This window comes from Neoroseomonas eburnea (assembly GCF_018129005.1).
In the GTDB taxonomy this organism is placed as follows: domain Bacteria; phylum Pseudomonadota; class Alphaproteobacteria; order Acetobacterales; family Acetobacteraceae; genus Neoroseomonas; species Neoroseomonas eburnea.
The window spans coordinates 111,500-161,991 of sequence record NZ_JAAEDL010000012.1 but is presented as its reverse complement, the minus strand read 5'-3'; the positions used below and the strand labels follow the sequence as shown (position 1 = coordinate 161,991).

The 50,492-nt window shown below is 71.3% G+C and carries 43 protein-coding genes (1 of these 43 cut by a window edge); 25 read left to right on the top strand and 18 right to left on the bottom strand.

All coding sequences use genetic code 11. The features are described 5' to 3' along the window. From GXW74_RS14015 to GXW74_RS14000, 4 genes are all read left to right on the top strand, one after another. Positions 1–2,086 (top strand): mechanosensitive ion channel domain-containing protein (locus GXW74_RS14015; RefSeq protein ID WP_211847133.1); only part of this gene is annotated, 2,086 nt, incomplete at its 5' end. Between the two features lie 78 nt (positions 2,087–2,164). Then, positions 2,165–3,679, top strand: a complete 1,515-nt coding sequence (locus tag GXW74_RS14010) for a M81 family metallopeptidase (protein ID WP_246523323.1) — start codon at positions 2,165–2,167, stop codon at positions 3,677–3,679. A 383-nt stretch (positions 3,680–4,062) separates the two neighbouring features. Beyond that, positions 4,063–4,665: a hypothetical protein gene (locus GXW74_RS14005; RefSeq protein ID WP_211847131.1), complete on the top strand. Its 603-nt coding sequence runs from the start codon at positions 4,063–4,065 to the stop codon at positions 4,663–4,665. 17 nt (positions 4,666–4,682) lie between these two features. Beyond that, positions 4,683–5,948, top strand: a complete 1,266-nt coding sequence (locus GXW74_RS14000) for a hypothetical protein (RefSeq protein ID WP_211847130.1) — start codon at positions 4,683–4,685, stop codon at positions 5,946–5,948. Between the two features lie 131 nt (positions 5,949–6,079). Here GXW74_RS14000 and GXW74_RS13995 read toward each other — a convergent pair whose 3' ends face one another. The 4 genes from GXW74_RS13995 to hemF form a co-directional block, all read right to left on the bottom strand. Continuing rightward, positions 6,080–8,326: a xanthine dehydrogenase family protein molybdopterin-binding subunit gene (locus tag GXW74_RS13995; RefSeq protein ID WP_211847129.1), complete on the bottom strand. Its 2,247-nt coding sequence runs from the start codon at positions 8,324–8,326 to the stop codon at positions 6,080–6,082. Positions 8,327–8,337: 11 nt separating this feature from the next. Next, a complete protein-coding gene (locus GXW74_RS13990) occupies positions 8,338–8,790 on the bottom strand; it encodes a (2Fe-2S)-binding protein (protein ID WP_211847128.1) in 453 nt (150 codons plus the stop codon). A gap of 70 nt (positions 8,791–8,860) precedes the next feature. Continuing rightward, positions 8,861–9,358 carry a DUF3828 domain-containing protein gene (locus GXW74_RS13985; RefSeq protein ID WP_211847127.1) on the bottom strand — a complete coding sequence of 166 codons (498 nt, stop codon included), beginning with the start codon at positions 9,356–9,358 and terminating at the stop codon, positions 8,861–8,863. 350 nt (positions 9,359–9,708) lie between these two features. Next, entirely contained in the window at positions 9,709–10,620 is a 912-nt protein-coding gene (gene hemF, locus GXW74_RS13980) for an oxygen-dependent coproporphyrinogen oxidase (protein ID WP_211847126.1), read from the bottom strand. A 202-nt stretch (positions 10,621–10,822) separates the two neighbouring features. Here hemF and petA point away from each other — a divergent pair, with 202 nt between their 5' ends. The 4 genes from petA to GXW74_RS13960 all read left to right on the top strand — a co-directional run bounded on the left by petA (position 10,823) and on the right by GXW74_RS13960 (position 14,778). Then, positions 10,823–11,368: a ubiquinol-cytochrome c reductase iron-sulfur subunit gene (petA, locus tag GXW74_RS13975; RefSeq protein WP_211847125.1), complete on the top strand. Its 546-nt coding sequence runs from the start codon at positions 10,823–10,825 to the stop codon at positions 11,366–11,368. Positions 11,369–11,379: 11 nt separating this feature from the next. Continuing rightward, positions 11,380–12,651 carry a cytochrome b gene (locus tag GXW74_RS13970; RefSeq protein WP_211847124.1) on the top strand — a complete coding sequence of 424 codons (1,272 nt, stop codon included), beginning with the start codon at positions 11,380–11,382 and terminating at the stop codon, positions 12,649–12,651. Between the two features lie 2 nt (positions 12,652–12,653). Further along, positions 12,654–13,424: a cytochrome c1 gene (locus GXW74_RS13965; RefSeq protein ID WP_211847123.1), complete on the top strand. Its 771-nt coding sequence runs from the start codon at positions 12,654–12,656 to the stop codon at positions 13,422–13,424. 319 nt (positions 13,425–13,743) lie between these two features. Further along, positions 13,744–14,778, top strand: coding sequence for a hypothetical protein (locus tag GXW74_RS13960; RefSeq protein ID WP_211847122.1), 1,035 nt, complete (start codon positions 13,744–13,746; stop codon positions 14,776–14,778). A 154-nt stretch (positions 14,779–14,932) separates the two neighbouring features. Here GXW74_RS13960 and GXW74_RS13955 read toward each other — a convergent pair whose 3' ends face one another. Both GXW74_RS13955 and GXW74_RS13950 read right to left on the bottom strand, forming a co-directional pair. Next, positions 14,933–16,291: an ammonium transporter gene (locus GXW74_RS13955; RefSeq protein ID WP_408903875.1), complete on the bottom strand. Its 1,359-nt coding sequence runs from the start codon at positions 16,289–16,291 to the stop codon at positions 14,933–14,935. Between the two features lie 11 nt (positions 16,292–16,302). After that, a complete protein-coding gene (locus GXW74_RS13950; protein WP_137125843.1) occupies positions 16,303–16,641 on the bottom strand; it encodes a P-II family nitrogen regulator in 339 nt (112 codons plus the stop codon). Between the two features lie 183 nt (positions 16,642–16,824). On the opposite strand from GXW74_RS13950, the gene GXW74_RS13945 reads away from it, so the two are divergent. Next, the gene (locus GXW74_RS13945; protein WP_211847121.1) at positions 16,825–18,078 is read left to right on the top strand and encodes a UbiH/UbiF/VisC/COQ6 family ubiquinone biosynthesis hydroxylase; all 1,254 of its coding nucleotides are present in this window, start codon (positions 16,825–16,827) and stop codon (positions 18,076–18,078) included. A gap of 254 nt (positions 18,079–18,332) precedes the next feature. On the opposite strand, the gene GXW74_RS13940 is transcribed toward GXW74_RS13945, so the two are convergent. The 3 genes from GXW74_RS13940 to GXW74_RS13930 form a co-directional block, all read right to left on the bottom strand. Beyond that, a complete protein-coding gene (locus GXW74_RS13940; protein WP_211847120.1) occupies positions 18,333–19,310 on the bottom strand; it encodes a Bug family tripartite tricarboxylate transporter substrate binding protein in 978 nt (325 codons plus the stop codon). 154 nt (positions 19,311–19,464) lie between these two features. After that, a complete protein-coding gene (locus GXW74_RS13935; RefSeq protein ID WP_211847119.1) occupies positions 19,465–19,938 on the bottom strand; it encodes a peptidase S1 in 474 nt (157 codons plus the stop codon). A 92-nt stretch (positions 19,939–20,030) separates the two neighbouring features. Continuing rightward, positions 20,031–21,599 (bottom strand): class I adenylate-forming enzyme family protein, encoded by a 1,569-nt coding sequence (locus GXW74_RS13930; protein WP_211847118.1) that lies wholly within the window; start codon positions 21,597–21,599, stop codon positions 20,031–20,033. Between the two features lie 127 nt (positions 21,600–21,726). Here GXW74_RS13930 and GXW74_RS13925 point away from each other — a divergent pair, with 127 nt between their 5' ends. Next, positions 21,727–22,842, top strand: coding sequence for an alpha/beta fold hydrolase (locus GXW74_RS13925; protein WP_272877282.1), 1,116 nt, complete (start codon positions 21,727–21,729; stop codon positions 22,840–22,842). Positions 22,843–22,933: 91 nt separating this feature from the next. Here the strand turns inward: GXW74_RS13925 and GXW74_RS13920 are convergent, their stop codons facing one another. Further along, complete coding sequence (locus tag GXW74_RS13920) at positions 22,934–23,491, bottom strand: NADPH-dependent FMN reductase (protein WP_211847117.1); 558 nt, start codon at positions 23,489–23,491, stop codon at positions 22,934–22,936. A 314-nt stretch (positions 23,492–23,805) separates the two neighbouring features. Here GXW74_RS13920 and cydD point away from each other — a divergent pair, with 314 nt between their 5' ends. The 13 genes from cydD (at position 23,806) to mnhG (ending at position 37,920) form a co-directional block, all read left to right on the top strand. Next, on the top strand, positions 23,806–25,557 hold the full coding sequence (cydD, locus tag GXW74_RS13915) for a thiol reductant ABC exporter subunit CydD (protein WP_211847116.1): 1,752 nt from the start codon (positions 23,806–23,808) through the stop codon (positions 25,555–25,557). Further along, positions 25,554–27,242 (top strand): amino acid ABC transporter ATP-binding/permease protein, encoded by a 1,689-nt coding sequence (locus GXW74_RS13910; RefSeq protein ID WP_211847115.1) that lies wholly within the window; start codon positions 25,554–25,556, stop codon positions 27,240–27,242. The genes cydD and GXW74_RS13910 overlap by 4 nt, the downstream gene beginning before the upstream one ends. Positions 27,243–27,326: 84 nt before the next feature. Continuing rightward, complete coding sequence (locus GXW74_RS13905) at positions 27,327–28,916, top strand: cytochrome ubiquinol oxidase subunit I (RefSeq protein WP_211847114.1); 1,590 nt, start codon at positions 27,327–27,329, stop codon at positions 28,914–28,916. 5 nt (positions 28,917–28,921) lie between these two features. Beyond that, a complete protein-coding gene (cydB, locus tag GXW74_RS13900) occupies positions 28,922–30,076 on the top strand; it encodes a cytochrome d ubiquinol oxidase subunit II (protein WP_211847113.1) in 1,155 nt (384 codons plus the stop codon). A 20-nt stretch (positions 30,077–30,096) separates the two neighbouring features. After that, entirely contained in the window at positions 30,097–30,216 is a 120-nt protein-coding gene (cydX, locus tag GXW74_RS13895) for a cytochrome bd-I oxidase subunit CydX (RefSeq protein WP_211847112.1), read from the top strand. Positions 30,217–30,244: 28 nt separating this feature from the next. Next, positions 30,245–31,006: a class I SAM-dependent methyltransferase gene (locus tag GXW74_RS13890; protein WP_211847111.1), complete on the top strand. Its 762-nt coding sequence runs from the start codon at positions 30,245–30,247 to the stop codon at positions 31,004–31,006. Positions 31,007–31,415: 409 nt separating this feature from the next. Next, positions 31,416–31,892 (top strand): PTS sugar transporter subunit IIA, encoded by a 477-nt coding sequence (locus GXW74_RS13885; RefSeq protein ID WP_211847110.1) that lies wholly within the window; start codon positions 31,416–31,418, stop codon positions 31,890–31,892. 21 nt (positions 31,893–31,913) lie between these two features. After that, positions 31,914–34,829, top strand: coding sequence for a monovalent cation/H+ antiporter subunit A (locus GXW74_RS13880; RefSeq protein WP_211847109.1), 2,916 nt, complete (start codon positions 31,914–31,916; stop codon positions 34,827–34,829). Then, positions 34,829–35,173, top strand: coding sequence for a Na+/H+ antiporter subunit C (locus GXW74_RS13875; RefSeq protein ID WP_211847108.1), 345 nt, complete (start codon positions 34,829–34,831; stop codon positions 35,171–35,173). The genes GXW74_RS13880 and GXW74_RS13875 overlap by 1 nt, the downstream gene beginning before the upstream one ends. Next, positions 35,170–36,780, top strand: a complete 1,611-nt coding sequence (locus tag GXW74_RS13870) for a monovalent cation/H+ antiporter subunit D (RefSeq protein WP_338148234.1) — start codon at positions 35,170–35,172, stop codon at positions 36,778–36,780. The genes GXW74_RS13875 and GXW74_RS13870 overlap by 4 nt, the downstream gene beginning before the upstream one ends. Next, entirely contained in the window at positions 36,777–37,268 is a 492-nt protein-coding gene (locus GXW74_RS13865) for a Na+/H+ antiporter subunit E (protein WP_338148233.1), read from the top strand. The genes GXW74_RS13870 and GXW74_RS13865 overlap by 4 nt, the downstream gene beginning before the upstream one ends. After that, positions 37,265–37,546 carry a K+/H+ antiporter subunit F gene (locus tag GXW74_RS13860; protein WP_211847107.1) on the top strand — a complete coding sequence of 94 codons (282 nt, stop codon included), beginning with the start codon at positions 37,265–37,267 and terminating at the stop codon, positions 37,544–37,546. The genes GXW74_RS13865 and GXW74_RS13860 overlap by 4 nt, the downstream gene beginning before the upstream one ends. Next, complete coding sequence (gene mnhG, locus GXW74_RS13855; RefSeq protein ID WP_211847106.1) at positions 37,543–37,920, top strand: monovalent cation/H(+) antiporter subunit G; 378 nt, start codon at positions 37,543–37,545, stop codon at positions 37,918–37,920. The genes GXW74_RS13860 and mnhG overlap by 4 nt, the downstream gene beginning before the upstream one ends. 51 nt (positions 37,921–37,971) lie before the next feature. Here the strand turns inward: mnhG and wecB are convergent, their stop codons facing one another. From wecB to GXW74_RS13815, 8 genes are read right to left on the bottom strand one after another with little or no spacing between them, the layout of a single operon-like run. Then, entirely contained in the window at positions 37,972–39,096 is a 1,125-nt protein-coding gene (gene wecB, locus GXW74_RS13850) for a non-hydrolyzing UDP-N-acetylglucosamine 2-epimerase (protein ID WP_211847105.1), read from the bottom strand. A 4-nt stretch (positions 39,097–39,100) separates the two neighbouring features. Further along, entirely contained in the window at positions 39,101–40,135 is a 1,035-nt protein-coding gene (locus GXW74_RS13845; RefSeq protein ID WP_211847104.1) for a polysaccharide biosynthesis protein, read from the bottom strand. Beyond that, positions 40,132–41,031, bottom strand: a complete 900-nt coding sequence (locus GXW74_RS13840; RefSeq protein WP_211847103.1) for a dTDP-4-dehydrorhamnose reductase family protein — start codon at positions 41,029–41,031, stop codon at positions 40,132–40,134. The genes GXW74_RS13845 and GXW74_RS13840 overlap by 4 nt, the downstream gene beginning before the upstream one ends. Next, on the bottom strand, positions 41,028–43,637 hold the full coding sequence (locus GXW74_RS13835; RefSeq protein ID WP_211847102.1) for a rhamnan synthesis F family protein: 2,610 nt from the start codon (positions 43,635–43,637) through the stop codon (positions 41,028–41,030). Before GXW74_RS13835 ends, GXW74_RS13840 begins: the two co-directional genes overlap by 4 nt. Next, on the bottom strand, positions 43,631–45,565 hold the full coding sequence (locus tag GXW74_RS13830) for a glycosyltransferase family protein (protein ID WP_211847101.1): 1,935 nt from the start codon (positions 45,563–45,565) through the stop codon (positions 43,631–43,633). The genes GXW74_RS13835 and GXW74_RS13830 overlap by 7 nt, the downstream gene beginning before the upstream one ends. Further along, positions 45,562–46,305 carry a nucleotidyltransferase family protein gene (locus GXW74_RS13825; protein ID WP_211847100.1) on the bottom strand — a complete coding sequence of 248 codons (744 nt, stop codon included), beginning with the start codon at positions 46,303–46,305 and terminating at the stop codon, positions 45,562–45,564. Before GXW74_RS13825 ends, GXW74_RS13830 begins: the two co-directional genes overlap by 4 nt. Next, positions 46,302–47,285 carry an SDR family NAD(P)-dependent oxidoreductase gene (locus tag GXW74_RS13820; protein ID WP_211847099.1) on the bottom strand — a complete coding sequence of 328 codons (984 nt, stop codon included), beginning with the start codon at positions 47,283–47,285 and terminating at the stop codon, positions 46,302–46,304. The genes GXW74_RS13825 and GXW74_RS13820 overlap by 4 nt, the downstream gene beginning before the upstream one ends. 19 nt (positions 47,286–47,304) lie before the next feature. Then, positions 47,305–49,149 carry a hypothetical protein gene (locus tag GXW74_RS13815; protein WP_211847098.1) on the bottom strand — a complete coding sequence of 615 codons (1,845 nt, stop codon included), beginning with the start codon at positions 49,147–49,149 and terminating at the stop codon, positions 47,305–47,307. Positions 49,150–49,347: 198 nt separating this feature from the next. Between GXW74_RS13815 and GXW74_RS13810 the strand changes: the two genes are divergently transcribed. Both GXW74_RS13810 and GXW74_RS13805 read left to right on the top strand, forming a co-directional pair. Then, a complete protein-coding gene (locus GXW74_RS13810; RefSeq protein WP_211847097.1) occupies positions 49,348–49,800 on the top strand; it encodes a hypothetical protein in 453 nt (150 codons plus the stop codon). Next, positions 49,797–50,492, top strand: the 5' portion of a protein-coding gene (locus GXW74_RS13805) for a glycosyltransferase (protein WP_211847096.1). Its footprint extends 516 nt past the window's final position; only the first 696 of its 1,212 coding nucleotides appear in the window; it begins with the start codon at positions 49,797–49,799; its stop codon lies beyond the right edge, outside the window. The genes GXW74_RS13810 and GXW74_RS13805 overlap by 4 nt, the downstream gene beginning before the upstream one ends.

Here is a 50,492-nt window from a genome sequence, read left to right as displayed (position 1 = left end):
CCCGGCGCCCGGCGCCGCCGCGCCGGCGACGCCGGCAACCCCGGGCGCTCCCGCCACCCCGGGCGAGCCGGCGCTGCTCGCGCCCAACACGCTCGGCGCGCAATTGCTCACCGGCGCGTCGCAGCGCCTCTCGGCCCTGTCCGAACAGCTCGTGGCGACGGTGCAGGCGATCGCGGACCTGCCGTCGATGGTCGCCTGGCTGTCCTCGATGGCGCGGGACCCGGTGACCCAGTACCGGGTCATGGATGCCTCCTGGAAGCTGATGCTCGTTCTCGGCCTCGGTCTGTTCGCCGAGTGGATGGCCGTCCGGCTGCTCGGACGGGCGCGCGATGCGCTCGATTCGCGCGCGCCGGAGGAAGGCGAGGCCTTCTCCTGGCTGCGCAAGGTGCCGCTGGTGATCGCCCGCCTCGGGCTCGACCTGCTGCCGATCGCCGCCTTCGCCATCGTCTCCTATGGGCTGATCGGCGCCGTGGGGCCGCTGCCGACCACCGAGCTGGTGATGCTGACGGTCAACAACGCCTACATGGCGTCGCGCGCGGTGATGGTGGCCTCCCGCATGGCGCTCTCGCCGGCCTCGCCGATGCTGCGGCTCCTGCCGGTCGGCGACGAGACGGCGGCCTACATCACCGTCTGGCTGCGGCGGATCACCTTCGTGCTGGTGGTCGGCTACGCCACGGCCGAGGCCGGGCTGCAATTCGGCCTGCCGTGGAGCGCCTATGATTCCATCCTGCGGGTCTGCCTGCTGCTGGTGACGCTCTTCCTCATCATCGTCATCCTGCAGAACCGGACCGCGGTCTCCGACCTGTTGCGCGCCCCCGGGACCGAGGATGGCGACGGCGTGGCGCCGCAGCGCCGCGTGCTGCGCGCCGTACGGGACCGCCTGGCGGATATCTGGCACCTGCTCGCCATCGCCTGGCTGATCGCCGCCTGGGGCGTCTGGGCGCTGGAGGTGCAGGGCGGCTTCTGGCGGCTGTCGCGCATTTCGCTGATGACGCTGGTGGTGCTCGGCATCGCCAAGCTGGTGGACCTGGCGATGCGGCGCGCCCTGGCCCGCGCCTTCCGCATCACGCCGGACCTTGCACGCCGCTACCCGGGGCTGGAGGCACGGGCCAACCGCTACCTGCCGATCCTGAAGGGCACGCTCTCCTTCATCATCGGCGCGCTGACGCTGCTGTTCCTGCTCGAAGCCTGGGGGCTCGACGCCTTCGCCTGGTTCGGCCAGGGCAAGCTCGGCAGCCGCCTGGTCGGCTCGCTGGCCTCCATGGGCTTCACCCTGCTGGTGGCGCTGGCGGCGTGGGAGGCCGCCAACGCCGCGATCCAGCGCCACCTCGCGCATCTTTCGCGCGACGCCAAGGCGGCGCGCAGCGCCCGCGTGCGCACGCTGCTGCCCATGCTGCGCACGGCGCTGATGATCACCATCGTCATCATCGTCGGCTTCATCATCCTGACCGAGATCGGGGTGAACGTCGCGCCGCTGATCGCCGGTGCCGGTGTCGTCGGCATCGCCATCGGCTTCGGCTCCCAGACCTTGGTACGGGACGTCATCACCGGCATCTTCCTGCTGTTCGAGGATGCGATGGCGGTGGGCGACGTGGTGCAGGTGGGCGGGCTCTCGGGCGTGGTCGAGCAATTGTCGATCCGCTCCATCAAGCTGCGCGCGATGGACGGCAGCCTGCACATCATCCCGTTCAGCGCCGTGACCACGGTGACGAACATGACGCGTGACTTCGCCTTCGCCGTGGTTGACGTGAGCGTCGCCTACGGCGAGGACACCGACCGCGTGACCGAGGTGCTGAAGGAGGTCGCCGCCGAACTGCGGGAGGACCTCAAGTTCCGCCCGGCGATACGGGACGACCTCGACATCCTGGGCGTCGAGCGGCTCGCCGATTCCGGCGTCGTGATCCGGGTGCGGCTGAAGACTGAGCCGTCCCAGCGCTGGGCGGTGGGGCGCGAGATGAACCGCCGCATCAAGAGGCGCTTCGACGAGCTCGGCATCGAGATCCCGTATCCGCACCAGAAGCTGGTCCTCGAGAAGTCGGGGGACCGCCACCCGGCCGAACAGGCGCCCGCCGCGGCGAGCGAGTGAGCCACAACCCCCGGGAGGGCGCCGATCGGCGCCTTGCCGCCCGCCGCACCTTCCCGACACGATTTCCAAGGCTTGTCCATGACCGCGCCCCGCATCGCGCTCGCCGCCTTCATGCTGGAGAGCAACGGCCACGCGCCCCCCGCCACGCGGGCCGAGTTCGAGGCTGCCTGCTGGCTGGAAGGCAGCGCCCTCGGAGCCGACCTGGCGCGCCCGGTGCCGCGTGCGCCCACCGCGCTGACGGGTTTCGTCCGGGCGATGGGTTCCGGCCGGCCATGGACCCCGGTGCCGCTGGTCGCCGCCGCCGCCGGCGCCTCCGGCCCGATCGAGCAGGAGGTGTTCGATGACCTGGTGATGCAGGTCGAGCACGGCCTGCGCGCCGCCATGCCGCTGCAGGGCGTCTTCCTCTCCCTGCATGGTGCCGCCACGGCGACGGTGGAAGTCGATCCCGATGGCGTGCTGCTGGCCCGCGTTCGCGCGGTGGTGGGGCCGGATGTGCCGGTCATCGCGACGCTCGACCTGCACGCCAACGTCTCCCGCGCCATGGTCGAGCACGCGGACGTGCTGATCGCCTTCGTCACCAATCCGCATGTCGACATGATGGAACGCGGTGCGGAGGCGGCGGCTGCGATGCGCGCCATGCTCGGCGGGCTGCGCCCGCGCAGCGCCTTCGTGAAGCTGCCGATGATCCCGCCGGCGACCAGCCAGAACACCGACTGCGGCCCCTATGCGGACGCCATCGCCCATGGCCGCTCCTTCCTGGATCATGAGGTGATGAACGTCTCCATCTCCTCGGGCTTCTCGCTGGGGGACACGCCGAAGAACGGGCTGTCGGTGATCGTCACCACGCGCACGGACCAGGCGCGCGCGCAGGCGGTGGCGGAGGAGATCGCGCGCTTCGTCTGGTCGTCCCGCGGCCGCTGGGTGACCAAGCTGCTGCCGCTGGAGGACGCCGTGCGCCGCGCCAGAGCAGCAGGCGCCGACCCGCGTGCGCCTTCGCTGCTCTTCGCCGATGTCGCCGACAATCCGGGCGGCGGCGGGCGCGGCAACACGGTCTGGATCCTCGAGGCCTTCCACGCCGCCGGCGTGGAGGGCGCGGTGCTCGGCGTGTTCAACGACCCCGAACTGGCGGCGGAGGCGCATCTGCTGGGTGTCGGCGCACGCTTCGTCGCCCGCTTCAACCGCGCCGAGACTCACCCGCTCTCCCACGGCTTCGCGGCCGGCGCGGTGGTGGAAGCCCTGCATGACGGCCGTATCGCCGGCCGCCGCGGCATCTATGCCGGCCGGGAGGTGGATCTCGGCCCGATGGCGCTGCTGCGCATCGGCGGGCTGCGCGTCGCCGTCGCCACGCAGCGCCGCCAGCTCTGCGAGCCCGCGATGCTGGAGGCGCTCGGCTTGGACCTCGCCGCGGTGCGCAGCCTGGTGGTGAAGTCGCGCGGCCATTTCCGCGCGGGCTTCGACGAGGTCTTCTCGCCGGACCGCATCCTGGAGGTGGACGTGCCGGGCCTGACGACGGTGGTGCTGCAGCGCGTGCCCTGGCGCCAGGTGCCGCGGCCGATCTGGCCGCTCGACCCGGCCATGGATTGGGCACCGTAGTGTCCTGATTCCGAGATCCTGCGGACCTCGGAATCAGGAGACAAGATTGGATTCCGTTCGCCTTGGCTCGTGGCAGCCCATGTTGCGCACGGTTTTCACGAGCATTCTTGCCCGATCACGTGATCCCGCCTGACCGGGCTTTGCGCTGGCTCGACCAAAAGCGGCGCCGTCCCTCCCGCGGGCGTGGCGGCGCGTCACCGCTGGTCCTTCGGCCGGCACCGCATGCGTTCTCGCGGGTGCAGGGGACCGTGTCCCCTGCTGGGGGAGCCCGCGGGGGCACGGCCCCCTCGGTGCGCCTCCGCACCGGCCCGCCTTCGGAATGGCTTGGCCTGCACCATCGTGCCGGCAATACTCCCCCCCCCCCCACGGACAAGGGAGGCGCGGTGACTGCCGAGAAGTGCCAGGGGATCGGGTGCTTCCCGCCGACGCTGCGCGCGCTGCTCGAGGCCGAGCTCGCCGCCGGCAACACCGTGCTGGAGGTCGGCTTCGGGTCGCCCGCGCCGCCGGTCGGCGCCTTTGCGCGGCTGGCCCGCCCGGTTGCCACGCGGCCGCGCGCCCCCACCGCGGAGATCGGTTTCCACGACCGGCAGAGCCCCCTCTGGTCCGGCGAATGGACCGATGCGCGGCGCCACTTCTTCGTCCTCGAACCGCCCTCTCTGCCGTCGACCATGCCCGACATGGATGCGATCCGCCGCGCGGCGAACCCGCCGCCGCCCGCCCCGAGGGCCGGCCCGCCCCACCTGACCGTCGAGATCGATCGCCGCGGCGAGATGCTGACCTGCCGGGAGGGGGACCGCGTCGCCACCATCATCTGCACCTTCGGCCCCGAGCCCCGTCTGGTGCCGCGCACGCTCGAGGGTTGGTGGGTTCCGGCGGAGAGCCGTTCCGTGCCCATCGCGCCGGAGGAACGCGCCCGCCTCGTCGCCCGCATCGCCGAGCATTGCCGCCGCCACCTCGGCATGCATGGCCTGGCCATCGAAGACTGACCGACGGAAACCCCCACATGCCTTGGCCAGCCGCCATCTTCCTTGGCCTTCTCACCGGCCTGATCGGCGGCATCTATGCCGGCCTCGTCGCGGACCGCGCGGCGCCCTGGCTGCGCATCTCCTCCTTCGAGGGCGGGTCCGGCTACTTCGTGGTGTTCATGGCGCTGCTCGGCTTCCTCGGCAGCACCATCGCCGGCATCACCACCTGCCGGCTGGCGGGCGAACCGGGCGGCGCGGGCATCGCCCGCGGCTTCGGCGCAGCGCTGCTGGTGGTCGGCGGGCTGATCACCGCCGCCGGCTTGCTCGCCTGGGCCCAGCGGGACGTGCAGCCCCTGGTGGGCGGGCAGCCGATCGACCTGGCGCTGGAGCTCCGCCTGCCGGCGGGCGCGGAACGGCCCGCGCCGGAGCCGGCGGAGACGCCCTATGTGCACCTGTCCTCCGGGCCCAACCTGCGCTCCAGCATGGGCGACTGGAACCTGGAGGAGGCGCGGTTCGAGGACGGGCACTGGATCGTTCCCGGCCGCGTTCCGGTCACCATCTCGCAGGCGCCGCGCATCCTCACCGTCGGGCGCTTCGGGCCGGAGTCACAGTATGTCTCGCTGCCCGTCCCGGCGCGGCCGGGAGCGCTGGAGGAGGCCTGGAGCCCCTGGATCGGGTCGTATCTCGGCTCGGGCAGTCCGGACCCGGCCGAGGCCTCGCACCATGTCCGCTATCGCGTCGTGCGCCGCCCTCCGCCGGCACCGCCGCCGCCCGCCCCGCCGAGCGCGGCGGCGCTGCGCCAGGCCGCCTTCGCGGCACTGGCACCCGATGCGCCGACAGCCGCCTTCCTGGACTTCGCCATCACCGACGGGTGGGACGAGGTGCGGACCGAGGCGATCCGTATCGCGACAGCGCGGCCCGATTTCGCGGCCGCGATCGTCGGGCACATCGCCGGGCCGGACGCGGCGGCGGCGCGAGAGGCGATGTACATCATCGGGGAGATGCGGCCCGCGCCGGCGGAACTCGGCGACGCGGTGCGCGCACGGGCTGCGGAGGTGGTCCGCATCGCCGAAGCCATTGACCCGGCGGCGGAAGACAGCCGCGACCGGCTCTATGCCGAGGCACACGAACTCGCGATCGGCGTCGTCGCGGCATCCTTCGGGCTGCGCGCCGCAGGAGTGGACCTGCGGCCGGAACTGCGGGCGATGGCCGAGGCCTGCCGGCCGCGGGAAAAGGCACCGCCGCATGCCATCGCGGATACGGCGGAACGGGTGGCCAGGTTTTTCGAGCAGGAGGGGCAGTAGGCGGGGCGAAGGGAACTTCCCCCCGCACCCCCCAACCTTCTCTGTCATGTGGGAACTGACTTCGGCTGTCAGTTTCCAAGGGCCAGAGAAGGAAGGGGGCTCGGGGGAGGTTCCCCTCCCCCGACCTTCCCCTATGAACCCGAAAGCCTGGTCTTGCTGAACGGCAGGCTGCGCATCCTCTGCCCCGTCAGCGCGAACACCGCGTTCGCCACCGCCGGCGGCACGCCCGGCGTGCCGGGCTCGCCCACGCCGCCCATCGGCGCGCCGCTTTCGACGATGCGCACATGCACGCGCGGCATGCGGTCGCGGCGCATCACCTGGTAGGTGTCGAAATTGCGGGTTGTGACCTCGCCGCGTTCGAACAGCACTTCCTCGGCGAGCGCGGAGGAGAGGCCGATCGCGACCGCGGACTGGACCTGTTCCTCGATGGTGCGCGGGTTGACGATGCGCCCCGGATCGATGGCGACCCAGACGTCATGGACCACGACCTCGCCATCCTTCACCGAGGCCTCGGCGATGGTCGCGACTTCGGACCCGAAGGGCGAGGCCATGGCGACGCCGCGGGCGCGGCGCGTGCCGTCCGGTGCCTGGAAGGGCCCGCGCCGCCAGCCGCCGGACAGTTCCGCCACCGCGTTCAGCAGGGTCCGGTGGCGTTCGCTGTGGGCCAGCAACGCCATGCGGAAGGCGAAGGGATCCTTGTTCGCGGCGTGGGCGATCTCGTCGAGGAAGGACTCGAAGAAGAAGTCGTTCATCGAATGCCCGACCGAGCGCCAGAAGCCTAGATTCACCCCCGGCGGGTGCGGCACGGGCACGAATTCCACGCGCTTGGCGGCGAAGCGGTACGGCTTGCCTGTCAGCCCTTCCATGATGGAAGCATCGACCGGCGGGTTGCCGAGCGAGGCCGCGCCGAAATGCCTGGTCATCGGACCTTCGCCGTAGCCCGCCGCCTGCAGGGCGACGACGTCGCCCACCACGTCCAGCCCGGCGCGGAAGGTTGCGAAGGTGAGCGGGCGATAGGCGTCGCGGGCGAATTCCTCCTCGCGGCTCCAGATCACCTTCACCGGGCGGCCCGTGGCCTTGGCGAGCAGGATCGCCTGTGGGTGCGCATTGGCGCTGCCATAGGCGAAGTGCCGGCCGAAGAAGCCCCCCAGCGGCGGGGAATGGATGCGGACCTTCGCAGGCTCGAGCTGCGCGACGCGGGCGGCCGTCGCCAGGAAGAAGTCCGGCGCCTGGTTCGGCACCCAGACATCGAGCGTGCCGTCGTCATTGAAGCGCGCGGTGGCGGAGGGCGGCTCCATCTGCGCATGCGCGAGGTAGGGCGCGTCGTATTCGGCTTCGATCACGCGGGCGGCGCCGGCGAGGGCGACGCGGAGGTCACCCGCCTCCTCGGCGGTATTGCCCGGTGTGCCGGCCGCCGCCTTCAGGCGGTCCAGCATGGCGGCGGGCGAGAAATCCTCCGCCATGACGGGGCCGGCGAGTGCCTGCCAGGCGACCTGCGCCTGCTCCACCGCCTTCTTCGCATGCCACCAGGTGTCCGCCGCCACGGCGACGGCGCCGGGCAGGCGATGGACGGAATGCACGCCGGGCAGGGCGCGCAGGGCGGCCTCATTGGTCACGGCGGCGGGCTGCGCGCCGGCGCGCGGGGCGTGCACGACGGCCGCGAGCAGCATGCCCTCGACCTTCACGTCGATGCCGTAGGTGACCTTGCCGGTGGATTTCGCGCGCACGTCGAAGCGCGGCACCCGCCTGCCGATGACACGGAAGGCGGCCGGGTCCTTGAGAGGGACATTGACCGGCGGGGTCAGCGCCGCGGCGGCCTCGGCGAGTTCGCCGTAGGTCAAGGCACGCGCGGACTCGCGGTGGACGACGCGCCCCGGTTCGGTCGTCAGCGCCGTGGCGGGCAATGCAAGCCGCGTGGCGGCGGCCTCGATCAGCATCGCCCGCGCGGTGGCGCCCAGGGTGCGGAAATGCGCGAAGGAGGAGCGCACCGAGAAGGACCCGCCGGTGAAGCGCACATTGCCGCCCTGCATGACCCGGAAGTCCTCCCCCGGGGGTGCGCAGGCGACGACGAAGCCTGCCGGGTCGGCATCGAGTTCCTCCGCCACGATCTGCGCGACGGCGGAATCGATGCCTTGCCCACCTTCGACGAAGGGATTCTGCAGGTGGATCTTCCCGTCCGGCGCGATGCGGAGATAGGCGTTCACCTTGGTCGCATGGCGCAGCGCGGCGGCGGCGGAGCCCTGCGCGCGCGGCGTTCGCGCGGGCAGGGCAAGGCCGAGGAACAGGCCCGCCCCGGCGGCGGCGAACATGCCGCGGCGGGAGAGGTTGACGGGCCGGCCAGGCGGCATGGCGGCGGCGAGGGCGTCCTCGGTGCGCATGGCGGCTTCCCTCATGCCCGCTCGGCGGCGAGGCCGATCGCGCGGGCGATGGCATTGTAGGTGCCGCAGCGGCAGATATTGGTCATCGCCGCCCCGACCTCCTCCGGCGTCGGCTTCGGCGTCGCGGCGAGCAGCGCCGTCGCCGCCATCACCTGGCCGGACTGGCAGTAGCCGCATTGCGGCGCCTGGGCCTCGACCCAGGCCTCGACCACCCTGCGGCCGACGGGGTGGTCCTCGATTGCCTCGATGGTGGTGATGGTGCGGCCGGCGGCGGCCTCGGCCGGCAGGGAGCAGGAACGCATGGCCTCCCCGTCCACCAGCACCGTGCAGGCGCCGCACTGCGCGACGCCGCAACCGTACTTGGTGCCGGTCAGGCCGAGTTGTTCGCGCAGCACCCACAGCAGCGGCGTATCGTCTTCCACGTCGAGCCTGTGGACCGTCCCATTGACGTTCATTTCGATCATCGTGTCGCTGCCTGTGCCCTGTTCGGCCGGAACATGGTGTAGCTGCCGGCGAGGTGAAAGGTCGTGGGGCTCAGGGCAGACCGTAGAGCGAGCGCAGTTCGGGCGGGCGGCCGTTCCATCCGATATCCCAGATCGCCCAGCCGGAGCGCCCGCGGCGCAGGAGGAACAGCACGCGCGTTGTCCCGCCGCGCTGGCGGAACCTCGCTTCCACGCGTGCCGAGTCGCCATCCCGTGCGACGGTGTGCAGGGAGAGGTTCCGGACTTCCGGATCCTGCGAGGCAGTGATCGGGTCCATCATCAGGGTGGCGACCTCGCCGGTCCGGTCGGCCTCCCGGAAGTCGCGGCCGATCGCGGCGGCGAGATCCGGCGCGAAGAAGCGCGCCCGCAGCCGAGGGTCGTGCACCACGCCGCGCGCACTCCCCGTGACGGAGGGCATGTGCGCGCGGTACAGCTCTGCCACGAAGGCCTGCGGATCGGCCGGCGCCTGCGCAGCGGCGCGGCTCGCGGTGCCTGACATGATGACGAGGCAGGACAGCACCGCGCGCCGGGTCGGAGAGCGCATGGTCATGGAAACCACCCCCTGCAACTCTGCCAAGGGGGCTGCTTAGGCGGACTCCGTCACGGCGCGCAAGATGAAACGATACCGGAACATCAAGGCTGCTCGGAAGGAACCGCTGCGGACCGGCGGAAGTGCCGAGCTTCACGCTTGGGGGGAGCGCGATCCGGTCCGGTGCCATGCGCGACGGCTGCGGATCGAGGGGCTTTGCCCCCTCGAACTTGCCCGGCAGGGAACACGGTCCCCTGCACCCGAGATACCTCAAGTATCGGTTTCCGAAGGCCTTTCGGCCTTTGGCGGGGAGAGCACGAGAGGGGCAGCGCCCCTCTCGGAACCACCTGCGGCGCATTCGTGACGGCCCGTCAGGGCCAGGCCACCTCCGGCGGCAGCGACATCAGGATCGCCTCCACATTGCCCCCGGTCTTGAGGCCGAAGAGCGTGCCGCGGTCATGGATCAGGTTGAATTCGACGTAGCGCCCGCGGCGGACGAGCTGATGCTGGCGCTCGGCCGCCGTCCAGGGTTCATGCATGCGGCGGCGCACGATGGCGGGGTAGGCGTCGAGGAAGGCGAGGCCGACATCCTTGGTGAAGGCGAAGTCCGCCTCGGCCCCGTGCCCGGGCGTGCGATCCCCCAGCCAGTCGTAGAAGATGCCGCCCAGGCCGCGGGGCTCGTTGCGGTGGGGCAGGAAGAAATACTCGTCGCACCACTGCCTGAAGCGCGGATAGTAGCCAGGGTCGGCCTTGTCGCAGGCGGCCTTGAAGGCGGCATGGAAGCCGCGCGCATCCTCCTGCGCCTCGGCGCTGTCGGGGAACATCGGCGTCAGGTCTCCGCCGCCGCCGAACCAGGCGCGGGTGGTGACGATGAAGCGGGTGTTCATGTGCGCGGCCGGCACGCGCGGGTTCCGCATGTGGGACACCAGCGAGATGCCGGTCGCCAGGAATCGGGGGTCCTGTTCCGCCCCCGGGATGGTCTTGCGGAATTCCGGGGAGAACTCGCCGAAGACGGTGGAAACGTTGACGCCCACCTTCTCGAAGACACGGCCGCGCATCACGGACATCACGCCTCCGCCGCCTTCGGGCCGGGCCCAGGCGGTGCGCTCGAAGCGGCCCGGGGGCAGGTCGCGGTGCGGTCCGTGGCGGAGTTCGTCCTCGATCGCCTCGAACCCGGCGCAGATGCGGTCGCGCAGGCTTTCGAACCAGGCGCGCGCCGGGCCGGCCAGGGGGTGGTCCGCCGGGGCGGGCAGGGTGGTTCCGGCGGCGGTCTCTTCGTGCATCGAACGCTCCTTCCGGGCGGAGGTGGCATGGACACCCCGCGCGGCCGCCCCTTATAAGGTCCGCCGCGCAAGGAGGGCAGCGCACGGTGGCGCTCGCCTTCCTCCAATTGGCGGGCGTCGTTCGCAAGGCGTCCGGAAATCGATCGATGCGGCCGTCGATGTCCCTTCGCCCGGGGCGCGCCGGCGAAAGGGATGGTGAGGCATGGCGGAGAGTGGTGCGGCCACCGCGTCCGATGGGACGCCGCGGCGGGATTTCCTGAACCTGGTGACGGCCTCCTTTGCCGCGGTGGGCGTCGGCGCCATCGCCTGGCCCTTCATCGCGTCCATGCAGCCGGCGCGCGACGTGCTTGCGCTGGCGAGCACCGACGTCGAGCTGGCGCCGATCGCCGAAGGCCAGGCAGTGACCGTGATGTGGCGCGGCAAGCCGATCTTCGTGCGGCACCGCACGGGTGCCGAGATCACCGCCGCGCGCGATGTCCCGCCAGCCCAGCTGCCGGACCCCGCGACCGACCAGTCCCGCGTGCAGAAGGATCAATGGCTGGTCGTCATCGGCATCTGCACCCATCTGGGCTGCGTGCCGCTCGGCCAGAAGCCGACCGATCCGCGCGGCGAGTATGGCGGATGGTTCTGCCCCTGCCATGGCAGCCACTACGATACCTCCGGACGCATTCGTAAGGGCCCGGCGCCGCGGAACCTTGACGTGCCGCAATACGCCTTCACGTCCGACACCAAGATCCGGATCGGCTGAGGAACGCGACGATGGCGATCGGCCTGCACAACAGCGACATGAAGAACCCGGTGGTGCGCTGGATCGACCAGCGCATGCCGATTTTCACGATGATGCAGAAGGAGTACGGCTCCTTCCCGACTCCGCGGAATTTCAACTACTTCTGGAATTTCGGCGCGTTGGCGATGGTCAACCTGATGATCATGATCGCCACCGGCATCTTCCTGGCGATGCACTACACGCCGCACACCACGCTCGCCTTCGACAGCGTCGAGCGGATCATGCGCGACGTGAACTTCGGCTGGCTGATGCGCTACGTGCACGCCAACGGCGCGTCGATGTTCTTCATCGTCGTCTACATCCACATCTGGCGCGGGATGTACTACGGGTCCTACAAGGCGCCGCGCGAGCTGCTCTGGATGCTGGGCGTCGTCATCTTCCTGCTGATGATGGCCACCGCCTTCATGGGCTACGTGCTGCCCTGGGGCCAGATGTCCTTCTGGGGCGCGACCGTCATCACCAACCTGTTCAGCGCCTTCCCGGTCGTCGGCCAGTGGATCGTCTCGCTGCTGTGGGGCGGCTTCAGCGTCGACAACCCGACGCTGAACCGCTTCTTCAGCCTGCACTACCTGCTGCCCTTCGTGATCGTGGGCGTGGTCTTCCTCCATATCGTCGCGCTGCACATCACCGGGTCGAACAACCCGCTCGGCATCGAGCCGAAGGGCCCGCAGGACACCCTGCCCTTCCACCCGTACTACACGGCGAAGGACAGCTTCGGCCTGGTGATCTACTTCATCGTCTTCGCCGTGCTGGTGTTCTTCGCGCCGAACTACCTCGGCCACCCGGACAACTACATCCCGGCCAATCCGCTGGTGACGCCCGCGCACATCGTGCCGGAATGGTACTTCCTGCCGTACTACGCGATCCTGCGCGCGGTGCCGGACAAGCTCGGCGGCGTGCTGCTGATGTTCGGGTCCATCCTGGTGTGGTTCGTGCTGCCCTGGCTCGACCGTTCGCCGGTGCGCTCCATGCGCTTCCGCCCGCTGGCGCGCATCGCCTTCCTGCTGTGGACGGTGGCCTTCCTGGTGCTGCTGTACTGCGGCGGCAAGCCGGCGGAAGAGCCCTTCGTGACCATCAGCCGGATCGCGACCGCCTACTACTTCGCGTATTTCCTGGTGATCCTGCCGCTGCTCGGGCGGCTCGAACGGCCGCTGCCGCTGCCCGAGAGCATCTCCCGCGCCGTGCTGCGCGGCGGCGGGCCGCTGCCCGCGGGTGCCGCAGCGAAGCCGATGGAGAAGGCCTGACCATGTTCCGCACCACGCTCAAGGCCTTCGCCGTCATTGGCGGCCTGCTCGCCGCCCTTCCGTCCCCCGCCGGCGCGGCGGGGGATGAGATCCACCTCCCCCCCGTTCGTTTCTCCTTCGACGGGGTGTTCGGGACCTATGACCGCGCCAGCGCCCAGCGGGGCTTCCAGGTCTACAAGGAAGTCTGCGCGGCCTGCCATGCGATGCGGCTGATCTCCTACCGCAACCTGCGCGAACTCGGCCTCACCGAGCAGCAGGTCGCGGCCATAGCGTCCCAGGTGCAGATCCAGGACGGTCCGAACGACGAAGGGCAGATGTTCGAGCGGCCGGGCCGTCCTTCCGACCGCTTCCGCAGCCCCTTCCCGAACGATGCGGCGGCGCGCGCGGCGAACAACAACTCCCTGCCGCCGGACCTGTCGGTCATCACCAAGGCGCGGGCGGGCGGCGCGGCCTACATCTACGCACTGATGACCGGCTATTCCGAACCGCCCGCCGGCGTCACGGTGGCGGAGGGGATGAACTACAACCAGTACTTCCCCGGCCACCAGATCGCGATGGCCCCGCCCTTGAACCCGGACCAGGTCCAGTTCGCCGACGGCACCCCCGCGACGGTCGAGAACATGGCGCGCGACGTCGCCACCTTCCTGCAGTGGGCGGCGGAGCCGGAACTCGAGCAGCGCCGCGGCATGGGCGTGAAGATCATCCTGTTCCTCACGGTCCTCGCCGGCCTCGCCTATGCGGTGAAGCGGAAGATCTGGGCCGACGCGCACTGACGGGTGCCCCCGGTTTCCGGGACGACGCAGCGAAAAGGGCCGGGTGCCGCAGGGCGCCCGGCCTTTTTCGCGCCTTCGGAGCCGTGCGCGCGCGATGGCTGCCGGCAGTTCCGGCAAGACCCCGGCGCATGCCGCCCGCCGATGGCGCCGCGCCCTGCCGATGGCTGGTTCCCGGCGCGGTTCGGCGCCGTCACGCGCATGTGACGGTCGCGGCAACGCAGCACCGCTGCCTCAAGCTGCCGCGCGACGACCATTCCGATGGTGCAGGCAGCCTGTATCGCCGCCTATGCTCCGCCGTGTTCGGCATGGCGGGGCCAGCATGCGGATCATCCTCGGCGGCCGCTTCGAGACGGCGCTCGTCCGGAGCTTCGACGCTGCCGTCTATCCGCAGCGGAACGGCACCACGCACCGCTACTACGTCTGTCTCAACCGGAAGCTCCCGAAGGCCTATTTCGACCGTACCGCCACCTTCGTCGCGCTCGCGAACGAGACGCTGGTGCCATCCATCGACTGGGGCTTCTCGGGCAGCGGCGAGCCGGGCGCGCTCAGCGGCCTGGCGCTCGGCCTCGTGCACACGGACTGGGGTGGCCGGGAATGGGATGACGGTGCGGACCTGCTCTCCCGCTTCCTGCTCCGCTCCGGCCAGCTCTCACCGGCCTCGACCGACAACCTGCGCTACCTGGATCTGAGCCAGTTCGACGCGGAGGCGCGCGCGCAGATCGAGGAGCATCTCGACGCCTGCAAGGAAGGGATCAGCCATCACTTCCTGTGCCGCCTCTTCCTGCAGATCCGCGCGGCGCAGGAAGGCGGGGCCTTCCTCGTCCTGGCCGAGGACGACCTGGCCTTGCTGCAGGACGTGGTGCGCGTCCTCGAGGCGCAGCGGGTTCCCCTTCCGTTCGATCTCCCGCAGTTGCGCGGCCAGGTCCTGCAGGGCGACGATTTCGCCGCCGGCCTGCTGAACTTCGCGCCGCCGGATGCCGAATCGCTGATGGCCATACGCCGCGACAAGGCAGTGAACCGCTACGCGGCAAGGGTGCGGGAGGCGATTGCGGCCGCCCATGCCGAGGAAGGCCAGGTCGCCCTGCTGCGCGCCATGCAGGAGAGCCACCGGAGCGCGGCCTCGGCCGAGCGCGTGGAGGACGCCTTCGAGGTCGCGGGCTGGGTCGCGAAGCCCCTGCACTACGTGCCGGTGCTGGGGGAGGCGCTGTCGATCGTCGAGGACCTGAAGGATGTCGCGGGGAAGTGGATCGAGCGACGGCGCGAGGACAAGGAGTGGTACCTCCTGGCCGCGCGGATGACGGATGTGGCGGTGCGCGACTATCTCGCGCGGAAGGGCAACCTGCTGCGCGGCTGATGCCGGCCCGGCCGGCGTGCCGCCTTCGGTGCGCGAGGTGCCGGACCCGCCGCGTCGTTCCGTTCCGGCGGCCTGATCGGGCAGCGCCTCCAGAAGCAGCGGGCGCGGAGGTTGCCCCCCGCGCCCGTCGCCGTCCCCCGCCGTATCCGGCAGATCAGTTGAGTCGTTCCCCGTGCAGGGTCACGTCGAGGCCCTCGCGCTCCTCCTCCTCGCTCACGCGCAGGCCGATGATGACATCGACCACCTTGAGCAGGATGAAGGTGCCGACCGCGGTGAAGATCAGCGTCGCGCCGACCGCGTAAGCCTGCTTGATGAACTGCTCCATGCTGCCGCCCGAGCCATCCGGCGCCGCCGTGGTCGCCGAGAGCGGCCCGTAGGCCAGGAAGCCCACCAGCAGCGCCCCGACGATGCCGCAGATGCCGTGCACGCCGAAGGCGTCCAGGCTGTCGTCATAGCCGAGCGCATGCTTGAGCGCCGTCGCGCCCCACAGGCCGGCGAGGCCCGCCACCACGCCGATGATCAGTGCCGAGCCCGGCAGCACGAAGCCCGCCGCCGGGGTGATGGCGACCAGACCCGCCACCGCGCCGGAAATGGCACCGAGCACGGAGGGCTTCCCCTTGATTATCCATTCCGCGAAGGTCCAGGAGAGCACGGCGCCGCCGGCCGCGATCTGCGTCACCAGCATGGCCATGCCCGCGCGGCCGCCGCCCGAGGAGCCTGCCGAGCCGGCGTTGAAGCCGAACCAGCCCACCCACAGCAGGGAGGCGCCGATCACGGCGAGCCCGAGGTTGAACGGCGACATGTTCTCGGTGCCGTAGCCGATGCGCTTGCCGAGGACGAGCGCCGCCACCAGGCCGGCCACGCCGGCGTTGATGTGCACCACCGTGCCGCCCGCGAAGTCGAGCGCGCCGAGGGCGAAGAGCCAGCCGTTCGGATGCCAGACCCAGTGCGCGATCGGCGAGTAGACCAGCAGCGTCCACAGCGTGATGAACAGCACCAGCGCCGAGAACTTCATGCGGTCCGCGATGGCGCCGGTGATCAGCGCGGCGGTGATGATCGCGAAGGTCATCTGGAACATCAGGAAGACGGATTCGGGGATGGTAAAGGCCACCGCCGAATCGCCCGTGCCGAGCGTGAAGGGCTTGTCCCAGCTCTCGGTGATGCCCGAAAGCAGCAGGCGCGACATGTCGCCGTAGTAGGCGCCGCCCTCGCCGAAGGCGATCGAGTAGCCCGCCACCATCCACAGCACCGTGACCAGCGCCGTGATGAAGAAGGACTGCATCATGGTGGCGAGAACGTTCTTCTTGCGGACCATGCCCGCGTAGAAGAGCGCCACGCCCGGCACCGTCATCATCAGCACCAGGGCCGTCGAGGTCAGCATCCAGGCGGCGTCGCCGGTGTCCACCTTGGGATCGTCCGCCAGCGCCGGGGCCGCCGCCAGCATCAGGGTGGCCGCGGCCAGGCCGCAGCGCGCGAGCATGCGCTTCACTGTCGATTCTTCCTTTCCGATCATGGGACGCTGCCTCACAGGGCCGAGCCGTCGGTCTCGCCCGTGCGGATGCGCAGCGCGCGCTCCACATCGAGGACGAAGATCTTGCCGTCGCCGATCTTGCCGGTGCGCGCTGTCGTGGCGATCGCCTCGACCACCGCGTCCGCGAGCTCGTCGGGGACGGTGACCTCGATCTTCACCTTGGGCAGGAAGCTCACATGGTACTCGGCACCGCGGTAGATTTCGGTCTGGCCCTTCTGCCGGCCGAACCCCTTCACCTCGGTCACCGTCAGCCCCTGGACGCCGAGCGGGGTGAGCGCCTCGCGCACCTCGTCGAGCTTGAAGGGCTTGATGACAGCCATCACCAGTTTCATGGCCCGTACTGTTCCTCTCTGGGGCGGACTGGTCGAATGCACTTCCAAGAGGCGTGCCAGAGCATGCGGGCGCGGTGCGGCGCGGGAGTCCGCAACCGGCGCGTTAGTGCTGGCTAATTCATGGGCAAACGGCTTCTTTGTGGGCAGGCTGGCGCTGTGAGCTTACGCGCCTAGATTGCGGGAATGAGCACGCCCATCGAGGTCGATATCTGCGTTGTCGGTGCCGGCCCGGTCGGCGCCACCCTGGCCGCGTCGCTCGCGGCCGCAGGGCTGCGCGTCGCCGCGGTCGACGCCGCGCCGCTGCCGCCCATGGAACTGCCGGCCTTCGACGGGCGAGCCTATGCCATCGCGCTGACCTCGCAGCGGCTGCTCGCCTCGGCGGGGGTGTGGGACAGGCTGCCCGAGGCGCCATGCCCGATCCTCGGCATCCGCGTCGCCGATGGTCGGCCGGGGGAGGCGGCCTCGCCGCTCTCGCTGCATTTCGACCACGCGGATCTGGGGGAGGAACCCTTCGGCTGGATGGTCGAGGCCCGCTCGCTTCGGGTCGCGCTGAATGCCGGCCTGCCGCATCTGCCGAATCTCGCCGTCTTCGCGCCGGCCCGGGCGGAGGTCGCGCGCGGGCCGGACGGCGTGGTGCTCGGCCTGTCCACCGGCGAGGAGATCCGCGCGCGCCTCGTGGTGGGGGCGGAAGGACGGAATTCTCCGCTGCGCCGGCAGGCGGGCATCCCCGCCGCGCGGCTCGACTACCATTGCCTCGGGATCGTCGGCGCTATCGCCCATGACAGGCCGCACCACAACATCGCGATCGAGCAGTTCCTGCCGCACGGTCCCTTCGCGCAATTGCCCATGAACGGCATCCCGGGCCATCCCCATGTGAGCGCGATCGTCTGGACCGAGCGCGCGGCGATCGCCAGGGCGGCGCTGGCGATGGAGGATGCCGCCTATGGCCGGCAGATCGCGGCGCGGCTCGGGGACCACCTCGGCGGCGTCCGGCCGATCGGGCGGCGCTGGTCCTATCCCCTGACAGCGATGCATGCGGCCCGCTACACGGCGGAGCGGCTGGCGCTGGTGGGGGATGCGGCACATGGCATCCATCCCATCGCGGGGCAGGGGCTGAATCTCGGCTTCCGCGATGTCGCCGCCCTGGCGGAGCAGGTGATCGCGGCGGTGAAGGCCGGCGAGGACCCCGGCGCCCCGCAGGTGCTGGCTCGCTACCAGGCGGCAAGGCGCCCCGACAGCCTGGTGATGCTGGGCGCGACCCATGCGCTGGAGCGGCTCTTCACCTGTCGCCTGCCGCCGGTGCGCCTGGCGCGCCGCCTGGGCATCGCCGCGGTGGACCGGCTGCCGGGGCTCAAGCGGTTCTTTGCCAGGCGGGCCATGGGGATTGGCGGCGCGACGGGATTGGCCGCCGGGCGGGGCCTGGCGCCGCCGGGGTGATCACGGCCAGCCTTCTGCCGGCCGGTTTCAACGTCCCGGTTTCGCGCCCGGCCGCGGGCAGGCTGCGGGTCCGTAAACCGGCCGCGCGGAAGGTCTTCCTTTCCGCGCACCCTCGCGCAGCAGGCACCGGCGCCCCGCCTTGAGCGATCCGCGTCGGGGCGGTTCCCGATCCGGCGTCCCCGCCCGATCGGACGAGCATGCTCGCGGAAGGCCGCCGGAGCGCTTGCCGCGAACTGGCGCAAACGCAAGCCGCTTCAGTCGACCCGGATATTGGCGCTGCGGATGATGCCCTGGAACAGCTCGCGCTGGCCGCGCAGGTAGGTGGCGAAATCATCCGTGCCACGTGCCACGGGCTCCACGCTGATGCTCTCGATGCGGCTGCGCACGGCGGGCGCGGCGACGCCGTTCGCGACCTCGGCGGCCAGGCGTTCGATGATCGGGCGCGGCGTGCCCGTCGGCACCATGATCCCGAGCCAGGCGCCGGCGTCGAATCCCTCCATGCCAGGCACCTGCGCAAAGGGCTGCACGCCCGGCGCCAGGGAACTGCCGGAGGCGAGCGAGATGCCGAGCGCGCGCAGGTTGCCCTGCCGGACCAGCGGGTTGGTCGCCGCCAGCGTCTCGATGCTGTATTGGATCTGTCCGCCGATCAGCGCCGTCATGGAAGGCGCGCTGCCCGGGAACGGCACGTGCAGCGCTTCCACCCGGGCACGGGCGTTGAAGGCCTCGGCGATCAGGTGCGCGGTCGCCGCCGTGCCGGAGGATCCGAACGCATACTGCCCCGGCCGGGCGCGCAGCAGCGCGATGAACTCCTGTGTGGTGCGCGCGGGGAAGTCCGGCTTCACCACCAGCAGGTAGGGCGAGATGCCGATCATCGCGACCGGCGCCAGGTCGCGCTCCGGGTCGAAGGGCACGCGCTGCAGCAGCGGCGCGATGGTCACCGGACCGGAGGAGGCGGCCAGGATGGTGTAGCCATCCGGCGCCGCCTTCGCGACGGCGTCGGTGCCGATGGTGCCGCCGGCGCCGGCGCGGTTCTCCGGCACCACCGCCACGCCCAGGCGTTCCTGCAGGTGCTGCGCCATGACGCGGCCGGCGAGATCGGTCGCCTGGCCTGGCGGCCAGGGGATCACCAGGCGGATCGGACGGTTGGGCCAGGGCGCCTGGGACTGCGCCGCGGCGAGGCCGGGCAGGCAGCAGGCGGCAAGTGCAAGCGCGAGGCTGAGAGCCTTCCGCATCAGGACATTCCTTCCCCACGGCGGCACCGTTGGCGCACCGCCCTTGCCGCGACTCAGCATGCCGCGCGGCTTGCCGCAAGGGTCGGTGCCCGGTGTCCGCCCGGAGCGGCGGCGTCGCCGCGCGGGGCCGGTCCGTCCCGGCCCCACGGGCGCCTCAGCGCGGCGGCACTTCGGAGATCAGCAGCTGCGTCGGCACGCCGCGGCCGCGATCGTAGTGGCCGATCCAGATATCGTACTGGCCGGACATCGGCTGGGGGAAGATCAGGCCGGGGTTGGTGCCGATGAGGTCGTCATTGCACACCCACTGCCCATTGGGCAGGTTCACCACCAGCGTGACGTCGTAGCGCGACTGCGCGGCGAGGTAGAGCGGCAGCCCGCCACCCGCCTGGTAGTTCAGCCGCACATCGGGCGGCTGCGCGATGGAGCCGACACAGCCGGGACCGCCGATGCGTTCGGCCGGGATCGTGCCGCCCGCCGTCACGTTCACGACGAAGGGGTCGGGTGCGAAGTTGAAGCGCAGGTTCACCGTGCCGAAGGACGGGCGCAGATTGTAGTTCTGCGCCGCCACACCGCCGGTGCCGACCACCGCGAGCAGCGCCGCGCCGGCCAGCAGACGTCTCGAAAACATGCCTATTCCCCCGGAATTGCGTCGGGGCGGATCATTCCGCCGGACGCGCGCGGGGGCAAGCGCGATGACGCCCCGCGCAGCGCTCCGGCAGGCTACTGCGGCGCCCGCGCAACAAGCTTCGGATGCGGCCCGTCCTCGAGCGCGTGAGCGGCGAGGACGGCCTCCCGCACCCGGGCGCGGACCACCTTGCCCTGGGCGTTGCGCGGCAGCTCCGGCAGGGTGAGCCAGGCGCGCGGGCGCTTGTGGCGCGCCAGCGTCGCGACGCGCGCCTCGGCCTCGGCCACCCAGCCCTCCGGCGGGGCCTCGGCGACCGCAACGATCACCTCCCCCCAGTAATCCGAGGGGATGCCGAGTACGCAAAGCGCCCGCTCACCCGCGGCGCCGTCCAGCACGGCTTCGATCTCGCCGGGATGGATGCGGTAGCCGCCGGACTTCATCACATCCGCCGCCCGGCCGGAGAGGCGAAGCCGCCCGCGCGCATCGATCGCCCCGAGATCCCCCGTACGATGCCAACCGCCCGGCGGGCGCAGCGCCACGCCGGCCGCGGTGATGGTGCCGGCCGCCATGTGGCGGGCGCGCAGGTGGATCTCGCCGGGCTCGCCGGTCGGCAGGGGCGTGCCGTCCTCGGCACGGATGGCGATCTCGACCCCCGGCGCCGGCCAGCCGAGATTGGCGCCGAGACCGTCCTCCGCCTCGGCCATCGCGGCCGCGACATCGGGCGCTTCCAGCACGGTGATGGGGTTGAAGCACTCGCTCATGCCGTAGGTGACGCGCACCACCGGGCCGAAGGCTTCGGCCGCGCGGCGCCAGAGCTCGCGGGACAGCGTCGCGGTGCCGGTGAAGATGCAGCGCACGCCTTCGAAGCGCCGGCCGGGGAACAGCGTGAGCAGCTTCGCGAGCACGGTGGGCGGGGCGAAGATGGCGGCCGGACCGGCTTCCAGGATCGGACCCACGCGCTCTGCGCGCACGCCCTCCTGCAGCACCACCTCCCCGCCCTGCTCGAGCCAGGCCGCGGCGATGAGGGAGGCGCCATGGACGAAGGGCGTCATCAGCAGCACGCGGTCGCCCGCGCCGGGGGAGAAGGGCAGCACGGCCCGCTGCAGCAGGTGCGCCGTCCAGCGCCCGCCATGGGTGTGCACGATGCCCTTGGGCCGGCCGGTGGTGCCGGAAGTGAAGAGGATGCGGCCCCAGGCCTCCGCCGGGACGGGCGGCAGCGCGGCGGGCGAGGGGTCGGGCGTGATGGCCTCGATCGGCCAGGGCTCGAAGCCGAGGGCGGCGAGGCGCGCGGCCTGCGCCTGCGGCGCGAGGATGCGGTGGAAGCCGGTCAGCTCGGCGAACCAGCCGAGTTCCGCATCGGTGGAGGCCGCGTTGACCGGCACCTCCGCGGCGCCGGCGAGGGTGATGCCGGCGCTGACCCAGGGCGCGTCGCAGCCGTTCGGCACCAGCGAGGCCACCGGCGCGCCGGGGGCGAGCCCCGCCACCCGCAGCCTGTGCCCAAGCGCATGGGCGCGCGCGGCGAGCGATTGATAGGACAGCGTCGCGACGCCGTCGGTGACCGCGACGCGGTCACCGAAGCGCGCGGCGAGGGTGAGCAGGTCATTCGACCAGGCGATTCCATCCCGCATGGCGCGCAGGTTCGGCGCCGGCGGCGCGGGCGTCAAACCGGCCGCCCGGAGGCGAGCGGCGCCAGGCGCGCCGGAGCCACGTGGGACAGGCGCACCGAACGCAGAGGGTCTTGATCCCGCCGCGCTTCGCGGGCCGGATGGTGCGGGACGGGAAGGACACGCCATGGAACCGCTGCGCCACGCCACGCTGCCTGCCGGCATCCGATCGCGGATGGTCGAGGGCATCAACGGGCTGACGATGCATGTGCTGGAGGCCGGCGAGGCCGGCCGCCCCGCCGTGCTGCTGCTGCACGGCTTCCCGGAACTCGCCTATTCCTGGCGCAGGGTCATGCTGCCGCTGGCCGAGGCGGGGTTCCACGTCATCGCCCCCGACCAGCGCGGCTACGGCCGCACCACGGGCTGGAACGACGCCTATGACGCGGACCTCAGGCCCTTCGCGCTGCTCAACCTGATCCGCGACCAGCTCGCCTTGCTCGTCGCGCTCGGCATCGCCCGGCTGCATGCGGTGATCGGCCATGATTTCGGCTCGCCCGTCGCGGCGCATTGCGCCCTGGTGCGGCCCGACGTGTTCCGCCGCGTCGCGCTGATGAGCGCGCCCTTCGCCGGCCCGCCGGCGATCGGCGCGGCGCAAAGGGCGCCGGTGTCGGACATCGCGAAGGATCTCGCCGCGCTGCCGCGGCCGCGCAAGCACTACCATTGGTACTACGCGACGCGCGCGGCGAACGGCGACCTGATGGCGGCGCCGCAGGGGCTGCCCGCCTTCATCCGCGCCTACTACCACCACAAGAGCGGCGACTGGACGGGCAACGACGTCTTCCCGCTGAAGGGCTGGACGGCGGAGGAACTGGCGAAGCTTCCGACCTACTACGTGATGGATATCGCGGAGACGATGCCGCAGACGGTGGCGCATGCGATGCCGACGCCGCAGCAGGTCGCGGCGTGTCCCTGGCTCACGGAGGAGGAACTCGCCGTCTATGCGCAGGAGTACGGGCGCAGTGGCTTCCAGGGCGGGCTCAACTGGTACCGCACCCGCTTCGCCGGCACGAACATGGAGATGGAGGCCTTCGCCGGCCGGCGCATCGAGGTACCGGCCTGCTTCATCGCCGGCAGCCAGGACTGGGGCGTGCAGCAGGCGCCCGGCGCGCTGCGGAAGATGGAGACCGAGGCCTGCGCCGACTGGCGCGGCACGCACCTTGTCCCCGGTGCCGGGCATTGGGTCCAGCAGGAGAAGGCGGCCGAGACGGTGGCGCTGCTGCGCGATTTCCTGGCGCAGGCGTAGGCGCGCGCGGGGGCCTGCCGCGGCCGGTTCCGTCGGTGGCGCGCGCCGCGCCGCAACCTCGCCCGGCCCGTCAGCTCCGCCGCGCCCGTGATCAGCGCGGCCGGGACGCCACGAAGGCGACAAAGCCCTGCAGGAAGGCACGGAGCTGCTTCTCGGCGGTGGCGTCGGTGAGCGCGCCGTCCGCGCCGAAGACTCCCTGCGCGCGGGACAGCATCAGCCTGCCGCCCGCCCACAGATCCATGCCGAGCGTCCGCAGCACGGGCAGCCAGGCGTTCTGCGCGAGGATGGTCCCGAAGCCGCCCGGCGAGGCGCCGATCAGCGCCACGGGCCTGGCGCCGAAGACCCGCCGGATATCCGCCGGCGGGCGCGACAGCCAGTCGATGGCGTTCTTGAACGCCCCAGGGATCGAGTTGTTGTACTCGGGCGTCACCAGCAGCAGGGCATCGGCCGCGGCGATCCGCTCCTTAAGCTCTGCGACCCTGGCGGGAATGCCCTCGGCAGCCTCGAGATCGCCATCGTAGAGCGGGATGCCGTGGATCGTCTCGACTTCGAGCGTTGCGCCATCCGGCATCGACCGCGCGGCGGCGCGCAGCAGGGCGGTGTTCAGCGAGGCTCCTCGCAGGCTTCCCGACAACCCGATCATCTTCATGGCGCGGCTCCTCTCGCAGGCATGACAGTTCCGAATGATCGCGAAGGATGTCCGGCTTCGCCAGCAGGGACAGCGCAACGTGCAACATGCGCGGCGTCGCGGCGGCGCAGGCGCATCCGGCCCTCCCATTCGCAGCACGTCGCCGCGGGCGGCGGGGGCAAGCCAACGGAGGTTCGCGCCCCGTGTCGACGCGAACGAAGCGCGATGCGGCGCCGCCCCGCCGGAAGCAACGGGGTCCAGGCTGTCGCGGGTGGCGCCACGCCCGGTCTGCCTACGCCTATGCCGCGACTGGAGGGGGCGCTACACACCCGCCGATGCCGAGGACGCCGCTTCCCAAGCCGCATGTCGCCCTCCGGGATGCAGCCGCCCCGCTTCGCCACGCCGGACTGATCCAGTCGGCCGCCGCCCTTCTGTGGCTGCCGCAGGCGGCGCTGCTCGCCGGCATCGTCGGGTCGCTCGCGGCCGGCGGCGGGGTGGGCGATGCGCTGCTGCCCGCCGGCGCGATCCTGCTGCTCGGCCTCGCGCGGGCGGGGCTCGATGCGCTCGGCGCGCGGATCGCCTTCCGCGCCGCGCGTGGCGCGCTGACGCGCCTGCGCGCCGAGGCCGTGGCCGTGCTCGCCGCGCGCTCGCCGCTCGATGCCGGGCGGCCGTCCTCCGGCGCGGCGGCGGCGGCCCTCGCCGAACAGGCCGAGGCGGTGCTGCCCTACCTGCTGCGCTTCCGCACCGCGCGGCTGCGCACCGCCATCGTGCCGCCCGTGCTGCTGCTCGCGGTGCTGACGCAATCCTGGGCGGCGGCGCTGGTGCTGCTGTTCGCCGCGCCGCTCATCCCGATCTTCATGGCCCTGATCGGCCTGCGCGCGCAGGAGGCGAGCGAGGCGCAGATGCTCGAGATCGGCGGCATGAACGCGCTGCTGCTCGACCGGCTGCGCGGCCTTTCGACCATCCGCGCCTTCGATGCGGTCGATGCCACCGCCGCCAGGCTGCGCGCCGCCGCCGAGGGCCTGCGCCATCGCAGCATGGCGGTGCTGCGCATCGCCTTCCTCTCCTCGGCGGTGCTGGAACTGTTTGCCGCGCTGGGCGTCGCGATGGTCGCGGTCTATGTCGGCTTCCACCTACTCGGCGCGCTGCCCTTCGGGGCCTGGGGCGGCACGCTCGGCCTCGGCCCGGCGCTGTTCGTGCTGCTGCTGGCACCCGCCTTCTTCGAACCGCTGCGCGACCTCGCCGCCGCCTGGCACGACCGCGCGGCGGGGGAAGCCGCGCTCGGTGCCCTGGCCGGGCTGGCGGCGCCGCCCGCCGTGGTGTTGCCCGATGCGCTGGACGCGGGGCTGTCCGCGCAACTCGGCTGCGCCGGCTGCTCGATGCCCGCCATTCCGGAACGGGCCGCGGTGCCGGACGGCGCGCGGTCCCTCGCGCCCGTCGCTGCCGTGCCGCCGCTGGGCGAACATCCGCCGCCGCCGGGTCTGGAGGTGGATGACCTCGTCTTCCGCTACCCCGGCACCGCGACGGCGGTCTTCAATGGCTTCAGCCTGACGGTCGCGCCCGGCGAGCACGTCGCGCTGTTCGCCGAATCCGGCGGCGGAAAATCCACGCTGCTCGCCCTGCTCGCCGGGCTCGCACTGCCCGAGGCCGGCCGCATCGCCATCGGCGGGCAGGCGATGGCGCCCGGCACCGCCGCCGCGCTGCGGGCGCGCATCGCCTGGCTGGGGCAGCGGCCCCACCTCTTCGCCGGCAGCCTGCGCGCCAATATCGCCCTCGGCCGCGCCGGGGCCGGGACGGAGGCGGCGCGCGCCGCGCTGCTGCCCGGCCTGCCGCCCGATCGCCCGATCGGCGAGGGCGGTGCCGGCCTGTCGGGCGGGGAGGCCCTGCGCCTCGGCCTCGCCCGCGCGATCGCAGGAGCCGGCGCCAGCCTGATCCTGGCCGACGAGCCGACCGCGCACCTGGACCGCGCGACCGCGGCGGACGCCACGGAAGCCCTGCTGCAGGCGGCGAAGGGGCGCACCCTCGTGCTCGCCACCCATGACCCGGTGCTGGCCGCGCGCATGGACCGCGTGGTGCGCCTGCCATGAGGCGCTGGGCGCCACTTGGGCTTGTGCTGCGCCTGTTCCTCGCCGAACGGCGCGGCGCGCTGCTCGCCGGTGCCGGTTTCGCGGCGCTCACCGTGCTCGCCGGCGTGGCGCTGCTCGGGCTGTCCGGGTGGTTCATCACGGCGACCGCGCTCGCCGGGCTGACCGCCGCCGGCGCCCTGGCCTTCGACGTGTTCCAGCCCTCCGCCGGCATCCGTTTCCTGGCGCTGGCACGCACCGCGGCGCGCTATGGCGAGCGCGTGGTGGCGCACGACGCCACCCTCGGCCTGCTCGCCGCGCTGCGGGAAAGGCTGTTCCGCGGTTACACCGCACCGGAGACGGCGCGGACGCTGGCAGCGCGGCCGGCGCGGCTGCTGTTCCGCCTGACCAGCGACGTGGATGCGCTGGATTCGGTCTATCTCCGCCTGCTGCTGCCGGGCGTCGCGGCGCTGGCCACCGCGCTCGCCGCCGGGGCGGGGTTGGCGTTGCTGGATGTCCGGCTCGGGGCGGGGCTCGCTGGCGCGCTGATCATCGTGGGCCTTGGCCTGCCGCTGTGGCTCGCGCGCGCCGCGGAGCGGGCCGCCCGCCGCCGGGCCGCGGCGCTGGAGGCGTTGCGCGCCCGCGGCGTGGACCTCGTCGGCGGCCAGGTGGCGCTGCTGTTGGCGGGCCGGCTCGGCGCCCAGGCCGAGGCGGTGATGGCGGCCGAGGCGCGGCTCGCCGAGGCGGAGGACGCGCTGCATCGGATGGAGACCGCGGCCGGCTTCGGCTTCGGCGCGGCCTCGGCACTGCTGCTGGCGGGGGCCGCGCTCGCCGCGGCTGGGCTTGCGGGGCAGGACGCGATCTCCGCCCCGCAGGCGGCGCTGGTCATGCTGGTGGCGCTCGCGGCGCTCGAGCCCTTCGCGGCGCTGCGGCGCGGCGCGATCGAACTGGGCCGCAGCGCCCGCGCCGCGGCGCGCCTCTCCCCCGCGCTGGAAGCCCCCCCGGCCGTGCCCGCGATCGCCGCGCCGGAGCCGGGGCTGGCGCTGTCCCTGCGTGGCGTCGGCTTCGCCCATCCGGGTGCGCCGGGCCCGTTGTTCGACGGGCTCGACCTGTCGGTGGCGCGCGGCGAACGCGTCGCGGTGATCGGCGCGAGCGGCGCAGGCAAGTCCACCCTGCTCGGCCTGCTCACCGGCGAAGTCGCGCCGCAGGCCGGGCAGGTCGCGGCGTTGCGCTCGGCGGTGCTGAGCCAGCGCGTGGATCTCTTTCACGATTCGGTGCGCGGCAACCTGCTGCTGGCCGATCCGGGCGCCGACGACGCACGGCTCTGGCAGGCGCTGGAGGCGGTGCAGCTCGCCGGGCATGTGCGCGCCCTGCCGCGCGGCCTCGATACGCCTCTCGGCGAGGGTGGCGAGGGCCTGTCATCGGGGCAGCGACGCAGACTGGGTCTCGCGCGGATGATCCTGCGGCGGGCGCCGCTCTGGCTGCTCGACGAGCCGACCGAAGGGCTGGATGCGGAGCACGCCGGCCGCGTCTTGAGCTGGGTCATGGACGCCGGGCCCGGGATATGTATATTAGCAATCACGCATCTTAGGCGCGAGGCAATGATCGCCGACCGCCTTCTGCAATTCGACCGGGGTCGGCTGATCGCTGACTGGCGCCGTGGCGAGGGCGGCTTCAAGATCGCCCTCGAAACGCTCCGGCCGGACTGAGCGGGCACGGATGCGTCAGTCGGTGCCATCCTGCTCCGCCTGAACCTCCGCTGGGGAGCCGGCTTTCAACCGGCGAGGAACCGCATGGAGCTCGACGTCGTTTCGCTGTCTCGCCTGCAATTCGCGATGACGGCCATGTACCACTTCCTGTTCGTGCCGCTGACGCTCGGCCTGTCCATCATCCTCGCCATCATGGAGACGGTCTATGTGATGACCGACCGTCCCGTCTGGCGGCAGATGACGAAGTTCTGGGGCACGCTGTTCGGCATCAACTTCGTGCTCGGCGTGGCCACCGGCATCACCATGGAGTTCCAGTTCGGCATGAACTGGAGCTACTACAGCCACTATGTCGGCGACATCTTCGGCGCGCCGCTGGCGATCGAAGGGCTGATGGCCTTCTTCCTGGAGGCCACCTTCGTCGGCCTGTTCTTCTTCGGCTGGGACCGGATGTCGAAGCTCGGGCACCTCGCGGCCACCTGGGCGGTCGCGGCGGGCTCCAACTTCTCGGCGCTGTGGATCCTGATCGCCAATGGCTGGATGCAGAATCCGGTCGGCGCCGCCTTCAACCCGGCGACCATGCGGATGGAGATCACCGACTTCTACGAGGTGGTGTTCAACCCGGTCGCGCAGGCGAAGTTCGTGCACACCGTCTCCGCCGGCTACGTCACGGCGGCGATCTTCGTGCTCGGCGTCTCGGCCTGGTACGTGCTGAAGGGGCGCCATGTCGCGCTCGCCAAGCGCTCCATGGCGGTGGCGGCGTCCTTCGGGCTGCTCTCCTCGCTTTCGGTCGTCGTGCTGGGCGACGAGAGCGGCTACCTCGCCACCGAGCACCAGCGCATGAAGCTCGCGGCGATCGAGGGCATGTGGGAAACCGAGCCCGCCCCCGCGCCCTTCACCCTGATCGGCTTCCCCGACCAGCAGGCGCGCGAGACGCATCACGTGCTGCAGATCCCGGCGGCGCTGGGGCTGATCGCGACGCGTTCGCTCGACACCCAGGTGCCGGGCATCCGCGAGCTGGTGGGCCATGCGCAGGAGCGCATCCGCAGCGGCATCATCGCCTACGACGCCCTGCAGCAGATCCGCGCCGCGCGTGGCCTCGACCGCGTCAGCCCGGCGGTGCGCGAGGCCTTCGAGGCGAATGGCCGAAACCTCGGCTATGCGTATCTGCTCGGCCGTCATGTCGCCGATCCGCGGCAGGCGACGGCGGAGCAGATCGAGGCCGCCGCCTGGAGCACGGTGCCGCAGGTGGCGCCGCTGTTCTGGTCCTTCCGCATCATGGTCGGCCTCGGCTTCTACTTCATCCTGCTGCTCGGCCTGTTCTTCTGGCTGTCGGCGCGGCAGGCGCTGGACCGCCGGCGCTGGCTGCTGTGGGTGGCGGTGCTGTCCATCCCGCTGCCCTGGATCGCCGCGGAGCTCGGCTGGTTCGTCGCCGAGTTCGGCCGCCAGCCCTGGATCATCGAGGGCGTGCTGCCGACCGCGATCGCCGTCTCCAGCCTCGGCATCACCGAGATCCTGCTGACCCTCGCGGGCTTCGTGACGCTCTACAGCGTGCTCTTCATCATCGAGATGGGGCTGATGATCCGCGCCATCCGCAAGGGACCGGAGCCCGACCACGGGCTGCCCGCCCCGCTCACCGCCGCGGCGCCGCGCGCCGCCCCCCTGCCGGCGGAGTGACGGCCATGATCCTGCACGAACTGATCGACTACGGCACGCTGCGGCTCATCTGGTGGGTGCTGCTCGGCGTGCTGCTGATCGCCTTCGCCGCGACGGACGGCTTCGACATGGGGGTCGGCGCGCTGCTGCCCTTCGTCGCGAAGACGGATGTCGAGCGGCGCGTCGCCATCAACACGATCGGGCCGGTCTGGGAGGGCAACCAGGTGTGGTTCATCCTGGGCGGCGGCGCGATCTTCGCCGCCTGGCCGCCGCTCTATGCGGTCTCCTTCTCCGGCTTCTACCTCGCCATGTTCGTGGTGCTGGCGGCGCTGATCCTGCGTCCCGTCGCCTTCAAGTACCGCAGCAAGCGGGACGATGCGCGCTGGCGCGCCGCCTGGGACTGGGCGCTGTTCATCGGCGGCTTCGTGCCGGCGCTGATCTTCGGCGTCGCGGTGGGCAACGTGCTGGAGGGCGTGCCCTTCCGCTTCGACGACGACCTGCGCGCCTTCTACGAGGGGTCCTTCTTCGGCCTGCTCAACCCCTTCGCCCTGCTGTGCGGGCTGCTGTCTGTCTCCATGCTGGTGATGCACGGGGGGGCCTGGCTCTCGCTCAAGGCATCCGGCGCGGTGGCGGAGCGGGCGCGGGCCTATGGCGCGCTGGCGGCGCTCGCGACCATCGCGCTGTTCGCGCTGGGCGGGCTGTCGCTCTGGCTGTTCCTCGACGGCTTCCGCATCACCAGCCCGATCATCCCCGACGGCCCGTCCAACCCGCTGCACAAGGAGGTGGTGCGGGACGGCATGGCCTGGTTCACGAACTACGCCGCGCGGCCCTGGCTGCTGGTGGCGCCGGCGATGGGCTTCGCCGGCGCGCTGGTCGCCTTCCTCGGCATGAAGGCGCGGTGGGAGGGGCTGCCGCTCATCGCCTCCGGCCTGTCCGTGCTCGGCGTGATCGCGACGGTGGGGGTGGCGATGTTCCCCTTCATCCTGCCTTCCTCCATCGACCCGCGCTCCAGCCTGACGGTGTGGGACAGTTCCTCCTCCCACCAGACGCTGTTCATCATGCTGGCCGTGACGCTGATCTTCCTGCCGATCGTGCTGGCCTACACCGCCTTCGTGTACCGCGTCCTGTGGGGCAAGGTGCAGGAGGCGGAGGTCCGCAACGAGGCCGGCCACTTCTACTGAGCACGAGAGGAGACGACACGATGTGGTACTTCGCCTGGCTGCTCGGCCTGCCGCTCGCCGCCGCCTTCGCGGTGCTGAACGCGATGTGGTTCGAGATGCGCGAGGACGACGCGGAACGCGCCGGCGGCGCGCGCCGCTGAGTCGCGCCGGCGGGCAGGGGCATCGGCCGTGGAGGCTGAACCTGGCCGCGACCTTCCGGGGCTCGGCCCGCCCGACTATGCGCGTTGGCGGGCCTCGGATCTGGGCACGATCGCCGAGCGGCTCGAGCGGCGGCTGATTCTCGAGCTGCTCGGCGATGTGCGCGGCCGCCGCATCCTCGACCTCGGCTGCGGCGACGGCGACTTCGCGATCGAGCTTGCCCGGCGCGGCGCCGACGTCACCGGCATCGACGCCTCCCCGGCGATGATCGAGGACGCAGGACGGCGGGCGGAAAGCGAGGGCGTCCCCGTCGATTTTCGCCCCGCGGGTGCCGAGGCGCTGCCCTTTCCGACTGGCCATTTCGACATCGTGGTCGCGGTCACCATCCTCTGCTTCGTCGCCGACGCGGCCCCCGTCTTCCGGGAGGTGGCGCGCGTGCTGCGCCCAGGCGGCGCCTTGGTAATCGGCGAACTCGGAAAATGGAGCTCCTGGGCGGCCATGCGGCGGATCCGCGCCTGGCTCGGCTCGCCGCTCTGGCGCAAGGGGCACTTCCGGACCGGCCGGGAGTTGCATGCCCTGGCGCATGAGGCGGGTCTGCAGCCTGGGCCTGTACGCGGCGCGATCTACTTCCCCCGGCTTGGTTCGGTGGCCAGGCTCATGGCCCGCTTCGACAGCCGAATATCCCGCGTCACCACCCTCGGCGCCGCCTTCCTCGCCTTCCGTGCCGCCAAACCCGTTGGAGCGCGATCGGTCGAGGGACGGAGCGGCGACGTCCCATCTCTGCCAGCCTGATGAACGCCGGAAGGTTGCTGCGCGACCATCGCGCGCGCGGCGATCGGCACGGAGCGGCGCCGACCGGCGATGCGGACCCCTTCTTGATCGCCAGCGCACGTCTTCGCTCATCGACGGCGTGCCGCCGAAGGGCGCCAAGGCGGGCGCCGGGCGGTCGCGACTGCCACGCTACCCTTCGTCACGCCGTGGAGCCGGGGCGTCACATCCGGCGCCATCTCGCCGCCCCGGATTGCAAGAACGTAATGCAGTTGGTAGGCGCAACGCAGAGGGACAGTGAGGCACGCGGCTTCCCACCCAAGGGAAAGGGGAGAACCGTCCTTGTCGCTCGCGTGCCTGCTCCGGCCCACCGGAGACCGATTGCAGGGGTGCCGTTGCCGGATCACGGCCGCGCGCCCCATGGAGGGAAGGTATGGGCATCTCGGACCGCATCACCGCCGCCGATGTCGTCCTCGACCTGAGCGCGAGCAGCAAGCGCAACCTTCTGCAGCAGCTTGCGGCCGAGGCCGCCCGACGCCTGGAGCGGCCGGAGGAGGAGATCCTCGGCGCCCTGCAGGATCGCGAGGCGCTCGGCTCGACCGCCCTCGGCAGGGGCGTCGCGCTGCCCCATGCCCGGCTCGCCGGGGATCCGCCGCCGGTGATGCTCTTCGCCCGGCTGCGCCGGCCGATCGACTACGAGGCGCGCGACGAGGAGCCGGTCGATCTTGCCATCCTCGTGCTGTGGCCGGAGGCCGAGCCAGAGGGCTTCCTGCCGGCCCTTTCGGAAACATGCCGGGCGCTGCGGGAACCGCAGGCGCTGCGGCGCCTGCGCTCCGCCGCCTCCGCCGAGGAGGTCGTCGCGCTGCTGGACCGCTACGGGCGGCCATCCTCCGAGGAGGAGGAGCCGTGACCCGGCATCGCGAGACGGGCGATGCCTGACGCCGTTCTCCTCCTCGCCCTGGTCGGGCTGCCCTTCGCCGCCGCGATCACGGCCGGTCTTCTGCCGATCGGCGCGCGCGACCTCGCCTCGGGACTTGCGGGCGCGGTCGCGCTCATCGGCCTCGCCCTCGTCTGGACGGCCTATCCGACGGTCTCGGAGGGCGGCGTGCTGCGCGCCGAATTGGCCTGGATGCCGGGGCTCGGGCTGAACCTCGTGCTGCGCATGGACGGCTTCGCCTGGCTCTTTGCCGGCATGGTCAGCGGCATCGGCGCACTCGTGGTGCTCTACGCGCGCTACTACATGTCGGCCGACGATCCGGTGCCGCGGTTCTTCGCCTTCCTGCTGGCCTTCATGGGTTCGATGACCGGCGTGGTGATTTCCGGCAACCTGATCCAGCTTGCCTTCTTCTGGGAGCTGACGAGCCTCTTCTCCTTCCTGCTGATCGGCTACTGGCACCACACGGCGGCCGCGCGCGACGGGGCGCGCATGGCGCTGACCGTCACGGCCGCGGGCGGGCTGGCGCTGTTCGGGGGCATCCTGGTGCTGGGCCACATCGTCGGCAGCTACGACCTCGACATCGTGCTGGCCGCCGGCGATCGCATCCGGGAGCATCCGCTCTACCTGCCGGCGCTGCTGCTGGTGGTGCTCGGCGCGCTCACGAAGAGCGCGCAGTTCCCCTTCCATTTCTGGCTGCCCCACGCGATGGCGGCGCCGACGCCTGTCTCGGCCTATCTGCATTCGGCGACACTGGTGAAGGCCGGTGTCTTCCTGCTGGCGCGGCTGTGGCCGGTGATGGCCGGCACCGACGCCTGGACCTGGACGGTGGGCCTCGCGGGGCTGATCACCCTGCTGATCGGCGCCTACATCGCGATCTTCCAGAACGACCTGAAGGGGCTTCTCGCCTATTCCACGATCAGCCATCTCGGGCTGATCACGCTGCTGCTCGGGCTCAAGAGCGAGCTCGCGCTGGTCGCCGCCGTGTTCCACATCATCAACCACGCCGCCTTCAAGTGCTCGCTGTTCATGGCCGCGGGCATCATCGACCACGAGACCGGCACGCGCGACATCAGGCGCCTCTCCGGCCTGAACCAGACCATGCCCTTCACGGCGCGGCTCGCGATGGTGGCCGCGGCGGCCATGGCCGGCGTGCCGCTGCTGAACGGCTTCATCTCCAAGGAGATGTTCTTCGCCGAGGCGCTGTCCGCCACGGTGCCGGTCTCACCCCTGCTCAACATCCTGCCGCTCGCGGCGATGCTGGCGAGCGCCTTCAGCGTCGTCTACTCGCTGCGCTTCATCCATGGAGCCTTCTTCGGGCCGGTGCCGAAGGACCTGCCGCGGACACCCCATGAACCGGCGAGCTGGATGCGCTTCCCGGTCGAGATCCTGGTGCTGACCTGCATCATGGTCGGGCTGCTGCCGGCGGCCACGGTGGGCCCCTATCTCGCCGTCGCCGTGCGCTCCGTGCTGGGCGACGACGTGCCCTACTACAGCCTGGCGGTCTGGCACGGCTTCAACCTGCCGCTGCTGATGAGCCTGATCGCCCTGGCGGGCGGGGTGGCGATCTACCTGCTGCTGCAGCGCCGGCTGAGCGGGATGGAGGGCCCGCCGCTGCTCCGGCGGCTCGAGGGCCAGCGCATCTTCGAGCGCGTGATGGTCTTCCTGTCCTGGCGGCTGGCACGGCGGCTGGAAGGGGTCATCGGCACGCGCCGCCTGCAGCCGCAGCTCCGCCTGATCGTCGGCATCGCGATCCTCGCCGGGGCTGCCACTGCCTGGTTGCGCGGCTTCGGGCCCGGGAACCTCCTGCCGTCACCGGTCGACCCGGTGCTCGCACTGGTCTGGACGGTCGGCGCGGCCTGCGCCCTCGGCGCCGCATGGCTGGCCAAGTTCCATCGGCTGGCCGCGCTGATCCTGGTCGGCGGCGTGGGGCTGGTGGTCTGCGTGACCTTCGTCTGGTTCTCCGCCCCCGACCTGGCGCTGACGCAGCTCACCGTCGAGGTGGTGACCACCGTGCTGCTGCTGCTCGGCCTGCGCTGGCTGCCGAAGCGCGTGCAGATCCCCGGGGAGCGCGGTCCGGAGGTGCTGACGCGCACGCGGCGGCTGCGCGACCTCGCCCTCGCGATCGGCTCCGGCGCGGGCCTCGCGGCCCTGTCCTTCGCGGTGATGACGCGCACGCCGCCCGAGCTGCTCGCACAGCATTTCCTCGAGCGTGCCTATACGGAGGGCGGCGGCACCAATGCGGTCAACGTCATCCTCGTCGACTTCCGCGGCTTCGACACGCTGGGCGAGATCTTCGTCGTCGCCGCCGTGGCACTGACCACCTACGCGCTGCTGCGCCGCTTCCGCCCCGCGCCCGACAGCGTCGAGCTGCCCGAGCAGCAGCGCGACCAGGCGGCGGAGGCCGCCGCCGCGGGGCACGGCGAGGCGGGCCGCGTCGCCGACTGGCTGCTGGTGCCCTTCACCCTGACGCGGCTGCTCTTCCCCGTCATGCTGATCGTCGCGGTGTTCCTGCTGCTGCGCGGCCACGACCTGCCGGGCGGCGGCTTCTCGGCCGGCATGGTCGTGGCGATCGCGATCATCCTGCAGTACATGATCGGTGGCACGGACTGGACCGAGGACAGGCTGCGCCTGAGGCCGCAGCTCTGGGTCGGCACCGGGCTGCTGGTCGCGAGCGGCACCGGGCTGGCCGCCTGGCTGTTCGGCCGCCCCTTCATGACCTCCTACTTCGCCTATGCGGAGCTGCCCGTCATCGGCAAGGTGCCGACCGCCAGCGCGCTGATCTTCGACATCGGGGTCTTCGCGCTGGTCGTCGGCGCCACGCTGCTCATGCTCATCGCGCTGGCGCATCAATCCGTCCGTGGCCACCGTGCCTCCCCGCGCAGGGCGGCCGCATCGGCGGGGGACGATTGATGGAACTCGTCGTCGCCATCGGCATCGGCGTGCTCACCGGCTCGGGCGTGTGGCTGTTGCTGCGGCCGCGCACCTTCCAGGTCATCATCGGGCTCGCGCTGCTGTCCTACGCTGCGAACCTCTTCATCTTCTCGACCGGCGGGCTGCGCAGCGGCGCGGCCGCCATCCTCGAACCCGGCGAGGCCGGGACCCTGGCGCGCTACACCGACCCGCTGCCCCAAGCGCTGGTGCTGACGGCGATCGTCATCGGCTTCGCGACCACCGCACTGCTGCTGGTGGTCCTGCTGGCCGCCCGCGGCCTGACCGGCACCGACCATGTGGACGGCCGGGAGCGTGAGCGGTGAGCGGCTGGATGGGCCACCTGCTGATCGCGCCGATCGTCGTGCCGATGCTGGCCGGCGCCGCCATGGTCCTCGCCGGCGACCGCGGGCGACGCCTGACGGTGCTGCTCGGCCTGTGCTCGACCGTCACGCTGGTCGTGCTGTCCGTCGTGCTGCTGCGACTCGCCGATGCGCCGGTGGTGGGCGTCTACCGGCTGGGCGACTGGCCCTCCCTGTTCGGCATCGTGCTGGTGCTCGACCGGCTCTCGGCGCTGATGCTCGCGCTGGCGGCGGTGCTGGGCTTCTCGGCCTTCGTCTTCTCGCTCGCGCGATGGCATCGCGCGGGGACGCATTTCCATCCGCTGTTCCAGTTCCAGCTCATGGGTCTGAACGGCGCCTTCCTGACCGGCGACCTGTTCAACCTGTTCGTCTTCTTCGAGGTGATGCTCGCCGCCTCCTACGGCATGGCCCTGCATGGCTCGGGCGTTGCGCGCGTGCGGGCGGGGCTGCACTACATCGTCATCAACCTGGTCGCCTCGCTGCTGTTCCTGGTCGGCGTCAGCGCGGTCTACGGCATCGCCGGCACGCTCAACATGGCGGACCTCGCGGCACGGATGCGCGACGTGGCCGTCGAGGACCGGGCGCTGCTCGAAACCGGCCTTGCCGTCCTCGGCATCGCCTTTCTGGTCAAGGCGGCGATGTGGCCGCTCGGCTTTTGGCTGCCGGCCACCTACGCCGCGGCGAGCACACCGGCGGCCGCGATCCTCTCCATCCTCAGCAAGGTGGGGATCTACGCGGTGCTGCGCGTCTGGCTGCTGCTGTTCGGCGGCGAGGCCGGCGCCTCCGCCGGGTTCGGCGGCGCCTGGCTGCTGGCGGGCGGCCTGTTCACCATCGCCTTCGGCTCGATCGCGGTGCTGGCCACGCAGAACCTGCCGCGCCTCGCGGGGGCGAGCGTGCTGGTCTCCTCCGGCACGCTGCTCGCCGCGATCGGCGCGGGCCAGGTGGCGGTGACCGGCGGGGCGCTGTTCTACCTGGCCAGCTCGGTGCTCGCCATCGGCGCCTTCTTCCTGCTCATCGAACTGGTCGAGCGCGGGCGCGAGGTGGGCGCCGACGTGCTCGCCGTGACCCGCGAGGCCTTCGGCTCCGGCGAGGAGGAGGACGAGTTGCAGGAGCACGACGAGGTCGGGGTGGCGATCCCCGGGACGGTGGCGCTGCTCGGCATGAGCTTCATGACCTGCGCGCTGCTGCTGGCGGGCCTGCCGCCGCTGTCCGGCTTCCTCGCGAAGTTTGCCATCCTGGCGCCTCTGCTCGGGTCCGGAGAGCCCGCCGTACCTGCCGCGACCTGGGCGCTGATGGCCGCGCTGATCCTGTCCGGCCTCGCGACCGTCGTGGCGATGCTGCGCGTGGGCATCGACGTCTTCTGGGCCTCGCCTGCCGGACGGGTGCCGCGCATCGGCCTTGTCGAGATCGCGCCCGTGGCGCTGCTGCTGATGCTGTGCGGCGCGCTCACGCTGGGGGCGGGGCCGGCCATGGACTACATGCAGGCCGCGGCGCGCGCGCTGCATGCGCCGACGGACTACCTGCATGGCGTGCTGACGGCGCCCGTCGCGGCGCGGGGGGGCGGCGGGTGAGGCGTCGGCTGCCCACTTGCGTCGCGACGCTCGGGCTGTTCGCCATGTGGCTGCTGCTGACCGGGAACGTCTCTCCCGGCAGCCTCCTGCTCGGCGCGGTCCTTGCAATCGCCGGCTCGGCCGCGCTCGCGGCGCTGGCGCCGCCGAAGCTGAGCCTGAGGCGCCTCTCCTCCGTGCCCGGGCTGCTGCGCGACATCCTCGTGGAGATCGTCCGATCGAACAACGCGGTCGCCCGGATCATCCTGCGGCCGGGGGGTGCGAAGACGCGCCGCTCGGGCTTCGTCCGCGTGCCGCTCGACATGCGAAGCCCCTACGGCCTGGCCGCACTCGCCTGCATCCTCACAGCCACGCCGGGCACGGTCTGGGTGGAATACGATTCCTCGGACGGCACCATGCTGCTGCATGTGCTTGACCTGATCGACGAGGAGGCCTGGGTCCGTATCGTCAAGGATCGCTGGGAGCGGCGGCTGATGGAGATCTTCGAATGAGTGCGACGGTCCTGGCGGCCGCGGTGCTGGCGGCGCAGATCATGCTCGCCGTCGCGATGGGCTGCTCCGTCATGCGCATCCTGCGCGGGCCGCGGGCACAGGACAGGGTCCTCGCGCTCGACACCATGTATGTCAACGCCGCTATCCTGATGCTGGTATTCGGTATCCGCACCGGCAGCACCCACTACTTCCACGCGGCGCTGCTCATCACGCTTCTGGGCTTCGTCGCCACCGCGGCGCTGTCCAAGTTCCTCATGCGCGGCGAGGTGATCGAGTGACCCATGCGGCAGACCTGCCGCTCTGGGCGGCACTGCCCGTCGCGGCGCTGCTGCTGCTGGGCGCCGGGCTGGCGCTCGCCGGCTCGATCGGGCTGGTGAGGCTGCGCAGCTTCTACGACCGCATGCACGCCCCGACCCTCGGCACGACGCTCGGCATCGGCTGCGTGCTGCTGGCATCGATGCTGTGCTTTTCCATCCTGCAGAGCCGCCTCGTGCTGCACGAGATCCTGATCGCGGCCTTCATGGTCATCACCACGCCCGTGACGCTGATGCTGCTTGCGCGCGCAGCGGTCTACCGGGACCGGCAGGAAGGCAGCCGGGAAGTGCCGCCCCTGCCGCCGGCTGCGCCACGCGCCGAGCGAACGGAGGGATAGCATTCGCCATCCGCAGCCGCTTCCACATGCGCGGGACCGATCCTGCCGCTGCTATGGATGCTTGCGCCACACCTCGCGGTTCACGTAGTCGATGTAGGAGAGGACGATGCGGACGACCTTTCCCGCCACGTCGCCCGCCTCGTAGTCCGGAACGCGGCCGGCGCGGCGCTCGCCGATGCCGTCCCTCGCGCAGCGCACCGCATCCAGGACGCGCGCCGGATCGAGGGAGGACATCAGCAGGGTCCCGGCGTCCATGCCCTCCGGCCGCTCATGCGAGTTCCGCAAGGTCACCGCCGGGATGTCGAGCAGCGAGGCCTCCTCGGTGATCGTCCCGCTGTCGGACAGCACGCAATGCGCATGCATCTGCAGGTGCACATAGTCCGGGAAACCGAAGGGGGGCATGAAGCGGATCAGGCCGGAGCGTGCCGTCGGCGGGATCTCCGGCAGGCGCTTGCGCGTGCGCGGATGCGTCGAGACGATGACCGGCCAGCCGAAGCTCTCCGCCAGGGCATCGAGGCAACTCAGGAACGCCGCCAGGCGATCGGGGTCGTCGACATTCTCCTCCCGGTGCAGGCTCACCACGAAGTACCGGCTGGACTGCAGTCCGAGCCGCGCGAGACAGTCGGATGCGTCGATCCTGTCGCGGAAGCGGTCGAGCACCTGCGCCATGTGCGAGCCGACCTTGAAGACGCGCTCGGGCGGCAGGCCCTCCGCCAGCAGGTAGCGGCGGGCGTGCTCGGTCAGCGTCATGTTGATGTCGCTGAGGTGGTCGATGACCTTGCGGTTGAGTTCCTCCGGCACCCGCTGGTCGAAGCAGCGGTTGCCCGCCTCCATGTGGAACACCGGGATCCGGCGCCGCTTCGCCGCCATGACGGCAAGGCCGGAATTGGTGTCGCCGTAGATGAGCACCGCCTCCGGCCGCTCCTGTTCGAGCACCGCGTCGGTGGCCGTCAGGACCCGGGCGATCGCCTCCATCGGCCCGCCGCCCGCCACCGCGAGGAAGTGGTCCGGCTCGCGGATCCCGAGTTCATCGAAGAAGACGCGATTGAGCGTGTAGTCGTGATTCTGCCCGGTATGCACCAGCACATGCCGGGTCAGCCGGTCGAGCCGCTCGATCACGAGGCTCATCTTGATCAGCTCGGGCCTCGTCCCGACGATCGTCATCACCTTGCGCATGGTCTCAGGCCGGCTCCAGGATGCCCGTACGCGCATGGCGGATGTAGTCGAGACCACGCAGGACCGCCGCCACCTCCTCCGCATCGAGCCGCCGCGTGTTGTGGCTCGTGTAGTCCTCCGCGATGGAGATGAGCTTCTCCCCGTCGCTGCAGAACTTGTCGTAGTTCAGATCGCGCGTGTCCGGGCGGATCCGGTAGAAATCGCCCATGTCGTCGGCGCGCACCATTTCCTCGCGCGAGACGAGGGTCTCGTACAGCTTCTCGCCATGTCGCGTGCCGATCACCTCGACCGGCGCATCGCTGTCGAAGACACGGCGCACCGCCTCGGCAAGGTCGGCGACGGTGCAGGCGGGTGCCTTGCGCACGAAGATGTCGCCCTGCTCCGCATGGGCATAGGCATGGAGCACGAGGTCCACCGACTCCTCGAGCGACATCAGGAAGCGCGTCATGTCCGGATCGGTCACGGTCATCGGCCGCCCCTCGCGGATCTGGCGCACGAAGTGCGGAATGACGGAGCCGCGCGACGCCATGACGTTGCCGTAGCGCGTGGCGCAGAGCACGGTGCCGCCGGCGGCGCGGCTCTTCGCAACGGTGATCTTCTCCATCAGCGCCTTCGACAGGCCCATGGCATTGATCGGGTAGACCGCCTTGTCCGTGCTGAGCGCCACCACCCGCGCGACCTTGCAGGCGATGGCGGCGGTGATGACGTTCTCGGCGCCGAGGACGTTGGTGCGCACCGCCTCCATCGGATGGAACTCGCAGGATGGCACCTGCTTCAGCGCCGCGGCGTGGAACACCAGATCCACATCATGCATCGCGTCCAGCACGCTCGCGAATTCGCGCACATCGCCCAGGAAGAACTTCAGCCGTGCATCCGCGAAGCGCAGTCGCATGTCCTCCTGCTTCTTCTCGTCGCGGGAGAGGATCCGGATCTCCGCGACCCCGGCGGCCAGGAAGCGCCGCACGACGGCATGACCGAAGGAGCCGGTGCCCCCGGTGACGAGCACCACCTTGCCGCGAACGACGTCCCGGAGATTCATGGCAGACAGGCTCCATCGCGCATGGTGCGGATCATCTCGGGCCACGCCGGCGCGGTGTAGCCCGTCGCCGCCCGGAAGCGGCTTCCGTCGAGGGACCGGTCGAGCACCACGCTGCCATCCGGGCGGATCTCCGTGTCGCGGCGATAGGCGTCGCGCAGCAGCAGGATCAGGTCATTCTTGCTGATCGGCGCCGCCGCGACATGCCACACGCCGCGGAGTTCCGGCCGGCGCAGGACGTGGCGCAGGATGACGCGGCTGAGCTCGTCCGTCGTCAGGCCGCTGAACACGGCGCGGGTGAAGCCACGCACCGGCCCCGGCTCGCCGAGGAACCATTCGACAAGGCCGTGCCGGCTGCCGAGTTCGCGGCCGATGATGCTGGTGCGCAGCGTGACGGCGTTCGGCGCATCGACCTCTCCCAGCAGCTTGGAGCGCCCGTAAAGGTCGGCCGCATCGGGCGCATCGGATTCGGTGTAGCTGCCTCGGTCCCCGCGGAAGACGCAGTCGGTGCTGACATGCACCAGCCTCGCGCCCATCAGCGTGCAGAGCCGCGCCAGGCGGTGCGGCAGGAGCGCGTTGATCGGCAGGGCGGACAGCGGATCCTCCGCCGCCTGGTGCTGCTTCACCAGGCCGACGCAGTTCAGCACGACATCGGGCCGGGTCTGCGCGAGGCAGGCGGCGAGGCGATCCGTGTCCAGCACGTCGATGCCCGTGAGCAGCCTGTCCTGCAACTCCGCCGGGAAGTGCCGCAGCGCTCCTTCGCCGCGCAGCGTGCCGAAGACGCTCAGCCCCGGCCCGGCCGACAGCACGCGATAGGCGGCGTGGCCAAGCATGCCGCCGGCACCGAGAACCAGCACGCGCATCGGACGGCCCTCGACGGGCCCCGCCTGCCCCGTCATGCCATGCTTCCGTGCATCGTGATCTCCATCTCCTCCGTCATCGCGTGCGGGCTCGAGGGCGCCATCCGGGCGGCTGCGCGCAAGTCCGCCTCGCGCGTCCCGTTGGGGAACAGCACACGCCGTACGAGTGCACCGGCGAGGCTGTCGAGTTCCCGCATCGTCACGAAGGGCGGGGGCGGACGGTCCGATGCGCGGCCCATGCGTCTTGGCGACTGCAGCACCGAGGCCAGCGCGTCCCGCAGCGCCGGGGCGTCGGCGGGCCAGCATTCTGTTCCCAAGAGGTTGAGGCCATAGGCCGCCATCTCTCCGCCGAGCCGGCCGGGAACCTGGCCCCAGGGCGGCAGGATGCCGGCCCGTCCGCGTCGCAGCAGCGCCGCGCGCTCCGCACCCGCTGGCAGCGCCCGGCAGTGGAGAAGCGCGCCTCCAGGCAGGATAATGTCCTGCCCGGCCTCGCCAAGGCCAAGCAGCCGCCAGCGTGACGCAGCGATCGGATCGCACGACGCCCATCCTTCCAACAGGCGTTGCACGGCGTCACGCAGCGCCGGATCGAGAGATGGCCGCCAATCGACCAGCAGGAGAGGCTGCTCCTCCGTGCTCCATTCCCCGGCCGGCAGGGGAAGTTGCGGATCCCAGATCGGCGGCAGCGCGACCCGGTCGGGGAAAGACCGCGTCCGCGAGCAGGATGGATGGGACAGGACGAGAAAATCGCCGGCTCGCGCTTCCACGGCACGCCGAAACTCTTCCGGCGCATCCTGCCCATCCGGCAGGAACCACGCCGGCGGGGCCGGTAGACCGTGGTGATCCGCCTGCATCTCCCGGAGGTGCAGCGCGGCTGCGGCACTCCGCCAGCAGGTGGCGAGCAGCACGTCATCGCGCGCCAGCGGCAAGGCGGCGGCGAGGCCTATGGCGGAGACGTCCATTACCTCGGCCTCGGCCAGCTCGGCGGGCAGCGACGCCCGGTCGATGCCACCCTCGGCGGCGATCCGGATGCGAAGATCCTCGCCGGCCGCGAGGCTCATGCGCGCGAGGAGCGGAAGTGCCCTGTCATGCACATCATGCGACCGACCGGCGATGTCGCGCGCCAGGAGCGTCAGCCTCGGAGGGGAAGTCCGGTCCGGCTGGAAGCGCAGGCGCGGCGCCGCGGTGGCACGGGCCGGCCGGGCGGGCGGATTGAGCACCGGATCGGTCAGCCGCAGGACATTCGTCGCGACGATCTCGTCCAGTTCCGCCGGCGATCGCGCCGCGCGCAGGCTGCCGGGCACGGATCGGCGCGGATCGCCGATCCGCAGCCAGTGGTACCCTGCCTTTTCGCAGACATGCAGCATGAGCCGCTCGATCGCGTGAGCGAGGCTGCCGTTCGGCAGCCCGTCCTCGGCCTCGAAATCGGTGACCTTCAGATCCAGATCGAGCAGCGGCCGCAATGCGTCCCCGCGCGACCAGAACATCGAGCCGGCAGGAAAATCGAGCACCTGATCCGCACTGACGTCGATGTTCATGCGTGCGGCGAGGGCTCTTGCCCGGAGGAAGTCCCACCCCCAGTCGATCGCGGACTGCAGGGGCGGCCATGTGCGCGGCAGGATGATGCCGAGCCGCGGCCAGCGCGCGAAGGCCTCGACGGTACCTGCCACCATGCCGGGACTGCCGAGCAACGTCGCCAGCAGGTCGCGTCGCCACTCCTCGCCACGGGCCCAGTGGGTCGATCGCTTGCCATGCAGGTGCAGGCACAGATCGTAGCGTCGGTGCACCTCGGCGAGGCCGACGATGCGCGGCGCAACGTCCCGTCCGCGATTGGGAACGACACGGATCTCGACCGAGCCGCCGTGCCATCCGCCAAAGCACGTCTGCAGCGCCGCGCGCTTCGCCTGCGTGTCGGTGGTCACGTAGAGGTCGGCCGGGCCGGGCATGTGGCGCAGATGCTCGCGGAACTCCGGGCCGAGTTCGGCATAGTGGAGATGGATCAGGACCGCGATGCGCGGCCAGGATCGCGCGCGTATCGGGTAGGCGAGCGGCAGTGCCAGACCGCCGAGCAGCTCGGGCGGCATCGGTGGCGGCCGGACGATCTCCGCGGCCGGCCCGACGGTCTCCGCCGGCTGCGGCGCGCTGGCCGGCCGTGGCGTCGCCTCGGCGCGCGCCGGCGCACGCCACTCGCGCGCGCGACGGGGGGAGCTGCGCGCCTGGCCCTCATCGGCCTCTGCGGCGCGAGGCGCGAGCCATGCCTCGAGCCAATCGCCACGCGCGCGACCTTCCGGTCGTCGTGACGTCAGCCGCAGTCCCTCACCGCCTGCGTCCTCGCGCAACGCCGCGATCGCAAAGGCTTCGAGAGCGATGCCTGCCGGCAGGCGGCAGAGAAGCGCGCTGCCGGGGTCGCGCGGCGCCGGCTCATCCGGCAGCGCGATCTCCAGCGGCGGCGCGCCAGGCAGGGCGTAGAGATCGGCAAGCCGCACCGCGAGGCGACGCGCATCCTCCGGCGCCAGCGCCCGAAGGTCGACCAGGACCCGCAGCGCCGTATCGGTCTGGCCGAGCAGCGAGAAGGCCGTGACCTCCACGTCGCCGGCAGCCGCATCGCCATCCGGGCGAAGCAGCGCGAGGACCTCCGGCTTCACCATGGCGACCGCAGCCCGGCGAGGTCGAATTCGAAGCATGCGATGCCCGGAACGGCCGGCTCGACTTCGGGCGAACCGTCGGGCAGCGGCGCGCCGATCCGCTCCAGGTCCTGCGCCGCGGCATGCGCGGCGCCCGTATCGCCCCATTTCCGCGCCAGGAGATAGGAGGCCTGCAGTGCCTCCGTCGGCATTGGCGGTGCCGACGTGTCCTGGAACAGTGCCGATGGACAGAGAAGCAATTCGTAGCCTCGCGCCCGCGCGCGCCATGAGAGGTCGATATCCGCGCCCTGCGCGGCGAAGCGCGTGTCGAACGCGCCGATGGCGGCGTGGACGCCCTTCGGTATGGCGATGCAGGGGCTGGAGAGCCACGGCACCTCGAACGTCTCCCCCCCTCCATTCGGCTCCGACGCCCGCCGCGCGCCGACCAGCGCCTGCCGCCCGGCGGCGCGCAGCATCCGTACCATGGCGGCGATCGCGTCGGGATGGAGCAGCCCTGCGGCGCTGAGGGTGAGGTGGATCTCGGCGCCTTGGCCGAAGGCCATGTCCATCAGGCGGTTGTGCGCCGCGGCCGGCGACAGCCCCTGTCGCAGCGGCACGATGGCGGCGGGCCATTCGGCCAACATGGCCGGATGCAGCCGCTCGCCCAGGCCGAGGACCAGGATGCGCCCCGCCTCGACCTGGCCGATCCGCTCCAGGCCGGCGGTCGCCGCCGCCACGGCCCGGCGCAGGGACGTGGCCTCCATCCCCGCCGGCACGACCATGCCGATGGTCACCGGAAAGAGCGTCGCGCGAGCGAGATGCAAGCCCAGGCGGCGTTCGACGGCCCTCCTTCGCTCCTCGGCGACCGCGGCATCCTCCGGCGGAGCGTGGGGGCGAATGGCCCGCCCCTCCGCACGTCCGTACCGGAGGTAGTGCAGCAACGGGTGCTCGGCGCTGTCGCGAAGATCGGGGTTTTGCGCCAGGTACCAGGCGCCGTCGAAGCGGGGCGACACCTCGTCCTGCGTGCGAATCCCGAAGCGGAGGAAATGCGCCAGGGGATGCAGCCCGGAGGACGCGATCTCGGGGTGGCGTGCACTATACCACTCCGCGTCGAAGAAGCCGCTGTCGCGCAGCACCGCAAAATCGCGTCGCCGCCGCAGGAAGCTGCGCGCCGGCGGCCGGATCTCGCCGCGCGTCAGGTGGATGAAGCCGACGAGGCCTCGCCGCAACGGGCTGCGCACCCATGGCGGCAGCCTGCGCGCCCATTGCCGCAGCAGGTCCGCGAGGTCGCGGGTCACGTTGTAGACTTCGCTGCCGGCCGGGCCAGGCGGAACCGGTCGTGGCGGATGTGGTGCGACGCGACTGCGGACCGACAGCTGCTCCTGGCGATCGAGGCGCCGGCGGAGCATCTCGTTCGCCACCTCGGCCTCAGCGAGCCGCTGCGCCGCGAGCCACGCCGCGTTGACAGCGGCGCAGCGCTCCGCGGCGCGTTGGAATGCGGCCGGGGAGAGGCTCCACAGTATTGCCGGCTCCGACGCGCCAGGGCCGCGCAGCACGGCAAGGCCCCGGCCCGCTGAAAGGTGTCGCGCCGGGCCGTCCAGCATCGACTCGCGCCACGTCTCCGGCGGCGCCCCGTGCAGCAGGAGGATCGCGCCTGGCCGCACCGCTCCGCGCCAAGGTTTCCCGATGCCGCGCGAATCGCATTCCCCGGCAGCCGCTTCGAGCACGATGAGTTCGGCGTCGCCGGCAGGCTCCGCTGCCGCCTCCTCGAACTCGGTGTCGTGACCGCCCTGCGCCGCCAGGCAGCGCAGCATCGCGAAGGCATCGCCACTGCCCGCGCATCGCCGCGGGCGCAGCGCCCCGAGCAGCCAGGCGGCGAAGGTCGCATGCTCCCAGCAGCCGCTGTCCGGGCAGGGCCGGTGGACCAGCTTCGGCGGCGCGACATCCATCATGCGATGCGGGCCACGCGCCCCGGTACCGCTGGTTCGGGGTTCAGCGCCATCTCCTGCGCGCGCGCATAGTCCTCGGGGCGCCCGATATCGAGCCACACGCAATCGCGCGCGAATCCATCCACCTTGAGGCCGGCCAGGAGCATGCGGTCGAGCAGCTCCGGCATGTCGAGCCGCTGGCCCGGCCGGAGCCAGGGCCGTATCGCCTCCCGCCGCAGCGCATAGACGCCCATCACGAGGTGGTGCTCGGCGGTGGGTTTCTCGCGCAACGCCGTGATCCGGCCCTGCTCGTCCACGTCGGCAACGCCGAACTCCTGCGTGACGAGACGGCGCTGCAGGGCGACCGTCGCATCCGCGCTCTTCTCCCGATGGCTTGCGAGCAGCGCGGCGAAGCCGAGGTCGGTGAAGAGATCCGCATTCAGCAGCAGGAAATCCGGTTCCATCGCGTCGATGACCTGGGAGACCGGACCGCAGGTGCCGAGCGGGTGGTCCTCGATCGCGTAGCTGATCTCGAGCCCCAGGCTGCGGCCGTCGCCGAAATACGCCTGGATCAGCTGGCGATGGTGCAGCACCGCAAGGCATATCCGCCGCAGCCCTGCGCGGCCAAGCTGGCGCAGAAGCCGCTCCAGCACCGGCGCATCGCCGATCGGCATCAGCGGCTTCGGCATGACCGCGGTGTAGGGCAGCAGGCGTGTCCCCTTGCCGCCGGCCATGACGATGGCCTGGATCGCTCCCGCTTTCATGTCACGTATCCGGACTTCGGCAGCAGGTCACGATGCGTGTCGAAGAAGGCGATCGTCCGCCGCAGGCCCTCGTCGAGCGATACCGCCGGGCGCCATCCGCTGACCGCGGTGAAGGCGCCGTTCGCCGAGACCAGGCGGTCGACCTCGCTCGCCGCCGGGCGCAGCCGCTCAGGGTCGAGCTCGATGCGCGCCGCGGAGCCCATCAGCGCGATGATGCGGCTCGCCACCTCCCCCACCGAGGCGCCGCTCCCGGTCCCGAGGTTGAAGCAGCCGCCCTGGGCTGCCTCGCAACCCGCCGCGGTGATGAAGCCCGCGACGGTGTCCGACACGTAGGTCAGGTCACGGACCGGGGTGGTGGCGCCGAGCTTCACCGCCTCGGCGCCGCCGAGCACCTGCCCGATCACCGTCGGGATGAAGGCGCGCGCCGATTGGCGCGGGCCGAAGGTGTTGAAGGGCCTGACAGTCACGGCCTTGATGCCGAAGGAGCGCACGTAGCTTTCCACCAGCTTGTCGGCGGCGATCTTGGTAGCCGCATAGGGCGACTGCGCCTGCAGCGGATGGGCCTCGTCGATCGGCACGTAGCGGGCGCTGCCATAGACCTCGGAGGTGCTGGTGTGCACCAGACGCTGCCCGCCGGCGCGCACGGCCTCCAGCACGTTCAGCGTGCCCTCGACGTTCGTCTGGATGTAGCTGCGCGGCGCCGCGTAGGAATGCGGGATGGCGATCAGCGCGCCGAGATGGAACACCACCTCGCACTTGGCGACCAGCCGCCGGATGAAGTCGGCATCGTTGAGGTCGCCGTGCACGACCTGCACTGTGTCGAGTTCGTCCCTGGGCAGCAGCCTCAGATTGCCGATCGCCGCATCGGCGTTGTAGCGGAGCAGTGCCGTGACCTCGGCGCCGGCGGTGAGCAGGCCCTGCACGAGATGGCTGCCGATGAAACCCCCGGCCCCTGTCACGAGCACTCGCTTCGCCTTCATGGACAAGTCCTGCATATGTTCAGCTCCAGGCCGGATCCGCATGGGCCGGAGCCGCCGCCGTGGCGGGCAGGCGGCGTTCGTCGGGCCGTCCGGCGTCGCCGGCCTCTCGGTAGTTTTCGGGCTTCGCGGCAAAGGCAAGGGGTGGGCCGCCATCGGCCGCCGCGACGGCATCCTTTCCGTGGCGGTCGAGGATCCGCCGGAGGAGCCGGCGCGTGCCGGCGGGCCCGGCCGGGCCGCCGCCCAACTCGAGGAGTGTTGTGCGGCGAAGGGCAGTGCCCGGACCGATGCGCAGCATCGCGTCGGATGGGGAGGGCAGGCGCGGCCGCCCCGGCTGGCTGGCGCGAAGCCCGGCCCAGGCGGGAAGCGCGCCCCGGCGGATAACCGGGGACATCGCGTGGACCAGCCATCGCCCCAATCCGCGCGCGGTCCTGTCCCCTGGCGCGACCAGCGCGACGAGCGGGGCGGTGGCCTCCCGTGCCGGGCGCAGCAAGCCGGCGTCACGCCCCTGACGCAGCACGCGGGCGAAGCCGCCGGCAGCGGCGACCATCTCCTCGATCGCCCCAGGCTCCTCCGCGGTTTCGTCGAGGACGACGATGGCCTGCACCGCGACGTCGTCGATCCGTGCCAGGCAGGCGAGGGTCGGTGCGATGCTGTCGGGCGACATCCCTTCGCCGGCCAGGATGAAGGTCAGGTCCGGGCGCGCCGTCGCCCGGCGGAACGGAAGCGAGGCCTCGAACTGCGGTCGCAGGCGCCGCACGCCCGCCAGCGTCGCGGCCGCCGGCATGGGAGGCAGGTCCTCGCCACGGTAGGCGAGGTGAAGAGCGCGCGCCTCGTCCATCACGCCACGCAGCGGCGGGGGAGCCACGGCGGATGCGGGTGGCTCGAGCGCAGTGGCGATCGCGCTGCCATCGAGGTCGATACCGTGGGGCGCAGCGGTCGGATCCGCTGCGTCCAGCACTGCGGCCGTCCAGGAGTTGCGCGATGCGATCACCGTCTCGCCCCGCAGCAGTGCCTCCAGCGGTGCCGGATCGAAGATGGGCAGCGCGGCGCAGGCCATCGCGATGGCGGCTTCGCCCGGCTGCAACCGGGACAGGTCCCTTGCGCCTTCCTCGGTTCGCAGCACGGCGGTGAAGGCCTTCGGCAGATCCAGTGGTAGCCGCGCACGCGCACGAAGAGCGGCGGGCAGCCGGTCCAATACCCGCAGGAATGGCTCAAGATTCCATGAAGGATCACCGGACGGCATGAAGAGCCCAGGCGGGCAAGCGGAACGCCCGCGCAATTCCGCCCGGTCGAACAGAGTCGCCAGCGGAAGCATGAGCTGCGGCGCGCCATTGGCACAGGCCGGCGGCGTGACGCCCACGGCGTAGCGCAGTTCGACCGCTGCGTCCGACAGCGCGCCGAGGAGCAGGAGCCTTTCCACTTCCCGCTCGGATGCGGCATCGGGCCACGCGAGCCGCGCGGCATCGGCCGTATGGCCGAGCCAGTTCTGCGTCACGCGACCCACCGTCACGCCGAAGGCTTCGCAGGCCGGGCGCACCAGATGTGCGACAGGTAGCGTCGAGGGAACGTCGATGGCGTCAAAGCACGTGCCCTGCTGTGCCAGCAGTGCCGCGAACAAGGGCCGTACCAGCGTCGCATCGGGCCCGGCGGCTTCCACTGCAAGCTCATCCAGCGCGGCGCAGTCATCCATCGCGAAGGGAAAGGCATTCGGCGGCAACCGCCCCGCCCGGCGCGCGCGAAGATCGGGACCGCGCGAGGGCCAATGGAACCGGATGCCGGCGTGGCGCGGAACGGCGAGGCGGTAGAAGGCCGCCTCGACACCGCCACGCGAAACCAGGTCCCGGACAGGGATCAGGACGTCCATGGCGCGGCCGTCCGATGTCTTGTCGTCGCTGGACCAATCATCCCTTGTCTGCTGCCCTCATTGCCCCGAGTCGGGGGCCTCGACCTTGCCGGGAATACAACTCGTAAGCAACATGACTAATGAAAATTCAACTATTGAGCGATACATGGGATGGATCATACGAGGCTTCATCAAGCAGAAGGGGGCGCGATGGCAAGGATGGGTTCCGGCGCCGGGTCGGCACCGCGCCTGGTGGTCGACGGGGAGGACAGCGATCGCGGACGCGGTCTGCTGCTTCTCTCCGCCTTGCATCTGGCGGCCCCACATATGCGCGGCACGTGTGTCGAAGTGATGAATGCGGAGGAGCCGCCGATGCGCGCTGCCATCGAATCGCTGCGCTGGGAAACCGGGCTGAATGTCCGCGCGACGTTGCGGGCGCCGGAAGACGTCTTGCCGGGCGCGGCGCTGTTCGTCGCGATCGCCGTCGCCGGGGCGGATCACCTGCCGCTAGCGCAGGCCGCTGCCGCCGGGGTGCCGGTGCTTGTGCCGCTGCAGTTCCCATCCGACGACGCCCCGCCCGGCACGCTGCTGCTCGCGCGTGCTGCGCATGATCCGGGCTTTCTGGCAGAACGCATGCTGCGGCATCTCCCGCCCCGGCAGCCTCTTGCATGAGTGGGCGTCCAATCCTCGTCGTGGCGCTGCCCGACAGCGTGCACACGGCGCGCTGGATGCGGATGGTCCATGGCGAATGGCCGCTGGTGTTGATCCCCGCTACCAAGGCGGAACTCGCCCCGGAACTCGGCAGGACCTGGCCGGTCCGCGCGCTGTCAGACCTTCTCGTCATGCCGCGCGATGCGATCGGGGTCTGGGCCGCCCAACCCGAAGGTCCGGAGTTCGCGGCCGACGATCTGCCGGCGCCGATCGGCTTCCTTGATCGCGACGCGATCGTGCGTGGGGCCACCGTGGCCCGCGCCGTGCGCGTCCTGCGGCCGCTTCTGCTCCATTCCATGGAGATCCAGCTTGCAGGCTATGCCTGCCTCGTCGCCCATGCACGCCTCGACGGAGATGCCCCGCCATGGCTGCTCTCCAACTGGGGGAGCGACATCTTTCTCTATCATCGCCTGGCCGAACACCGCCTCGTGCTGGAGGCCATCGCCGCCCGCATCGACGCGGCGCTGAACGAGTGCGAGCGCGACGTGCCGCTGTTGCGCGGCCTGGGCTTCGACGGCCGCATCCTGCCGGCGCAACCGGCCTCGGGCGGCGTGGATGTCACCATTCTGCCGCGGCTGGAGGCGCTCGCGCCCCCCTCAGGGCGGCGGCTCATCCTGGTGAAGGGCTATCACGGCTGGGCGGGGCGCGCGCTG

Excerpts from the sequence above, each read along its gene's own strand:
- GXW74_RS14010 (WP_246523323.1), top strand. The coding sequence starts at position 2,165 with ATGACCGCGCCCCGCATCGCGCTCGCCGCCTTCATGCTGGAGAGCAAC.
- GXW74_RS14000 (WP_211847130.1), top strand. The coding sequence starts at position 4,683 with ATGCCTTGGCCAGCCGCCATCTTCCTTGGCCTTCTCACCGGCCTGATC.
- GXW74_RS13995 (WP_211847129.1), bottom strand. The coding sequence starts at position 8,326 with ATGCGCACCGAGGACGCCCTCGCCGCCGCCATGCCGCCTGGCCGGCCC.
- GXW74_RS13990 (WP_211847128.1), bottom strand. The coding sequence starts at position 8,790 with ATGATCGAAATGAACGTCAATGGGACGGTCCACAGGCTCGACGTGGAA.
- GXW74_RS13985 (WP_211847127.1), bottom strand. The coding sequence starts at position 9,358 with ATGACCATGCGCTCTCCGACCCGGCGCGCGGTGCTGTCCTGCCTCGTC.
- hemF (WP_211847126.1), bottom strand. The coding sequence starts at position 10,620 with ATGCACGAAGAGACCGCCGCCGGAACCACCCTGCCCGCCCCGGCGGAC.
- petA (WP_211847125.1), top strand. The coding sequence starts at position 10,823 with ATGGCGGAGAGTGGTGCGGCCACCGCGTCCGATGGGACGCCGCGGCGG.
- GXW74_RS13970 (WP_211847124.1), top strand. The coding sequence starts at position 11,380 with ATGGCGATCGGCCTGCACAACAGCGACATGAAGAACCCGGTGGTGCGC.
- GXW74_RS13965 (WP_211847123.1), top strand. The coding sequence starts at position 12,654 with ATGTTCCGCACCACGCTCAAGGCCTTCGCCGTCATTGGCGGCCTGCTC.
- GXW74_RS13960 (WP_211847122.1), top strand. The coding sequence starts at position 13,744 with ATGCGGATCATCCTCGGCGGCCGCTTCGAGACGGCGCTCGTCCGGAGC.
- GXW74_RS13955 (WP_408903875.1), bottom strand. The coding sequence starts at position 16,291 with ATGATCGGAAAGGAAGAATCGACAGTGAAGCGCATGCTCGCGCGCTGC.
- GXW74_RS13950 (WP_137125843.1), bottom strand. The coding sequence starts at position 16,641 with ATGAAACTGGTGATGGCTGTCATCAAGCCCTTCAAGCTCGACGAGGTG.
- GXW74_RS13945 (WP_211847121.1), top strand. The coding sequence starts at position 16,825 with ATGAGCACGCCCATCGAGGTCGATATCTGCGTTGTCGGTGCCGGCCCG.
- GXW74_RS13940 (WP_211847120.1), bottom strand. The coding sequence starts at position 19,310 with ATGCGGAAGGCTCTCAGCCTCGCGCTTGCACTTGCCGCCTGCTGCCTG.
- GXW74_RS13935 (WP_211847119.1), bottom strand. The coding sequence starts at position 19,938 with ATGTTTTCGAGACGTCTGCTGGCCGGCGCGGCGCTGCTCGCGGTGGTC.
- GXW74_RS13925 (WP_272877282.1), top strand. The coding sequence starts at position 21,727 with ATGGAACCGCTGCGCCACGCCACGCTGCCTGCCGGCATCCGATCGCGG.
- GXW74_RS13920 (WP_211847117.1), bottom strand. The coding sequence starts at position 23,491 with ATGAAGATGATCGGGTTGTCGGGAAGCCTGCGAGGAGCCTCGCTGAAC.
- cydD (WP_211847116.1), top strand. The coding sequence starts at position 23,806 with ATGCCGAGGACGCCGCTTCCCAAGCCGCATGTCGCCCTCCGGGATGCA.
- GXW74_RS13910 (WP_211847115.1), top strand. The coding sequence starts at position 25,554 with ATGAGGCGCTGGGCGCCACTTGGGCTTGTGCTGCGCCTGTTCCTCGCC.
- GXW74_RS13905 (WP_211847114.1), top strand. The coding sequence starts at position 27,327 with ATGGAGCTCGACGTCGTTTCGCTGTCTCGCCTGCAATTCGCGATGACG.
- cydB (WP_211847113.1), top strand. The coding sequence starts at position 28,922 with ATGATCCTGCACGAACTGATCGACTACGGCACGCTGCGGCTCATCTGG.
- cydX (WP_211847112.1), top strand. The coding sequence starts at position 30,097 with ATGTGGTACTTCGCCTGGCTGCTCGGCCTGCCGCTCGCCGCCGCCTTC.
- GXW74_RS13885 (WP_211847110.1), top strand. The coding sequence starts at position 31,416 with ATGGGCATCTCGGACCGCATCACCGCCGCCGATGTCGTCCTCGACCTG.
- GXW74_RS13880 (WP_211847109.1), top strand. The coding sequence starts at position 31,914 with ATGCCTGACGCCGTTCTCCTCCTCGCCCTGGTCGGGCTGCCCTTCGCC.
- GXW74_RS13875 (WP_211847108.1), top strand. The coding sequence starts at position 34,829 with ATGGAACTCGTCGTCGCCATCGGCATCGGCGTGCTCACCGGCTCGGGC.
- GXW74_RS13860 (WP_211847107.1), top strand. The coding sequence starts at position 37,265 with ATGAGTGCGACGGTCCTGGCGGCCGCGGTGCTGGCGGCGCAGATCATG.
- wecB (WP_211847105.1), bottom strand. The coding sequence starts at position 39,096 with ATGCGCAAGGTGATGACGATCGTCGGGACGAGGCCCGAGCTGATCAAG.
- GXW74_RS13845 (WP_211847104.1), bottom strand. The coding sequence starts at position 40,135 with ATGAATCTCCGGGACGTCGTTCGCGGCAAGGTGGTGCTCGTCACCGGG.
- GXW74_RS13840 (WP_211847103.1), bottom strand. The coding sequence starts at position 41,031 with ATGACGGGGCAGGCGGGGCCCGTCGAGGGCCGTCCGATGCGCGTGCTG.
- GXW74_RS13835 (WP_211847102.1), bottom strand. The coding sequence starts at position 43,637 with ATGGTGAAGCCGGAGGTCCTCGCGCTGCTTCGCCCGGATGGCGATGCG.
- GXW74_RS13830 (WP_211847101.1), bottom strand. The coding sequence starts at position 45,565 with ATGATGGATGTCGCGCCGCCGAAGCTGGTCCACCGGCCCTGCCCGGAC.
- GXW74_RS13825 (WP_211847100.1), bottom strand. The coding sequence starts at position 46,305 with ATGAAAGCGGGAGCGATCCAGGCCATCGTCATGGCCGGCGGCAAGGGG.
- GXW74_RS13820 (WP_211847099.1), bottom strand. The coding sequence starts at position 47,285 with ATGAAGGCGAAGCGAGTGCTCGTGACAGGGGCCGGGGGTTTCATCGGC.
- GXW74_RS13815 (WP_211847098.1), bottom strand. The coding sequence starts at position 49,149 with ATGGACGTCCTGATCCCTGTCCGGGACCTGGTTTCGCGTGGCGGTGTC.
- GXW74_RS13810 (WP_211847097.1), top strand. The coding sequence starts at position 49,348 with ATGGGTTCCGGCGCCGGGTCGGCACCGCGCCTGGTGGTCGACGGGGAG.